The 57671-nt window shown below is 44.0% G+C and carries 52 protein-coding genes and 1 riboswitch (1 of these 53 running past the window's edge); of the genes, 26 read left to right on the forward strand and 26 right to left on the reverse strand.

Annotation, left to right across the window (positions count from 1 at the left end; genetic code table 11):
• Positions 1-229: 229 nt before the first annotated feature.
• On the forward strand, positions 230-673 hold the full coding sequence (locus QTA56_RS15565; RefSeq protein ID WP_267981907.1) for a VOC family protein: 444 nt from the start codon (positions 230-232) through the stop codon (positions 671-673).
• Between the two features lie 44 nt (positions 674-717).
• Here the strand turns inward: QTA56_RS15565 and QTA56_RS15570 are convergent, their stop codons facing one another.
• From QTA56_RS15570 to QTA56_RS15595, 6 genes are all read right to left on the reverse strand, one after another.
• Complete coding sequence (locus QTA56_RS15570; RefSeq protein WP_267981908.1) at positions 718-1071, reverse strand: DMT family transporter; 354 nt, start codon at positions 1069-1071, stop codon at positions 718-720.
• A 79-nt stretch (positions 1072-1150) separates the two neighbouring features.
• The gene (locus QTA56_RS15575; RefSeq protein ID WP_267981909.1) at positions 1151-1636 is read right to left on the reverse strand and encodes a DUF934 domain-containing protein; all 486 of its coding nucleotides are present in this window, start codon (positions 1634-1636) and stop codon (positions 1151-1153) included.
• Positions 1629-3272, reverse strand: a complete 1644-nt coding sequence (locus QTA56_RS15580) for a nitrite/sulfite reductase (protein ID WP_267981910.1) — start codon at positions 3270-3272, stop codon at positions 1629-1631. Before QTA56_RS15580 ends, QTA56_RS15575 begins: the two co-directional genes overlap by 8 nt.
• Positions 3273-3444: 172 nt before the next feature.
• The gene (locus QTA56_RS15585; protein ID WP_267981911.1) at positions 3445-5847 is read right to left on the reverse strand and encodes a glucose/quinate/shikimate family membrane-bound PQQ-dependent dehydrogenase; all 2403 of its coding nucleotides are present in this window, start codon (positions 5845-5847) and stop codon (positions 3445-3447) included.
• Positions 5848-5988: 141 nt separating this feature from the next.
• Positions 5989-7227 (reverse strand): carbohydrate porin, encoded by a 1239-nt coding sequence (locus tag QTA56_RS15590; RefSeq protein WP_267981912.1) that lies wholly within the window; start codon positions 7225-7227, stop codon positions 5989-5991.
• 123 nt (positions 7228-7350) lie between these two features.
• Positions 7351-8469, reverse strand: coding sequence for a CaiB/BaiF CoA transferase family protein (locus QTA56_RS15595; RefSeq protein ID WP_267981913.1), 1119 nt, complete (start codon positions 8467-8469; stop codon positions 7351-7353).
• A gap of 213 nt (positions 8470-8682) precedes the next feature.
• On the opposite strand from QTA56_RS15595, the gene QTA56_RS15600 reads away from it, so the two are divergent.
• The gene (locus QTA56_RS15600) at positions 8683-9696 is read left to right on the forward strand and encodes an AraC family transcriptional regulator (protein ID WP_267981914.1); all 1014 of its coding nucleotides are present in this window, start codon (positions 8683-8685) and stop codon (positions 9694-9696) included.
• A gap of 37 nt (positions 9697-9733) precedes the next feature.
• Here the strand turns inward: QTA56_RS15600 and QTA56_RS15605 are convergent, their stop codons facing one another.
• The gene (locus QTA56_RS15605) at positions 9734-10174 is read right to left on the reverse strand and encodes an NUDIX hydrolase (protein WP_267981915.1); all 441 of its coding nucleotides are present in this window, start codon (positions 10172-10174) and stop codon (positions 9734-9736) included.
• Positions 10171-10713, reverse strand: a complete 543-nt coding sequence (locus tag QTA56_RS15610; protein WP_267981916.1) for an AAA family ATPase — start codon at positions 10711-10713, stop codon at positions 10171-10173. The genes QTA56_RS15605 and QTA56_RS15610 overlap by 4 nt, the downstream gene beginning before the upstream one ends.
• A 177-nt stretch (positions 10714-10890) precedes the next feature.
• Here QTA56_RS15610 and QTA56_RS15615 point away from each other — a divergent pair, with 177 nt between their 5' ends.
• A complete protein-coding gene (locus QTA56_RS15615; protein WP_267981917.1) occupies positions 10891-12096 on the forward strand; it encodes an acetyl-CoA C-acetyltransferase in 1206 nt (401 codons plus the stop codon).
• A gap of 10 nt (positions 12097-12106) precedes the next feature.
• A complete protein-coding gene (locus tag QTA56_RS15620; RefSeq protein ID WP_267981918.1) occupies positions 12107-14242 on the forward strand; it encodes a 3-hydroxyacyl-CoA dehydrogenase NAD-binding domain-containing protein in 2136 nt (711 codons plus the stop codon).
• A gap of 92 nt (positions 14243-14334) precedes the next feature.
• On the opposite strand, the gene QTA56_RS15625 is transcribed toward QTA56_RS15620, so the two are convergent.
• Positions 14335-14625, reverse strand: a complete 291-nt coding sequence (locus QTA56_RS15625; RefSeq protein ID WP_267981919.1) for a hypothetical protein — start codon at positions 14623-14625, stop codon at positions 14335-14337.
• 265 nt (positions 14626-14890) lie between these two features.
• Between QTA56_RS15625 and QTA56_RS15630 the strand changes: the two genes are divergently transcribed.
• The 3 genes from QTA56_RS15630 to QTA56_RS15640 all read left to right on the forward strand — a co-directional run bounded on the left by QTA56_RS15630 (position 14891) and on the right by QTA56_RS15640 (position 16367).
• Complete coding sequence (locus tag QTA56_RS15630; protein WP_267981920.1) at positions 14891-15115, forward strand: flagellar basal body-associated FliL family protein; 225 nt, start codon at positions 14891-14893, stop codon at positions 15113-15115.
• 66 nt (positions 15116-15181) lie between these two features.
• Positions 15182-16036, forward strand: a complete 855-nt coding sequence (locus tag QTA56_RS15635) for a patatin-like phospholipase family protein (protein WP_267981921.1) — start codon at positions 15182-15184, stop codon at positions 16034-16036.
• A 94-nt stretch (positions 16037-16130) separates the two neighbouring features.
• Positions 16131-16367 (forward strand): hypothetical protein, encoded by a 237-nt coding sequence (locus QTA56_RS15640; protein ID WP_267981922.1) that lies wholly within the window; start codon positions 16131-16133, stop codon positions 16365-16367.
• Between the two features lie 76 nt (positions 16368-16443).
• On the opposite strand, the gene QTA56_RS15645 is transcribed toward QTA56_RS15640, so the two are convergent.
• Together QTA56_RS15645 and QTA56_RS15650 are read right to left on the reverse strand one after the other, a co-directional pair.
• Positions 16444-16866, reverse strand: a complete 423-nt coding sequence (locus QTA56_RS15645) for a GNAT family N-acetyltransferase (RefSeq protein WP_267981923.1) — start codon at positions 16864-16866, stop codon at positions 16444-16446.
• 16 nt (positions 16867-16882) lie between these two features.
• Complete coding sequence (locus QTA56_RS15650) at positions 16883-18160, reverse strand: class I SAM-dependent methyltransferase (protein ID WP_267981924.1); 1278 nt, start codon at positions 18158-18160, stop codon at positions 16883-16885.
• Between the two features lie 100 nt (positions 18161-18260).
• Here QTA56_RS15650 and trhA point away from each other — a divergent pair, with 100 nt between their 5' ends.
• From trhA to QTA56_RS15680, 6 genes are all read left to right on the forward strand, one after another.
• Positions 18261-18902 (forward strand): PAQR family membrane homeostasis protein TrhA, encoded by a 642-nt coding sequence (gene trhA, locus QTA56_RS15655; RefSeq protein WP_267981925.1) that lies wholly within the window; start codon positions 18261-18263, stop codon positions 18900-18902.
• Positions 18903-19003: 101 nt separating this feature from the next.
• Positions 19004-20314 (forward strand): MFS transporter, encoded by a 1311-nt coding sequence (locus QTA56_RS15660; protein WP_267981926.1) that lies wholly within the window; start codon positions 19004-19006, stop codon positions 20312-20314.
• 160 nt (positions 20315-20474) lie between these two features.
• Positions 20475-21380 carry a lipid A hydroxylase LpxO gene (lpxO, locus tag QTA56_RS15665; RefSeq protein WP_267981927.1) on the forward strand — a complete coding sequence of 302 codons (906 nt, stop codon included), beginning with the start codon at positions 20475-20477 and terminating at the stop codon, positions 21378-21380.
• A 371-nt stretch (positions 21381-21751) separates the two neighbouring features.
• Entirely contained in the window at positions 21752-23728 is a 1977-nt protein-coding gene (locus QTA56_RS15670) for a hypothetical protein (RefSeq protein ID WP_267981928.1), read from the forward strand.
• A 277-nt stretch (positions 23729-24005) separates the two neighbouring features.
• On the forward strand, positions 24006-24677 hold the full coding sequence (locus tag QTA56_RS15675) for a LuxR C-terminal-related transcriptional regulator (protein ID WP_267981929.1): 672 nt from the start codon (positions 24006-24008) through the stop codon (positions 24675-24677).
• Entirely contained in the window at positions 24626-26518 is a 1893-nt protein-coding gene (locus tag QTA56_RS15680; RefSeq protein ID WP_267981930.1) for a sensor histidine kinase, read from the forward strand. The genes QTA56_RS15675 and QTA56_RS15680 overlap by 52 nt, the downstream gene beginning before the upstream one ends.
• 40 nt (positions 26519-26558) lie before the next feature.
• Here the strand turns inward: QTA56_RS15680 and QTA56_RS15685 are convergent, their stop codons facing one another.
• Together QTA56_RS15685 and secA are read right to left on the reverse strand one after the other, a co-directional pair.
• Positions 26559-26954, reverse strand: a complete 396-nt coding sequence (locus tag QTA56_RS15685; RefSeq protein ID WP_267981931.1) for a hypothetical protein — start codon at positions 26952-26954, stop codon at positions 26559-26561.
• A gap of 145 nt (positions 26955-27099) precedes the next feature.
• Positions 27100-29835: a preprotein translocase subunit SecA gene (secA, locus tag QTA56_RS15690; protein ID WP_267981932.1), complete on the reverse strand. Its 2736-nt coding sequence runs from the start codon at positions 29833-29835 to the stop codon at positions 27100-27102.
• A 367-nt stretch (positions 29836-30202) separates the two neighbouring features.
• Here secA and QTA56_RS15695 point away from each other — a divergent pair, with 367 nt between their 5' ends.
• The 3 genes from QTA56_RS15695 (at position 30203) to QTA56_RS15705 (ending at position 32479) form a co-directional block, all read left to right on the forward strand.
• Positions 30203-30838 (forward strand): peroxiredoxin, encoded by a 636-nt coding sequence (locus QTA56_RS15695; RefSeq protein WP_267981933.1) that lies wholly within the window; start codon positions 30203-30205, stop codon positions 30836-30838.
• Positions 30839-31083: 245 nt separating this feature from the next.
• The gene (locus tag QTA56_RS15700; RefSeq protein ID WP_267982023.1) at positions 31084-31893 is read left to right on the forward strand and encodes an MBL fold metallo-hydrolase; all 810 of its coding nucleotides are present in this window, start codon (positions 31084-31086) and stop codon (positions 31891-31893) included.
• 1 nt (position 31894) lies between these two features.
• Positions 31895-32479: a dual specificity protein phosphatase family protein gene (locus tag QTA56_RS15705; protein ID WP_267982024.1), complete on the forward strand. Its 585-nt coding sequence runs from the start codon at positions 31895-31897 to the stop codon at positions 32477-32479.
• A gap of 38 nt (positions 32480-32517) precedes the next feature.
• On the opposite strand, the gene QTA56_RS15710 is transcribed toward QTA56_RS15705, so the two are convergent.
• From QTA56_RS15710 to QTA56_RS15730, 5 genes are all read right to left on the reverse strand, one after another.
• Complete coding sequence (locus QTA56_RS15710; RefSeq protein ID WP_267981934.1) at positions 32518-33639, reverse strand: SPOR domain-containing protein; 1122 nt, start codon at positions 33637-33639, stop codon at positions 32518-32520.
• Positions 33630-34916 carry a bifunctional tetrahydrofolate synthase/dihydrofolate synthase gene (gene folC, locus QTA56_RS15715; protein ID WP_267981935.1) on the reverse strand — a complete coding sequence of 429 codons (1287 nt, stop codon included), beginning with the start codon at positions 34914-34916 and terminating at the stop codon, positions 33630-33632. The genes QTA56_RS15710 and folC overlap by 10 nt, the downstream gene beginning before the upstream one ends.
• A complete protein-coding gene (gene accD, locus QTA56_RS15720) occupies positions 34913-35824 on the reverse strand; it encodes an acetyl-CoA carboxylase, carboxyltransferase subunit beta (RefSeq protein WP_267981936.1) in 912 nt (303 codons plus the stop codon). The genes folC and accD overlap by 4 nt, the downstream gene beginning before the upstream one ends.
• Positions 35821-36624, reverse strand: coding sequence for a tryptophan synthase subunit alpha (trpA, locus tag QTA56_RS15725; RefSeq protein WP_267981937.1), 804 nt, complete (start codon positions 36622-36624; stop codon positions 35821-35823). Before trpA ends, accD begins: the two co-directional genes overlap by 4 nt.
• Before the next feature lie 202 nt (positions 36625-36826).
• On the reverse strand, positions 36827-37846 hold the full coding sequence (locus QTA56_RS15730; RefSeq protein ID WP_267981938.1) for an AraC family transcriptional regulator: 1020 nt from the start codon (positions 37844-37846) through the stop codon (positions 36827-36829).
• 115 nt (positions 37847-37961) lie between these two features.
• On the opposite strand from QTA56_RS15730, the gene QTA56_RS15735 reads away from it, so the two are divergent.
• Positions 37962-38837 carry a metal-dependent hydrolase gene (locus QTA56_RS15735; protein WP_267981939.1) on the forward strand — a complete coding sequence of 292 codons (876 nt, stop codon included), beginning with the start codon at positions 37962-37964 and terminating at the stop codon, positions 38835-38837.
• 47 nt (positions 38838-38884) lie between these two features.
• Here QTA56_RS15735 and QTA56_RS15740 read toward each other — a convergent pair whose 3' ends face one another.
• The 5 genes from QTA56_RS15740 to QTA56_RS15760 form a co-directional block, all read right to left on the reverse strand.
• Positions 38885-39880 carry a DUF2804 domain-containing protein gene (locus QTA56_RS15740; RefSeq protein WP_267981940.1) on the reverse strand — a complete coding sequence of 332 codons (996 nt, stop codon included), beginning with the start codon at positions 39878-39880 and terminating at the stop codon, positions 38885-38887.
• Positions 39881-39898: 18 nt separating this feature from the next.
• Positions 39899-41047, reverse strand: coding sequence for a GGDEF domain-containing protein (locus tag QTA56_RS15745; RefSeq protein WP_267981941.1), 1149 nt, complete (start codon positions 41045-41047; stop codon positions 39899-39901).
• 101 nt (positions 41048-41148) lie between these two features.
• Positions 41149-42393, reverse strand: coding sequence for a tryptophan synthase subunit beta (trpB, locus tag QTA56_RS15750; RefSeq protein ID WP_267981942.1), 1245 nt, complete (start codon positions 42391-42393; stop codon positions 41149-41151).
• Positions 42374-43033: a phosphoribosylanthranilate isomerase gene (locus QTA56_RS15755; RefSeq protein WP_267981943.1), complete on the reverse strand. Its 660-nt coding sequence runs from the start codon at positions 43031-43033 to the stop codon at positions 42374-42376. The genes trpB and QTA56_RS15755 overlap by 20 nt, the downstream gene beginning before the upstream one ends.
• A gap of 83 nt (positions 43034-43116) precedes the next feature.
• Complete coding sequence (locus tag QTA56_RS15760) at positions 43117-43584, reverse strand: hypothetical protein (RefSeq protein ID WP_267981944.1); 468 nt, start codon at positions 43582-43584, stop codon at positions 43117-43119.
• 55 nt (positions 43585-43639) lie between these two features.
• Positions 43640-43853, forward strand: a riboswitch (cobalamin riboswitch).
• Between the two features lie 36 nt (positions 43854-43889).
• On the opposite strand from QTA56_RS15760, the gene QTA56_RS15765 reads away from it, so the two are divergent.
• The 3 genes from QTA56_RS15765 to QTA56_RS15775 all read left to right on the forward strand — a co-directional run bounded on the left by QTA56_RS15765 (position 43890) and on the right by QTA56_RS15775 (position 47205).
• Positions 43890-45773, forward strand: a complete 1884-nt coding sequence (locus QTA56_RS15765) for a TonB-dependent receptor plug domain-containing protein (protein ID WP_267981945.1) — start codon at positions 43890-43892, stop codon at positions 45771-45773.
• A 102-nt stretch (positions 45774-45875) separates the two neighbouring features.
• A complete protein-coding gene (locus QTA56_RS15770; RefSeq protein WP_267981946.1) occupies positions 45876-46463 on the forward strand; it encodes a cob(I)yrinic acid a,c-diamide adenosyltransferase in 588 nt (195 codons plus the stop codon).
• A 22-nt stretch (positions 46464-46485) separates the two neighbouring features.
• Positions 46486-47205 (forward strand): glycerophosphodiester phosphodiesterase, encoded by a 720-nt coding sequence (locus QTA56_RS15775; RefSeq protein WP_267981947.1) that lies wholly within the window; start codon positions 46486-46488, stop codon positions 47203-47205.
• 56 nt (positions 47206-47261) lie between these two features.
• On the opposite strand, the gene QTA56_RS15780 is transcribed toward QTA56_RS15775, so the two are convergent.
• Entirely contained in the window at positions 47262-47789 is a 528-nt protein-coding gene (locus tag QTA56_RS15780) for an META domain-containing protein (protein WP_267981948.1), read from the reverse strand.
• 212 nt (positions 47790-48001) lie between these two features.
• Between QTA56_RS15780 and QTA56_RS15785 the strand changes: the two genes are divergently transcribed.
• The 3 genes from QTA56_RS15785 to QTA56_RS15795 all read left to right on the forward strand — a co-directional run bounded on the left by QTA56_RS15785 (position 48002) and on the right by QTA56_RS15795 (position 51733).
• The gene (locus tag QTA56_RS15785) at positions 48002-49171 is read left to right on the forward strand and encodes an acyl-CoA desaturase (protein ID WP_267981949.1); all 1170 of its coding nucleotides are present in this window, start codon (positions 48002-48004) and stop codon (positions 49169-49171) included.
• A 159-nt stretch (positions 49172-49330) separates the two neighbouring features.
• The gene (locus QTA56_RS15790; protein WP_267981950.1) at positions 49331-50773 is read left to right on the forward strand and encodes a protein adenylyltransferase SelO; all 1443 of its coding nucleotides are present in this window, start codon (positions 49331-49333) and stop codon (positions 50771-50773) included.
• A 96-nt stretch (positions 50774-50869) separates the two neighbouring features.
• Positions 50870-51733 (forward strand): DUF4279 domain-containing protein, encoded by an 864-nt coding sequence (locus tag QTA56_RS15795; RefSeq protein ID WP_267981951.1) that lies wholly within the window; start codon positions 50870-50872, stop codon positions 51731-51733.
• A gap of 8 nt (positions 51734-51741) precedes the next feature.
• On the opposite strand, the gene QTA56_RS15800 is transcribed toward QTA56_RS15795, so the two are convergent.
• Entirely contained in the window at positions 51742-52428 is a 687-nt protein-coding gene (locus QTA56_RS15800) for a response regulator transcription factor (RefSeq protein ID WP_267981952.1), read from the reverse strand.
• 46 nt (positions 52429-52474) lie between these two features.
• Entirely contained in the window at positions 52475-54133 is a 1659-nt protein-coding gene (gene baeS / locus QTA56_RS15805) for a sensor histidine kinase efflux regulator BaeS (RefSeq protein ID WP_267981953.1), read from the reverse strand.
• Positions 54134-54262: 129 nt separating this feature from the next.
• Between baeS and QTA56_RS15810 the strand changes: the two genes are divergently transcribed.
• From QTA56_RS15810 to QTA56_RS15820, 3 genes are all read left to right on the forward strand, one after another.
• Positions 54263-54652 carry a heavy-metal resistance gene (locus tag QTA56_RS15810; RefSeq protein WP_267981954.1) on the forward strand — a complete coding sequence of 130 codons (390 nt, stop codon included), beginning with the start codon at positions 54263-54265 and terminating at the stop codon, positions 54650-54652.
• A 299-nt stretch (positions 54653-54951) separates the two neighbouring features.
• Positions 54952-56754: an acyl-CoA dehydrogenase C-terminal domain-containing protein gene (locus QTA56_RS15815; protein ID WP_267981955.1), complete on the forward strand. Its 1803-nt coding sequence runs from the start codon at positions 54952-54954 to the stop codon at positions 56752-56754.
• Positions 56755-56914: 160 nt separating this feature from the next.
• Positions 56915-57671, forward strand: partial view of an acyl-CoA dehydrogenase C-terminal domain-containing protein gene (locus QTA56_RS15820; protein WP_267981956.1) — the start only. 1025 nt of this gene lie beyond the right edge of the window; 757 of the gene's 1782 nt are visible here — the first part of the coding sequence; it begins with the start codon at positions 56915-56917; its stop codon lies beyond the right edge, outside the window.

Genomic DNA, 57671 nt, shown 5'->3' on the forward strand with positions numbered 1-57671 from the left:
TGCTGAAAAGCTATAACCTGATAAGTAATGTTGAACAACTTTCAGTTTTAATGCTTTGCTGTATTTAGCCATTAAAAAGCACCCTTCAAATTAGACTAAGAGTGTCCAACTTTCGGGGTGCAGTTCATGATGCAGGATTTTTTATTTTCATACTTACAAAAAATAATGCACCCCATCTAAAAATCCCGATAAGTTATGCTGTGTATAAAAAAACAACAAGGAGATACCAATGCAACTCAACCATTATCTAAATTTTAAAGGACAGGCCGAACAGGCATTCATTTTTTACCAGTCTGTGTTTGGCGGTGAATTTGCCATGATTAGCCGCTATGGAGACATGCCACCAACTGAGGGAGTTATACTGTCTGAAGCGGATAAAAGTTTAATCCTGCACGTTTCCTTACCGATCAATGAATTTACGGTCCTTATGGGATCAGATGTCAACGATCAGTTTTGTGCACCAAATAATGTGTTTACGCTGGGAAATAACCATTATATTTCGATTAATCTTGAATATGATGAAATGGAAGCACGACGTTTATTTAACCAGCTTTCAGTACATGGCCATATTGAAATGCAACTGGAAAAAACTTTCTGGGGTGCACTCTACGGTGCATTTACCGATCAGTTCGGGATAAAATGGATGGTCAATTGTCAGCTTGAAAGCATATAAATAACAGAATAAAGACTTCATCGAAATAATTTTTTGATGAAGTTCTAAACATCAATATTTGAATATTGTGCAATAATCATTAAGCCCATGGTAATAAAACCAATTCCAATCCATCCTGCCAAATCAATGTGCTGCCCTAGAAATACCTTTGCCAACGCGGCTGTCGCGATTACCCCAATTCCCGACCAGAGTACATAGAGAATACCCGCCTGCATATATTTCAAGGCGATGGCAGCACAAGTAAAAGAAACGATATAGAGAACCAAAGCGATGCCCTGATCAAGCTTATTGACCAGTCCATTGCCTTTGGCTGAATAAAAAGTGGAAAGCACATCAGTTGCAATGGCGAATAACAGCCAAATTACTCCAGGATTTATTTTTGAAATTAGTGTCAACATTGTTGTTCTTCAATTTATTGGATTCAATCATCATCAATAAAAAAGCTGAACCGTAGTTCAGCTTTTGCTTTCAGGATACTTACGCACCTGTTTGATAACTGGCTTGTGGCACTGCGGTTGAAGCCTGATAAGGATGGGTAAAATCCTGAAGTCCAGCAGCCGCTTCGTGAATGTCCTTGCCCTCTTTGACAACAAAGGTATCAAAGCCAGAACGTTTTAAATAGTTTAAAACATCCTTAAACACATCACCCACTGCACGTAATTCACCCTGGTAGCCCTGACGGCGTAATAACGCAGCAAAAGAGTAGCCACGACCATCACCAAAACCAGCAAACTCGATGAAGATTGCATCCAGTTCATTTAATGGAAATTGATGGGTTTCAGGTGAATCATTGACCGTGATATATAAAGCCTTTTTACCTTGTACCTGTGTCAACTGATCCAACTGTGCAGTAGTTAACAGCACATCACCTTGAGGAATCACACCATCTTCAGCAATCACTTGATAGCTATTGTCTGCAATTGTGCCATCTTTAGAAAGCACTTGTAGCGATGTATTAAGCATAAGCACGCTCCTTAAATGGCTGAATGCCAACACGGCGGTAAGTATCGATGAAACGCTCACCCTCAGTACGCAAGTCAAGATAGGTATTGAGAATTTCTTCAATCACATCAGGAACGGCATCCGCAGCAAACGATGGCCCCAGGATATCACCTAAAGAGGCATCATGATCAGCATGACCACCCAAAGTAATTTGATAGAACTCAGCACCTTTCTTATCGACACCCAAAATACCAATGTTACCAACATGGTGATGACCACAGGCATTCATACAGCCTGAAATATTCAGGTCAAGTTCGCCCAAATTATAGATGGTATCTAAATCTTCAAAACGGCGGCTGATGGCTTCTGAAATTGGAATGGATTTCGCATTTGCCAATGAACAGAAATCACCGCCTGGACAGCAGATGATATCAGTGATAAATCCGATATGCGCGCGTGCCATGTTGTGATGTTCAAGTGTTTGCCATAATTCAAACAAGTCTTTTTGTGGCACATCCACCAATGAAATGTTTTGTTCGTGTGTGGTACGGAACTCACCAAAGGTGTATTTATCTGCCAAGTCAGCAATTAAATTCATTTCTTCAGTGGTGACATCACCAGGGGCAACGCCTGCACGCTTTAGAGAAATCGTCACAATACGATACCCTTTCACTTTATGTGCATTGGTGTTGACGTTAAACCATTGCTTAAATTTTGGATGTTCAGCAAACAGTGCTGAAAAATCCTGATCTTCCAAATCCTGATAGTTGAATGGTGTAAATTCTTCATCCAGCTTTTTCAGGATTTCAGGCTGAATCTTTAACGCTTCACGTGTGTATTCAAATTCAGCCTCAACTTTTTCAGCAAACACGGCAGGCGTTAAGGCTTTTACTAAAATTTTGATACGGGCCTTATATTTGTTGTCACGACGGCCATGCAAGTTATAGACACGTAAAGTTGCTTCAAGATAAGCAATTAAATCTTCACGTGGTAAAAATTCACGGATCACACTGCCAATGATTGGGGTACGCCCCAAGCCACCACCAACCATGATTTTATAGCCCATTTCGCCCGCTTCATTGCGCACGATATACACACCGATATCATGGAACGCTGTTGCGGCACGGTCTTTTTCTTCCAAAGCAGACACGGCGATCTTGAACTTACGTGGCAGAAATGCAAATTCAGGGTGGAAAGTACTCCACTGACGAATCAATTCGCAGGTTGGACGTGGGTCTGCAACCTCACCTGCCACCACACCTGCAAACTGGTCAGTGGTGGTATTACGAATACAGTTACCAGAGGTTTGTACTGCATGCATTTGCACAGTTGCCAGTTCAGCCAGGATATCTGGTACATTTTCCAATGCAGGCCAGTTCAACTGAATGTTTTGGCGGGTAGATACATGGGCATAGCCACGGTCATATTCAGTGGCAATCTCAGCAATTTTTCTGAGTTGTTTGGTATTCATCAAGCCATACGGCACAGCGATACGGAGCATCGGCGCATAACGTTGCACGTACAAACCATTTTGCAAACGTAATGGACGATATTCGTCTTCGGTCAGTTTTCCTGCTAAATAGCGTTCTGTTTGATCACGGAACTGGGCAACACGTTGGTTGATCAGTTGTTGATCGAAATCCGTATATAAATACATGGCGTATGGCTAGTCATTCATTATAAAGGCGGATAGCATAACGAGCTTTTATTCATCAACAAAATGCTTTTTTTGCATATTTAATAACGGTTTTATTGATAAGCCTGTCTTAAACCACAAAAAGAAAAAGCCCAGACGAATCTGGGCTTTTCAACATAATGCCTAAATGAAACTATTTCTTATCTGGCAATGCATAGGCAACCACATAATCACCCATTTTGGTGCCGAATGAACCATGTCCACCCGCCATAATCACCACATATTGCTTGCCATTGATTTCATAGGTCATTGGAGTCGCCTGTCCACCCGCAGGTAGACGTGCTTCCCATAACTTGTCACCATTGGTCACATTAAATGCACGGATGTAGTTATCCTGGGTTGCTCCCACAAACATCACATTGCCCGCAGTCGAAATTGAACCGCCCAATCCTGGTACACCAATTTTCACTGGTGGCAATTGGAATAGATTTGGCAAGCTGTCACGGATGGTACCAATCCGTTTTTTCCACACGACCTGATGTGTTTTTAAATCTACACCAGCGACAAAGCCCCAGCTCGGCTGTTTACATGGCAATCCAAACGGTGACAGGAATGGACTGATCTCCACGCCATAAGGTACGCCATACATTGGTTGTACACCTTGCTCCGTCCCCGCACCCTTGGCAGTTTGCGGACGGTTTGGGTCAGCAGGAATTAAACGGCTGACAAATGGCAAGCCAATCGGATTCATTACAGCGACCTGACGGTCCGCATTCACCGACATGCCGCCCCATTCAAACACACCGAGGTTACCAGGGAATACCAGAGTACCATTTTCAGATGGTGGCGTATAAATGCCATCGTAGTTCAGGCGTTTGAATTTCACACGACACATCAACTGGTCAAACATGGTGGCACCCCACATATCCTTGTCCGTTAATTTGTCTTTTGGTGCCAGATTCAGGTCTGAAAATGGTTGGGTTGCTGAATAGTGTTCACCCTTGGTTTGAGGCCCCCATTTCACAGTTTGAGGCACTGGTCTTTCATTAATCGGCACAATCGCCTGACCTGTACGACGATCCAACACAAAGGCATTCCCTGTTTTGGTCAGTACATAAATCGCTGGAACGGTCTGACCTGATTTGTCCTGCACATCCGCCAAAGATGGCTGGGATGGTACATCCATATCCCACAAGTCATGATGGGTGGTCTGGAAATGCCACACCAGCTTACCTGTGCTGGCATTGATCGCCAGCATCGAGTTGGCATAACGCTCTTTCAACTCAGTACGGTCCCCGCCCCAGATATCAGGTGTACCCACACCTGTTGGTACATAGACAATGTCCAGTTTTGGATCATAAGCCAGTGGTGCCCACGCATTTGGAGAGTTGTTGACAAAGGTGGTATCCTGACCTGGCATGGCATTGGGATCGGCTGCACCTGTATCAAACACCCACAACAATTTGCCTGTGTTCACGTCATAGCCACGAATCACGCCAGATGGCTCTTTATTAGAATAGTTGTCGGTGACAGAACCCGCAATCACCACGGTTGTACCAGAAACCACACCTGGTGAAGTCGGGTTATAACCACCTGGATAGGCGTAAGGCATAAATTCCTGTAGGTTCACTTCGCCATTTTGACCGAAATCAGAACATGCCTTACCTGTATCTGCATTCACCGCCACTAAACGGCCATCATTGACAGGGACAAACACTTTACGAGGACATTCAGTAGAGGTCGATTTCTTGGTCTGCAAGCTGGTTGCAAACTCAGTGGTATTGGCCGCATCGTAGTACATCACCCCACGACAGGTTAAGTGCTGGAACGTTTTATCGGTTTTGAGTTTTGGATCAAAACGCCATTTTTCCTTGCCTGTGGCAGGGTCGATGGCAATTAAATGTTGGTGTGGCGTACACATAAACATATTGTTGCCAATCTTGATGGGGGTCACCTGATTGGTGGTTTCGCCCGAATCATTATCCGTTCTGAAATCACCTGTACGGAATGTCCACGCCACTTTCAGGTCTTTGACGTTTTTGTCATTGATCTGGGTCAGTGGCGAATAACGCTCACCCCCCTGACTACGCCCGTATGCAGGCCAGTCTTCAGGAGCAACCCCCTCCATCGCTTTTACCTGTGCAGGTTGTGGGGTTTGAATCACTCCGTTGATTTCCTGTGGATCATTAAAGATTGAGTACACCATCACCACAATCGCAATCGCCAGCGTAGATGACAGTGCCACCTTGCTTGAGGTCAGGTTATCAATGCCTCGTGTGACCGCAGGAATCAGCAACCACAATCCCAGAATCCCTAAAATATCAAGTCGTGGCGCGAGTGCCCAGAAGTCGGTGCCGACTTCCCAGACACCCCAGACAATGCTGCCCAGCATCAGCAGGGCATATATCCATAACGGGCCAGAGGCGCGTTTATAAAGTTGTACTGCCACCACCAGCAACAGCACACCTGCAATCACATAATAAAAAGACCCACCAATTGCTGCGAGCCAGATACCGCCAATGAGCAGGAACAGTGCAATGACGGCAAGGATAATGACCGTCAAGGTTCTAAGCCCAGATTTTGCAGATTGATTCATACGATCACCTTGCATCTTTTGTATTTAGAGATCGATGAAACGAATGATCAATCCGCTTCATCGTCGAGTTCAAATTACAAGGGCAATGTTGCAGATGCCATCCAGTGACCTGACTCCATCTGCAACATTGCCAGTGTAGAATTAGAAAATGGTCTGAAATTTAATTCCACCGACCCAGGTCTTGTCGCCATCTTTGAGGGCACCGACATGGTGGACATATTGAATATTTGGACGAACCGTCAGCCAGTTGGTCGCATGAATACCGTAGTACAATTCAGTGTTGTATTCTTCATCCAGTAAGGCATTGACCTTATCATTGGCATGAATACGAGCCACACCCAAAGCCAGTTCATCCTGTGGACGCTGGGCCAGCAAGCCTTTATAGACCAGACCAACATTTTGCATGTCTTTTACGGCGTTGGTCTTTGAGTCATGAACGGTGACATTTACAAAGCCACTTAAGCCGCGATCTGACTGTCCATCACCCGTAAGCTGTTGCCTAGCGGTAAACCAGCCGCCCTGTTTATGTGCTGTTTTGGCTGGATTGGCAATTTCTGCTGCATCAGCCGTGCTGTAGTAATAGCCAATACGGTATTCACCTGAAAGCGCCTGTGGCCCTAGTTTAGGTGTCCACACCAACTCTGCGGGGATAATTGCGCCTTTTGAGCCATCAGTGCTGAGATAGAAACCCTTACCACGCTGCAAATTGTCAGGGTTATATTCATAGGCCCCGATTTGTGCATAAAGGTCTGGCTGGAGATTGTATTTAACCCGCAATGCCCACTGGCTGACAGGCCAGTTATACCATTGGTCACCGACCCAGTTACCCACTTGTGAACCACATAAAGCCAAGTTCTGGAAATCACAGTCAAAGCTGTTGAAATCCTCACCCTCGCCAAAACGCCCGACTTTAATATCTAAAGCTTGATCTAAAAATTTCTTCTTGATCCACAAATCAGTCAAGCGCCAGGTTTGACCACGCCCCCAGACTTCCTGAGCAGAACTTAAATGCCCTTGTAGGCCATCTGCGGTTTGGGAAAGCGATTGTCCATCACGATAAGTCACGGTGACCTGGGCTTCGGTATCTTGCCAACCCAGAATTTTATTGAGGTCAAAATGTGTGCCTAAAGCCAGTTGTCCTGTATATTCACTGCCGTGGCTGGAATGCTGTTTGGAGTCCAGAACCCCTGCAAATTCACCTGTGTAATCCGCAGAAAAGTTGTAACCCTGTTCTTGCAACGCAGTGCGTTGACCGTTCCAATCCCCAAACAGCCATTGACCATTCGGGTCAAATGCTGAGGCTGCCTGAGTGTATTGGCTAAAAAGACTCAATGATAGAACGGATAAACAAGAAACAACCCATGATTGAGAGATTGTCATGTTTACGTAACCTTTTATGTTTTTGTTATAAAAGGTTACGCTGATTTTGAACGGATTGATTTATTCAAAATGTTAAGGATATGTACAGTATTTTAACAATTAGTGATTAAATACACATATTTTCTACCACTTGCCCTCACCTAGTCCCTGCCCGATAAAGTTGTACTTCATTTGAGAACGGGAGAACTTGATTGGGCAAGCCAACTGAGGCTCGGTCTGTTCTGAGTTTTCAGACAATGGCACATCAACCACCCAGCCACGCTGTTCCGCCATTGGTGAGGTCAGTGCCTCATCCAGACTTAAGACAGGCTCGACACAAATATCAAGGCTTTGGAATAGATGCTGCCATTCAGCAAAATCCTGTGATTTAAACTTGTCCTGTAATGCCTGTTTGACCGCCTGACGATCTTCAGGGTCAAAAGATGCACCTTTTGCCAACAGGATTGGTAAATCCAGCGCAGCCGCCAAACCTGCCATAAACTGGGGTTCCAGACTGCCTACAGAAAAATGGCGACCATCTTTGGTTTCATAATAATCATAGAAACTGACGCCATTCAGCATTCCCTGCTCAGGTCCCTGAGGGGTTTGCCCTGCCAGACTTGCAGAAGCCGCCATACTGTTGAGGCTAGCCACACAATCGGTCATGGAAATATCAATATATTGCCCCATCCCACTGCGCTGACGCTCCACCACAGCCGCCAGAATACCAATTACCGCATGCAGTGAACCACCTGCAACATCGGCAATCTGGATACCCAATGGTGGTGGGCCACTATCCTGACGACCACTATGACCAGAAATCCCCGCTAATGCCAAATAGTTAATGTCATGTCCTGCCCGATCTTTATAACTGCCTGTTTGACCATAGCCTGTAATTGAACAGTAGATTAAACGTGGATTGATCTCTGCCAGCGTGTCATAGTCCAAACCTAAACGGCGCATCACGTCAGGACGGAACTGTTCAAGCAGGATGTCAAACTCGGAAATCTTGTTCCTGATCAGTTCAATATTGGCTGCATCTTTTAAATCGAGTGCAATCGACTGCTTGTTGCGGTTTAAATAACTATGGGCTGTCGCCTGTCCATTGGCATAGGGTGGCATAATTCTCACAAGGTCTGGACGTGTCGGTGATTCAACATGGATCACTTCTGCACCCATGTCCGCCAGGTACATGCTGGCAAATGGTCCAGGCAACAACGTTGAAAAATCCAGAACTTTCAATCCCTTTAAAGCGGTTGGCATAATAATTTTTACTCAGTTTGTTTAAATTTTCTTTTATACTAGGTTTGGATAAACACAAAAACAATGTCATGTTCAGCCATTTACCTTGATAGTTTCGGCAATTTAACATGTACTGAATGAGCAATTATTTTTCTTGTCAATTGCCCAACTTGATATTTTAGACGGTTATTTAGGTCAATTATCGTGAACAGTAAAGAAACTGAAGGATTCAATATGAGCCGTGATACGATCAGCATCCACTTCGTGAATGCGGCTTTAACAGGTGTAAAACGCCTCGGCATGGACGTGGAAACATTACTTTCACATGTCGGCATAGAAGCAGAATTGCTGCGCCAGCCCAAGGCCCGAATCTCCCCAGAGCAATACACCCGCTTCGTTAAAATGTTGTGGATGGTGACGCAGGACGAACATGTGGGCTTTGATGTCCAGCCACGCCGTCTGGGTACGTTTGCTATCATGTGCCAGTTAATTATCCACTCCAAAACACTTGGACAGGCACTGGAACTCTCCTCCCAGTTCTATAAACTGTTTGGTGATGAATGGTCGGTAAGTCTGGAACGTGACAAGCATGAAGCCCGTCTGGTTCCACATATTCCCAAAGCTCTGGACCCTGATCACTTCATTACTGAAAGCATGCTGATGATCTGGCATGGTCTGGCTTCATGGCTAATTGAACGTCGCCTGCCACTGGAACGTGTCCATTTTGGCTATCCACGTCCCAACCATGCCGATGAATACGATGCGCTGTTCTTTGCGCCAGTGATGCAATTCGATGCGCCACGTACCGAAATTACCTTTGCCGCGGACTATCTTGATCTTCCGATCCGTCAGGATGAAAAGACCTTAGAGGAATTTTTAAAAGCTGCACCAGCGCAACTGCTGGTAAAATTCAAGAACACCAACTCGCTCACATCGCGTATTCGTGATGTGTTAAAGAGCCAGATCGGTGAGGAAATGCCGACACTGAATGATGTGGCCTCCATGCTGTATCTTTCTCCGCAAACCTTGCGTCGTCGTTTGGCTGCGGAAGGCAAGAGTTATCAAGGCGTGAAAGATGCCCTGCGTCGTGATGCCGCGATTCACTTATTGTTGACGCCAAACCTTACCCTTGAGGATGTCGCCCAGCAAGTCGGCTTTAGTGAAACCAGTACCTTTCACCGTGCCTTTAAAAAATGGACGGGCGTTACGCCTGGTTTATATCGCCAACTACACGGGCAGCATTTATAAATCACTGCGTGATAGATAGTCTGAAAGCTCAGGCTATCTATTCTGATGATTCGGCAAATAGCCATTGCTCTACCCCTTTGGGATAAACAGCATATTGATTGAGTTTGATTTTTTCTCGACTCAGCCAGCGGGCAGTATAAATAGATCCATCCGTTTCACAGCCCTGTATTTCCATGTGTTGATAAGGTTTTGAATCGGTAAATTCTGCCTCATACATAAAAACAATCTCATGTCCCTGCTGTCCATCAAAGCTAAATAAATTTTCCACTACACCTAACAGTTTTGGGTGAATGATCTGTTGATGAATTTCTTCCAAGACTTCCCTTTCAACTGCCTGTACAGAAGTTTCACCAAATTCAATTCCGCCGCCAATCGGTCTTAAATAGGTTTCATTCTTGCTGGGATCATAACCATAACACAGCAACATCTTGTCCTGATGTCGAAAAATACACAGGGCTTTTGTTCTGATCTGTGTCATTGCATTGCCTTAACTTGCTTTAGGAATGCTTCAGTCTGTTTAAGTGAAGTTAGACGAATAAATTGAATATGTTGATAGGCTGGATTGTGCATTAGGTCGAAATATTTGTTGCGGTTTTTAGGATACGACTTAATTAACCAGACAAAAATTGATTCCTTAGACAACATCAATTTTAAACTTTCCCGATTATTTGAATTTTCCCACAACTTTTTTCGGCTGATGACACGTCCCAAAGTGCGTTTAGTCAGACGGTATAGATTGATGTGAAATGGATAATCCAGCCAAATCACGGTATCCACCTGTTGCATAATCATCGGAACGGTACGGGTATAAAGACCATCCAATACCCATCCTGACGTGGCATCCTCCATCGCTGTTTTTAGTTTGGAGAATAAGGCTTCATTTGATGATTCCTGCCAATCATCCAGCCAGAGTAAATCATCCAGTTCGATATAGTGTAATTGTCGTTTTTGTGCCAGTTTTCGGGCAAGTGTAGACTTACCAGAGCCTGTAGTGCCAATAATATTAATGAATTTCATCTGAAATGCTTGCTTCAGTTATGGCGGGCCAGTTTACTAATGAAGCCGTTTTTCTGGCAAGTGATCAATTGGCGAAAAACATCAAACTTGCCAACGTTTATCATCATTGCACTGCCACTTAAATTGAGTACACTCGATGCACAATGATTTTAATTCAAGGCAATACAAGGAACAGCTATGAGCGAGGCCTATATTATTGATGCCATTCGCACACCACGCGGAAAAGGAAAAAAAGACGGCTCATTACATGAAGTAAAACCGATCACTTTACTCACAACATTACTGAATGAATTACAACAACGCCACCAGTTCGACACCTCAAAAGTCGATGACATCGTATTGGGTTGCGTTACACCAATTGCTGATCAGGGCGGCGATATCGCCAAAACCGCAGCCATTGCCGCTGGCTGGAATGATGATGTTGCAGGGGTGCAAATCAACCGTTTCTGTGCATCTGGTTTGGAAGCTGTCAATTTGGCAGCACAAAAAGTCCGTTCTGGCTGGGAAGATTTGGTCGTTGCGGGTGGTGTGGAATCCATGTCACGTATCCCAATGGGTTCAGATGGTGGTCCGTGGGCACTTGATCCTGAAACCAACTTGAAGTCCTCCTTTGTTCCGCAAGGTGTTGGTGCTGACCTGATTGCGACTTTAGATGGCTATAGCCGTGCAGATGTAGATGCCTTTGCAGTGAATTCACAGCAAAAAGCGGCAGCGGCACAGGCAAATGGTCATTTCGATAAATCCGTTGTGCCTGTGAAAGATCATTCAGGTGTGATGATTTTAGAAAAAGATGAATTTATCAAGGGCAATACCACCGTTGAGGGCTTGGCAAAACTGAATGCCAGCTTTGAAATGATGGGACAAATGGGCTTTGATGCGGTTGCCTTACAGAAGTATCCAGAAGCGCAAAAAATCACCCATGTGCATCATGCAGGTAACTCGTCAGGTATCGTGGATGGTGCGGCAGTGGTACTGCTTGCGTCTGAAAAAGCGGTTAAGGAACAAGGCTTGAAACCACGTGCCAAAGTGCTGGCAACTGCATTGGTCGGCACAGACCCAACCATCATGCTGACAGGCCCTGCTCCTGCTGCACGCAAGGCGCTGCAAAAGGCTGGCTTAAGCATTGATGACATCGACCTATTTGAAGTGAATGAAGCATTTGCTGCCGTGGTGATGCGCTTTATCAATGAACTGAATGTTCCTGCCGAAAAAGTCAATGTCAACGGTGGTGCGATTGCAATGGGTCATCCATTGGGTGCAACAGGTGCCATGATTTTAGGTACATTGCTGGATGAGTTGGAGCGTCAGGGCAAGAAACGTGGTCTGGCAACGTTGTGTGTCGGCGGTGGAATGGGCATCGCAACAATCATTGAGCTGGTGTAAGGAGAGCAACATGAGCGCTATTAAATACGAAAAAAACGCTGACAATATTGTAATTCTTACCCTTGATTCATCTGGTCAGTCTGCCAACACCATGAATGCGGAGTTCCGTGACTCACTGGATGAGGTCAGCCAAAAACTGAAAGCTGAAACTGATCTCAAAGGCGTTATTTTCCGCTCAGCCAAGAAAACATTCTTTGCAGGCGGCGATCTGGATGAACTGATTCAGGTTAAACCCGAACATGCCACTGAATTTTTCAAGATGATTGAAAAGCTCAAAGGTGACTTGCGTAGCATTGAAACGCTTGGCGTGCCTGTGGTTGCCGCATTAAATGGTACTGCGCTTGGCGGTGGTTGGGAAATTGCCCTAGGCTGCCATTACCGTATTGCGATTAATGATCCAAAAACCAAGTTTGGTCTGCCAGAAGTGACTTTAGGCTTGCTTCCAGGTGGTGGCGGTATCGTGCGTATGGTACGCCTGCTCGGTCTCCAAAATGCGTTTCCATTCCTGATGGAAGGTAAGCAGTTTGGGGTTGATAAGGCAAAATCACTGGGTTTAGTGCATGACACCGCCGAGAATGAACAAGAGTTGTTGGACAAAGCAATTGCATGGGTCAAAGCCAATCCAAAATCGCAACAGCCGTTTGATGTGAAAGGCTACAAGATTCCAGGGGGTGATCCAAAAACTCCTGCGGTGGCTCAGGTATTGGCGATTGCACCAGCGATGCTGCGTGATAAAACCAAAGGTTGCTACCCAGCGCCTGAAGCAATCATGGCAGCAGCAGTTGAGGGTGCGCAGGTTGATGTTGATACAGCTTTGCGTATCGAATCACGCTATTTTACCCAGCTTACTGTGGGTCAGATTTCCAAGAACATGATTGGTACATTCTGGCATGGTCTCAATGCAATCAAGTCAGGTGCAAGCCGCCCTGCGGATGTTGCAAAATGGCAAGCCACTAAAGTTGGTGTACTGGGTGCAGGCATGATGGGTGCGGGTATTGCCTATTCAACTGCCATCAAGGGCATTGCTGTGGTACTGAAAGATGTGTCGGTAGAAAATGCTGAAAAAGGCAAAGCCTATTCGCAAAAGTTGCTGGATAAACGTGTTTCTCAGGGTCGTATGACCGCTGAAAAACGTGATCAAGTGCTGTCACTGATTACAGCAACAGCTGATGCGGCAGATTTGCAGGGCTGCGACCTGATCATTGAGGCTGTTTTTGAGAATCAGGAACTAAAAGCCAAAGTAACTCAGGAAGCTGAGCAGTATCTAGCTGATGGTGGTATTTTCGCATCAAATACCTCAACTTTACCGATTACAGGTTTAGCGACGGCAAGTAAAGATGCCAAGAACTTTATTGGCCTACACTTCTTTAGTCCAGTCGACAAGATGCAGTTGGTTGAAATTATCAAGGGCAAAGAAACTTCGGCTGAAACATTGGCAAAAGCCTATGACTTTGTACAGCAAATTGCCAAAACCCCAATCGTGGTAAATGACAGCCGTGGTTTCTTTACCAGCCGTGTGTTTGGTACATTCATTCAGGAAGGCATGCGCCTACTTGCTGAAGGCGTACATCCAGCCAAGATTGAAATGGCGGCACTCAAGGCAGGCATGCCAGTCGGCCCATTGGCGATTCAGGATGAAGTCTCTTTGACTTTGACTGAACACGTGGCAAGCGAAACCCGCAAAGCACTACAGGCTGAGGGCAAAGACCTGCCAAAAACCCCTGTGGATGAAGTGGTTCATACCATGATCCACGAACTTAACCGTAAAGGTAAGGCTGCGGGTGCGGGTTTCTATGAATATCCTGAAAATGGTAAAAAACATTTATGGGATGGACTCAGCCGCTGGACTAAAGACCATGATGTTTCTGAACAGGACATCATTGATCGCTTGCTCTATGTTCAGGCACTGGATACTTTACGCTGTTATGAAGAGAACGTTTTGGAATCAGTGATTGATGCCAATGTCGGTTCAATTTTTGGAATCGGTTTCGCGCCGTGGACAGGTGGCGCAATCCAGTTCCTGAACCAGAATGGTATTGAGAAATCACTCCAGCGTTCAGAAGAATTGGCTGCTCAATATGGTGAACGTTTCAACCCACCTGAATTACTTAGAAAACATGCCACATCAGGTGAAGTGTTTAAATAATACGCTTGTTCCGAACTAAACACTTTGATCCTCCTCCCTCTTATCAAAAAGGGAGGAGGATCAATTTTTATGACTTGCTTCAAACAGGTGAATTAACCTAAAAACCAGACTCTTTGTGGTACAGGTCTTGCCACCGTCGGTTCTGGCTGTTCGACCAAGGGAACAGGTGTTTTAACAATATTGAGAGACTGGGTGAGGTGATTTACATGACCTTGCAACTCCGTATCGTCTATCGTTTTGGCGTAGTCAATCAAATGCTGGGCATATTCCTGATTTTCCACCATATAAAGAACATCGACCACACGGCCAGTGACCCGTCTTAAACGCACATAAAATTGCGTAACAGCTGCAAAAACATCCGTATCAGTTGAATCCAAAATCATTTTTTTCTCCATCATATTCTGTTTTTCATCAATCTTGTTATCACTTTCAAAGTGTACGCCTTACCCCTAATCCTGCTCAGCCTATTATCCACCTTGAAAGAATCTGTCTTCATTGTATTGAATACTATGGTGATTTTAATGATCCAACAGCATAATCCATATTGGACAAAAGTCGATTTTTAGCCTGCCTCTTAACATCTGCACAATGAGTTCCTCATACTTTTATGCTATAACGCTATTTATTTGCGCTCCTTAGGAAAATTCCATGTCTGAAAAACTCTGCCCTGAAACATCTCCTTGGGGTTGGAAAGCCCTGATCATCACCTGTATTTTAAGTTTTATTTTTATGGTGGTTTTCTACCTTGCCATGAATAATGAAGCGGACTATATGCCAATGAACCAGAAGAAAGCAGCAGCCCAGGCTGAAATGTCACAGTCTTCCATGACCACCGAAACAGGCAATACTGAAACACATCAGCACCAGCACTAAAGTGTTATTGTTGCTCATGATGAATCCGTGTTAAACAGGGATTCATCATGATATTCGAGATGTGCAATGCTTCAGCAAAATCGTCAGGCACTGGTCGTTGAAGGTGGTGGAATGCGTGGTGCATTCACCAGCGGTGTTCTGGATGCATTTTTACAGCAACAATTTAATCCCTTTGACCTCTGTGTCGGTGTCTCCTCAGGTTCTACCAATGTTGCCAACTACCTCGCCGCACAACAGGGCCGCACCCTGCAAATCTATCTAGATCACTCACTTCGCCCTGAATTTATCCATTATGGCCGCTTTTTTAAAGGTGGCGACCTGCTCGACTTAAAATGGATGTGGGATGTCGTTGAACAGGAACATCCGCTTAATCAAGAGCGTCTATTCACCAATCATCCCGAGTTTTATATGGTGCTCACCCATGCCATTTCAGGTGAGGCAACCTATATCAAGGCCTCTAAGGACAATATCCTCGATGGATTGAGGGCATCCAGCTCCATTCCTGTACTGACCCGACAGGCGGTTGACATATTTGGTGAACCCTACTTTGATGGTGGTGTTGCAGATGCATTGCCTGTGCACTGGGCAGCACAGCAGCATGAAGTTTGCAAACTGATGGTGCTACGGACACGCCCGCAAAATTATCACAAGGTCAGCAGCAAAGGTGACCAGCTCCTTGCCAGATACCTGTTTAAGCAACAACGTGGCTTTGCCCAAAGCTTATTGACCAGAACTCAACGCTATAACGATTCCGTCAAATTTGTACGCTCACCAGCAAAGCAGAAAATTCTGGAGGTTTGCCCTCCTGATTTAAAGAACATGGCTGGGCGACTCTCCAAGAACAGAGCGAAAATACGTTATAGCTATGATGTAGGTCTGGAAACTGGATTAAAGGCAATTGAGGACTGGTACAAGCTTTAATTCACCATAAACAATTCTGCGTTTTCACTTGGCAACCTACGCTAAAAAGGCGCAGAATCTGGTTTTATTTTTTTGTCTATTTTTGGAATTTGTTATGAGTAATCAGCCATCTCCACAAAAAGATTCAAGTGAAACCGTATTGGGATGGAAGTTTGTCATCATTGTGGGTGTACTCAGCACCATTTTCCTCACTTTTTTCTATTTGGCGATGAGCCAGGAACCTGACTATATGCCAGGTGCGCAACGTAAGGCACAGCAACAAAAAGAACAGGCTCAAAACGCTTCCGCTGCTTCAGAAGTGGCTGAACAATCCCATCAGTACCACGAATGATTGAATTGGGCTAACATGCCTAAACTCAATATCAGAAAATTATAGAGTTTAAGTTCAATCCATTAATCTATAACACTTATTGTATAAGTGGCATCATCATTTCAATATGGGGAATGCCACATTCATCATACGGATCGCCTTGTGTGACAAAACCAAGTTTTTCATAAAATGAAATGGCATGAACCTGTGATGACAGTTTGAGGAATGGACGATGTTGCTGTTGTGCATAGTGAATGATATCCAACATAATCATTCGTCCAATGCCCTGCCCCCGATACTCCTGCATAACTGCCACACGCCCAACACTGTTGTTTTGCAATAGACGCGCTGTGGCTACAGGTTGATCACAATCATAAACCACAAAATGCTGTGAAATTGCATCCTGATCATCCCACTCATCCTGTTCAGGAATATTTTGTTCGACAATAAACACCTGTTCCCGAATCAATCTGGCATCTTGCTGCAATTGATCCCAATCGCCATTTTCAACGCTTAACATACTGATCTCAACACGCCTAACACTTGCAACCCAGATTTTCGACTGGCATTTGATCCTGCAACAACAATTCCAGGCTTTGTTTTTCAATGCCATACATGGCTTTTAACGCCTGAATCTGCTGCATGATTTTTGGGTCAGGCTGTTGAATATCCTTGCGTTTGGTTGCCAGAATCATCTTGTTTTTGCTGGTATGTTCTAAAGAAACGAACTCAAATACTTTGGTTTCATAACCATAGGCCTTGAGTAATAAGGCACGTAAGGTATCGGTCAGCATTTCCGCCTGCTGGCCTGCATGAATCCCAAACTGGAGCATGGGTTTCAATACATCTGGGCTCTTGAGTTGTGGCCTTAATTCTTTATGGCAACACGGCGCACACATAATCATGGAAGCATTGAGACGAATCCCAGTATGAATGGCAAAGTCAGTTGCGATATCACAGGCATGTAGGGCAATCATCACATCCAAGTCACTCGAACGAGGTTCTCGTCTTGCGCTCGGATGAAGCGATGCTTCATTTAATCCTCGCTCATCAGGTTGATAACTGCGTACATCACCCTCAAAAAAATCGAGATGATGAAATCCGACCTGATTAGCCACATTTTGGCAGAACTCCACCAGATTGGAGCGCAGTTCAACGCCAGTAATCAGTGGTGTTTTATGTTGTGCCAACAAATAGTCATACAAGGCAAAAGTTAAATAGCCCTTACCTGAACCAAAATCGACAATGTTCAACTCTTGCTGTGAGGCATCAATCTGTTCATAGGCATTGGAAAAGATTTCAATGAACTTATTAATCTGTTTCCATTTACGCGCCATACTTGGAATGATCTGCCCTTTTTCATCGGTAATGCCTAGATGCTTTAAAAATGGGCTTTGCTGTTGCACATAACGCTGCTTTTCACGATTATGCTGATGTTGTTCCACTTTCGTTGCAGAAGCCTGTTTTTTCTGGATATTGAGCATGGCTTTCTTTTTATTTTTCTTCAGTTGAATATCCTGATTGAGTGTAAATAAATTTGCCTGTTTAGACAGGTTCAATAGCTCAGCAATTTTCTCCAGCCCCTCATTCATTGCATAGTTTTTGGTGATGTCCTGAGTAGTGTGGTGATACAGGCAAGTCAAGGTTGGCTGTCCCTGCAACTCAATCATGCGAAAAGTCATCTTTTCCAAATCTGCCAAATCACCCTTATACTGACTGAGAATCAGCCGTTCAAAGCTTTTATTTTCAATAGATTGCTGGATATCCAAGAAAAACTGCTGTTCCTGTTCAAAAGAAAATTTCGGCGCAAACATAGTGAAAACCTGACAAATGGAAACTAAATTTTAAAGCGTCTTACTTTAAAAGGGAAATTGCATTACGATACAGTTGTATTTTTATTCAGATGAACTGTGAATGGCTTCAACCTCCCCACTCGATTATGATCCCAAAGAAGAACTGATCAATGCCTATAGTCATGGCCTGGGTGCCGTACTGGCATTGATTGCTACCATTTTTCTGATTGTGAAAGGCTATGGTTTACCTTTGGGACAATGGATCAGCTTATGGGTCTATGGTCTGAGTCTGGTGTTATTGCTCAGCAGTTCAATGTTGTATCACTTTGCCCAGGACGAACGTAAACGTTATTGGTATAAAAAGCTCGATCATACTGCCATTTATTATTTAATTGCAGGGACTTACACGCCTTTTCTCAGCATTGCCATTCCAACGGCAAAGGCACACGACTTACTGATTGCCCTCTGGGTCATTGCATTGATTGGAACACTGTTTAAGTTGGTGTTTATTCACCGTTTCCAGAAAGTGTCCCTTGCGGCCTATCTGGTGATGGGGTGGTTGGCGGTTTTGGTCATGGACGATATGCAACGTTATCTTGCGAAAGGCGCAATACAGCTGTTAGTCGCAGGCGGACTCGCCTATACGGTCGGCACATTGTTTTATGCTTTAAAAAAGGTAAGATATACCCACGCAATTTGGCATGTTTTTGTGCTATTAGGGGCAGGTTTACACTTTTTAGCGATCTATTGCTATGTATTATAAGTCCATGCATCGCAGGCAGCTTGCTGGGTAAATTCCGCATTCAAAAGAAATTTTCAGGAAAGGTTTTACTGTTTCCTGAATAAATCACATTAAGGTTTTGTATGTCGTCAAACGCTACGACTGTCACCACTGAAGTGGCCAGTAATTCAAAGGTACGGGTATTATTTGCCAGTCTGGTGGGTACTACGATTGAGTTTTTCGACTTTTATATCTATGCCACAGCGGCAGTCCTGATTTTCCCCCATTTATTTTTCCCAGAAAGCAGTGATGGTGCTGCGGTACTCAAATCACTGGCAACCTTTGCCATCGCCTTTATTGCCCGCCCAATTGGTGCGGCGATTTTTGGACATCTGGGTGATCGAATTGGACGTAAAGCCACACTGGTTGCCGCCCTACTCACCATGGGAATTTCCACTGTCTGTATTGGTCTGCTTCCGACATATGCCCAGATTGGCATTGTTGCCCCATTGCTACTTGCCTTATGCCGTTTAGGACAAGGTTTAGGCTTGGGTGGTGAATGGAGTGGCGCGGTTTTACTTGCCACTGAAAATGCTCCAGAGGGTAAACGTGCATGGTATGGCATGTTCCCACAACTTGGCGCACCGATTGGCTTTATTCTGGCAACAGGTTCATTCCTACTGCTGAATGCCTTTATGTCTGAGCAGGCCTTTATGACATGGGGCTGGCGGATCCCATTTATCTCCAGTGCAATTCTGGTGTTGGTCGGTTTGTATATCCGTTTAAAACTGCATGAAACGCCTGCTTTCCAAAAGGTATTGAATAAGCAGAAAGAGGTCAATGTCCCTTTCAAGGAAGTTATGACCAAGCATTTCCCGATGTTGGTATTGGGCACCATTGCCGCAATCTGTACCTTTGTGGTGTTCTATCTCACCACCGTGTTCGCGTTAAACTGGGGAACCTCCAAGCTGGGTTATGCGCGCGGTGATTTTCTTGGCTTGCAGTTGATCGCCACGCTATGCTTTGCAGCATTTATTCCGCTGTCTGCGATTTTTGCAGAGAAGTTTGGCCGTAAAAATACCTCGATTGCTGTCTGCATACTTTCAGCACTGTTCGGATTATGCTTTGCGCCATTACTAGGTTCAGGCAACCCAATACTGGTGTTCCTGTTCCTCTGTATTGGCCTTTCCATCATGGGACTGACTTATGGCCCGATTGGCACTGTACTTTCTGAGATTTTCCCAACCTCAGTACGCTACACAGGTTCAGCCCTGACATTCAATTTGGCAGGTATTTTCGGTGCGTCTTTTGCCCCTTATATCGCCACCAAACTGGCGGAAAATTATGGTCTGGGTGCCGTTGGTTTATATCTCAGTTTGGCATCCATTCTCTCTTTAATCGCGTTTTTACTGATTCGTGAAACCAAGCATGATGATGTAAACAACCAGATTTAAATCTCATTTTCCAGATGATCCAAAAATAAAAAAACCTGGATCATCTGGAATACCATTTATCGGGCAATACCCAAGCCCTCCCCGTTAAATAGATCACAACATTTTCCAAAATATTTTTTATGGTAAAATTACCGCTTCCATTTTTTTAGACGATTGTGTTATGTACGCAGTGATTATCGTTGCCGTATTTTTGCTCAGCTTCTTATATACCTATTATCGCGGTAAAGAACGCTTAAAAGCCTCTAGACAATTATTTGATCATTCCACGTTTTTGGCACCCGTCAATATGTTTATGACTGGCTTCTCAAAGCTCCCAAACCAACCATTCTTTGATGTGGCACAGTTCCCAGAGCTCAAGCCATTGCAGGATAACTGGCAGGTGATTCGTGAGGAAGCCATTCAGCTCCAAAGCCAGATTAAGGCGGCGGAAAAAAATAATGATGCGGGTTTTAACACATTCTTTAAACGTGGCTGGAAACGTTTCTACTTAAAATGGTATCAGGACAGCCACCCATCGGCGCAGCAACTTTGTCCTAAAACAGTGGCATTACTGGAAAGTATTCCCTCTGTCAAAGCTGCCATGTTTACTGAGCTACCATCAGGAAGTTATTTAGGCAAACACCGCGACCCTTATGCAGGTTCAGTTCGTTATCATTTAGGTTTAGTCACACCAAATAGCGATGATTGCTTCATTGAGGTCGATCAGGAACGTTATAGCTGGAGAGATGGTGAAGCCACCGTTTTTGATGAAACCTATGTGCATTGGGCACATAACCAGACTGATCAAACCCGTATTATCCTGTTCTGTGACATCGAACGTCCGATGAAATGGGGCTGGGCACAACGTTTTAACCACTGGTTTGGACGCAATGTCATGTCTGCGGCAAGCTCGCCAAATGATGATCAGGACAAAACTGGCTTTATCAATCGCATCTTTAAATACGGCTATGCTGTACACCATTATGGTCGTGGCTTAAAGCAACGTAACCGTCGTCTATACTATGTATCTAAATGGCTGCTGTTTGGCATGATTATCGGGCTCATCTTGCTGCCAAGCTTTTTATAAAGGCTGGTCTCATATTTACTTATGCGACACTCAACCTTGAATAAAGATAGATTCCTTATCAAAGGTTGGGTAACAATGGTTGATTCCATTCAAAAATAATAAATTTTATAAATGGGCATCACTTCAATTCTCTTGCGGGGCTGCAAGCTAAATTAGGTGATGTCCTTGCTATGTTCATTATTTAAAAAGTTAGGATTTTCATCTGAAAGCGTAAAAGTAATTAATATAAGTGATATACAAACAGCGCATAATTCTATATATAAACCCGTGTTTCAAGACTCAAAAATACTCAGTATGAGTGATATACATCAAAATAATAATTCTATAATTTACAAATCCTTATAGTGCTATTTACCATAAAGGATGATGACATGAATAGATTTACCCCCCATTTCTTCTCAAAAACAGTGGTGGCAACACTGATTGCCACTTCACTGTCTGCATGTCATCAGGATAACGATGATGATCATAGTCCAACTGTTATAGAACCAGTGAAAACAGTACAAACGCTCAGGGGTGAAATTACACTGGCGATACCATCCACAGATACCCAGTTTAAGGTGTTCAGTGGAACAACCGAAGTTGCCAACAGTAAAAGCTTTAATAACGGCAATTTTTTAGTCGAGACCCTGCCTGTTACAGAACAACAATTAAAGCAGTTACGTATTGAAAGTAAGGCCTGTACTGATACATTAGTGGAACTCAGTTGTGCGATATTATCAACGTCCGTTACACCTAAGCAATTGAATAGCATCATTCAGGTTGATGTTCGTTCTACGCTGGTAGATCGTTTAGTCCAGCAAAAAAACCTGTCTTTGGCTGATGCGGAAAAACGGGTTTCGTATTATTTAATGCTACCTGAAGACTTAAGCTCACAGGACGGCGTTGATCCGAACCTGTTTAATGCAGCCCGTTTTGTCTCAGACCATCTCATCGAAGCCAATAAAGCAGGCATTGGCCTTGATGCCCAAATCAATAAAACGGTTGATCAAATCGCGGCTGATGCCACCTTACAGCATCCCTATAAACCTTTACTTGGGCTGAATCCTTTGGTGAAAGGCATTGGTATCGAGTTGGCAAAAGGTGCTGTTGGTGCGATTGGTGGCGAGCTTATGGGCAAGGCCCTCAGTTTTATGGGGCTGGGAAGTGATTTTGAGGCATCAGAACGCCATAATGAAATCATGGCACAATTGGGTCAGGTGAACCAGAAACTGGATGTGATGAGTAACCAGATCAACCAGATTCAAAGTGGCGTTCAGGAAACTTTACGACAAATCGAAAAAATTGATGTGAAGCTGGAAAGTGCTGCCCAACAGCAACGTATTCAGCAATTACTGACCCAAACCACTGCATTATCAGAATATGTGGAACAGGTTAAAATTATTCTGTTTGATTTACAAAATGCACATCAATTGCCATCTTCATTACAACCTAATGAACGTAAACGACTGAAAACTGCCATTGAAAACCTGATGACCAAGCGTACCCTCGTCTCTTCCACCCTGAATGGAACTGTGGGTAATGCGTCGATGATTGAAAACCTGATCAATGTACAATTTCCACAAAGTTCAGATCTCAATAAAACCGTGTTCTTTGGTCCAAAAGTGATTACCGCCATTCAAAATCATGTTCAATATTATGATGATATCAATACGATGGCATATTATCTCTTTATGGAATATTACAATGCGCTGGATCAGGAAAATAATATCCCTGCACAGGATTGTCCAGATACGCTGTCCTCATCCGTGACCTATAAACGTCAGTGTGTTTTATTCCATGAACTGAAAACAGCCCGTAATAATTATCTGGCACTTGCGCCACAGGCTGAATTGCCGATCTCAGGTATGTTTATCAATGTCTACCAAGGCTATAACAAAAATATTCTGCCTTATGTGATTTATCCTGTAGGTGATTTTAATTACACGAATTTTAACGATAATACAGGAACACCACAGAACGTATTAACCCGATTGACTGGACCAGAATACTTACCCCTTAATCCAACAGCCCGCAATGAAATGCTAAATTTAACCAACTGGATGTATATGGAAAATAGTATTTGGTATGGGTTATTTAGTGATCCTGCGGCTCGTGCTAAAGCTACGGTCAAAGATATGGCGGTAGCCAATGGTGCACCTGCATCCGCATTTGTGACAGCGACGGGTGATTATGCCGTTTGGGTGAATGATCCATCAGGATACCCACACTGGTCACGTCGTTTAAGCACAACAAATGCTGTTGAAAATAACTTTAATAATGCCAAATTTATGGTTCTGGGGCAGTTAAAAAATATCAATGAGGTGGAAAAATACATGGGTAAAGTGATTGCCAATCGCTTTAAATAATGTGAACCAACCTTTAAGAACAGGAAACAATAAACTGTTTTACTCGCTCCAATAAAATGACCGTAATATGATAATTAAATCCTATTGCGGTTTTTTACTGAATCTTTTATGGCGTGTATCGCTATCACTCAAATAAGTGATTTTAACTATAAATATAGGCCTCTGATCATAAAAGTATCATATATAAAACATATGAATCACTTATTTAAGTGATGGTCAATTTATATGGCTGTTCTCTATACTACAGCATAGATTGAAAATCATAGAACAGAAGACAATGTCGCATTTAGAACTGATTTTACCAACACCTGTATTGGTGCTTGAAGATGATCCTGTTATGCAGCGCAGATTGTCCTACTTGCTATTGTCTGTTGGTTATTCACTGGATAGCGTCTTTTTTAGTACCACCATTGCAGATGCCAAAGTGTTGTTTGGACAGCATGAGATTGGTTTTTGTATTGTTGACTTAGGCTTGCCTGATGGACATGGTCGGGAACTGATCCAACATGTGCGTTGTCATGATACTGATATTCCCATTCTTGTCATTTCTGCATGGAATACACAATCCGATATTTTGTCGGCAATTCAGGCAGGCGCAACAGGTTATCTGCTTAAGGAACGTGATGACTTTGAACTGACCCTATTATTACGCAGTATCTTCAAAGGTGGTTCACCGATTGACCCGTTTGTTGCACAGCAGATTTTATCGCAGATCAAGTTGACACCATCAGACCAAGATCCCTTGTCAGAACAGGAACTGTTACTCTCTAGCCGAGAGTTGGAAATTTTGGAGTGGGTGGCAAAAGGACTAACCAATAAAGCGATTGCCAAGCAGATTAACTTGTCTCCTCATACTGTAAATTCCCACATTCAACATATTTATCGGAAACTTGCCGTATGTACCCGAACCGAGGCAATAGATACTGCTCGCTCTTTAAGGCTACTTTAGCGTTTTGTTGTGTTGTTATTATCCTGATCAGTAGCTTCAAAGCTTCTTATGCTTCAACAGACTGTATTGCCGAAATTCGGCATATTCAGGTTGTCCAAGCCACAAGTGAACCCTCTCAATTTCCACAAAAAGGCTGGCAAATGGTTCAGTTACCTGACCATTGGCAGAAACGCTGGAAAAATTATGACGGTCATGTCTGGTATCGAATCAACTGGGATTATCTTTGTCCGACCAACCAGCGTACTTCTATTGCCTTAGCCGTTCATTCCATCAATATGGCAGGGCAAGTTTATCTGAATCAGCAATTACTCTGGCAAGACCAATCCCTGCAAGAACCCCTGTCCCGTAGCTGGAATATGCCCCGTTACTGGGTCTTTCCCGCCGCTGCTTTACATCAAGGACAGAATACAATTTTAATTCGGGTGACAGGTATCGCAGCACAGTCACCTGGCTTGGGGAAAATTTATCTGGGTCAACCTGACTTGGCTTTCCAGCACTATCAACAACAATGGTGGTATCAACGCTTTTCTCATTTGGTTCGGCTGATTTGTTCCATTACACTGGGTATTTTATGCTTTTCCATCTGGATATTACGGCGGCAGGAAACAGCCTTTGGCTGGTTTGCCCTTGCCTGCGCGTTTTGGTCAATATTTACCTATTATCTGCTTAGTACTGACCCTGCCCCTTTTATTCATACCTTTGATGTGGCTCGGGCAAACATCATGTTTTTGCTCTGCTATGTGGTGTGCTTTATTATTTACACATGGCGTTTTTCAGGTAAAAGCTACCCTAAACTTGAAAAGTTTATCTGTTTCAGTGTGGTTATTTTTGCTGTGCTGGTGCTGATCTTGCCAGTCCAACAACAGGATTGGGTATTAAAAATTGTCCTGATTTACACCATATTAGGTTTTATCCTAAATTGCCTCATTTATCCTTATATTGTTTATCACTCTAAACAAATCGAGCAATATTTACTCGCATTATGCCTAGTTCTATATTTACTACTGGGGTTATATAATTTATTTTTATTCTTAAAGCACAGTGAAATAAATTATTTTACAATCATTTATACCACGCCCGTCACCGTCATTTTTATTTCCGTTACACTTGCTATGCGTCTAGTACGTAATATGAAGCTGATTGAAGCATTCAATGAAACACTTGAACAAAAAGTCATAACGGTCAAGGCCGAACTCAATGATTCCCTCAGTACCCAGCATCAGCTTGAATTGACCAATATCAAGCTACAGGAACGAATCAATCTTGCCCATGATCTACATGACAGTTTGGGAGGTGCACTAGTGCGTTCCATCGCCATGATTGATCAAAGCCACAGCAACCTCAGCAATCAACAATTTGTATCTATTTTAAAATTATTACGCGATGATTTAAGGCAGGTGATTGATCATGGTTCAAGTAATGGGGTTAAGGTTCCTGAATCCCCTGTTTTATGGGGTGCGCCCATACGCCATCGTTTTGATCAGTTATTTGAGGAATTAGACATTCATTCTGAATGGTATTTTCCTGAACAATGGGAATTCCAGCCCACGCCATTAGAATGCCTCACTCTTTTAAGAATTGCCGAAGAGGCGCTCACCAATATTATTAAGCATAGTCAGGCAAAAAATGTAGCCATCAAATTATACTTTTCGGGACAACAACTGATTCTAAAAATTGAGGATGATGGAATTGGCTTTGATGTTGATGCAGTTAAACAGTCAGGAATCAGTATTGGTATGCAGAGTATGCACATGAGAATGGAACAGTTGAATGGTCAGTTTAGTATCCACTCTCAATCAGGATACACCTGTTTATCTGCCTGTGTGAGCAGAATTATTTAAAGGGAAGAAACATAGCTTTATATTTCTTCCCTAATCAGGCTTACTGTGCTGGTGTTGCACTGGCGGTTTGCGCTGACATATCTGCCGCCTGAACAGCCGCCTCACCGATCAGGGCAATCTTGGCTTTTTCCTGACTCTTGGCAGACAAAGCAGGATTTGATGCCACGATACGGTTGATATTGGCAGAGTTTGCAGGCGCAATCGCCGCAGTCTGTAAAACGATTGGACGATTGCCTGTATCACCCAAGGTATAACGAATTCCTGTGCGCGGGCTGATAATGGTGGTGACATCACGCTTTACCTGTGCCTCTGCGGTGGTGTTGCCCTGTGCGGCAAGTACCTTGTCCACAGTGGTTGTTTGTGGTGCATCTTCCGCAACTGCAAAACCAGAGACTGCCGCACTTGCCAAAATCAAAAGTTGTAATGTTTTTTTCATTGCTTTCCCGCTTTTAATACACATTCAATCAAGAATAATAATCCCAATAATCTAACTATAAAGTCAGCTGTGACTCAAGTTACTTCTCGTAAAAAAAGCAGGACTTAAGTCCTGCTTTTCATCACAACTAAAAATCAGCCTAAAACTAGATTTTACCGTGACATTGCTTATATTTTAAGCCAGAACCACATGGACATGGTGCGTTACGGCTTTCTGGAACTGCGAACTGGGCATTTGCCAATGAACGGTCTGGTTCTTCAGAAATGGTTACTTCGCCTGTTAAGCCATCAACATCATCATGTTCAAAAGAAAGACGCATTGATTCGGCCTGACGTTGCTGTTGAGCCTCTAACTCAGCCAGTTCTTCAGCGGTTGGAACATGGACACGGGATAAATCCGTCACCACGTCAGACTTGATAATACCCAGCATATTCACAAACAGGTTGAATGCCTCTTTCTTATATTCCTGCTCAGGATTTTTCTGTGCATAGCCACGTAAATGGATACCCTGACGCAAGTAGTCCATCGCCGCCAAGTGGTCTTTCCAGTGACGATCCAGTGAGTTCAACATAAAGTGACGCTCAAGCATCGCCGCTGACTCATCACCCATCTGTTCACGACGCTGACGATAACGACTGATCACTTCATCCGAGATACGCTCAATCAGCCCCTCTTCATCCAGACGACGGTCTTGGTCCAACCACTGCTGAACAGGAAGCTCAATGCCCAAATCGGTACGCAGGGCATTTTCCAAGCCAGCAATGTCCCACTGGTCATGAATCGACTCTGGTGGAATAAAGTTCGCAATCAGGCCTTTCACCACTTCATGGTGCATTTCCTCAATGTAGGCTTGTAGTGTGCTTTCCGCCAGAACCTCATCACGCTGCGAATAGATAATCTTACGCTGTTCATTATTGACATCATCATACTTCAACAGGTTCTTACGAATATCGAAGTTACGTGCCTCAACCTTGCGCTGTGCATTTTCAATTGAACGGCTCACCATCTTGTGCTCAATGGCTTCATTTTCCTGCAGGCCCATTGCACGCATCATGGCAACCACACGGTCACCCGCGAAGATACGCATCAGGTCATCTTCAAGCGACAGATAGAAACGCGAAACACCAGGGTCACCCTGACGGCCCGCACGGCCACGTAGCTGGTTATCAATACGGCGTGATTCATGGCGTTCAGAGCCAATGATGTGCAGACCACCCGATGCCAGAACATCTTCATGGTCTTTTTCCCACTGTGCCTGCAAACGTGCTTCATCTTCAGGGGTTGGGTTTTCAATTTTCGCCAGCTTAGCTTTCCAGTTACCGCCGAGCAAGATATCCGTACCACGACCCGCCATGTTGGTGGCAATGGTCACCGCATTTGGACTACCCGCCTGTGCAATAATATCCGCCTCGCGCTCATGCTGTTTGGCGTTCAATACTTCATGGTGAATCCCAGCCTGCAATAGTTTGGCAGACAGGATTTCACTGGCCTCAATGGTGGCTGTACCAATCAGGATTGGCGCAACACCCTGCTGACGGATATTGGTGATTTCCTCGATAATGGCACTGTATTTACCATTACGGTTTAAATAAATCAGGTCATTGTGGTCTTGGCGAACCATTGGACGGTGGGTTGGAATAATCACCACATCCAGACCATAGATTTCCTTCATTTCCGCTGCTTCAGTATCGGCAGTACCCGTCATCCCTGAAAGCTTTTTATACAGACGGAAATAGTTCTGGAATGTTGTGGTTGCCAGCGTCTGGTTCTCAGGTTGAATTTCCATGTTCTCTTTGGCTTCAACCGCCTGATGCAGACCTTCCGACCAACGACGGCCAGGCATAGTACGACCCGTGCTCTCATCCACAATGATGACTTCTTCTTTTTGTGACTGTGGATTAATGCCAATGATGTAATGCACGTTCTTTTGATAAAGGTAATGTGCACGGATTGCGGCAGTCACATGGTGAACCAGATTCAGGTTTGCTGCTGAATACAGGCTTTCACCTTCGGCCAACAGGCCCATGCGAATCAATTCCTGTTCAACGGTTTCATAACCGATTTCAGTCATTTCAACTGAACGCTGTTTTTCATCGACCCAGAAATGTCCGCCATCAGCCACTTTTTCTTCTTTCTGTGGACGTAGTTGTGGAGGAATACTGTTGATCAACTGGTACAGATGGGAAGAGTCTTCACTCTGCCCTGAAATGATCAACGGCGTACGTGCCTCATCAATCAGGATTGAATCCACTTCATCAATGATGGCATAGCTGAGACCGCGCTGTTTTTTCTCTTGCAGAGAAAACACCATGTTGTCACGAAGATAGTCGAAACCAAATTCGTTGTTGGTTCCATAGGTAATGTCAGAATTATAGGCCTGTGCCTTTTCAGCAGGCATTTGCATGGAGTAAATTACCCCAATGCTTAAACCTAAAAATTCGAATAAAGGACGGTTTAACTCAGCATCACGCTGTGCCAGATAGTCGTTTACGGTAATGACGTGAACACCCTGACCACTCAAGGCATTGAGGTAACAGGCCAGTGTACCCATCAGGGTTTTACCCTCACCCGTACGCATCTCGGCAATTTTACCTTCGTGCAGGGTGATACCACCAATCAACTGCACATCATAATGACGCATGCCCATGACACGCTTTGCCGCCTCACGGCACACTGCAAAGGCTTCAGGCAATAATTTATCTAGACTTTCACCGTTCTGAAAACGTTGTTTGAATTCTGGAGTTTTTGCAGAGAGGTCTGCATCGCCAAGAGCAGATATCGTCGGTTCCAGCGCATTGATTTGTTCAACAATTTTGCGCATGCGTTTGAGTTCACGCTCATTTTTAGTACCGAAGATACCTCCGATCAGACTTGCCAACATGAATAAACTCTCTAATCCTGTTTGTTATAAGGTTTGTCACAAAGATCAACAAACCCTAGGTCGGTTAATTTTTTCTTGGTTGTTATTATGGAGTCAGAAATAAGAACTACAAGTGCTTTGCATCCAAACAGGTAAAAAAATCTGCGAGGCGATTCTGACATGCATAACCAAAGAGCGTTAATGTAGCAAATTTGCATTTAAGTTACATCGATTTGCATGTGAAATTCTGATCATTTTTTTATCCTCAACATCTCACCTATATATAAAAAACTTATAATCAAATAAAAAAACAATGATTTGATTCATATATAAATTGGCGCATAGTAAAAAGACACAGCATCAGATAAGCAGAATGAGGAGATAAAGAATGAGCTTACGTTTAGGTGATATTGCCCCAAATTTTCAACAAGAATCAAGCGAGGGCGTTATTGATTTTTATGAGTTTCTAGGGGATGGCTGGGGAATCCTGTTTTCACACCCCGCAGATTACACACCTGTCTGCACCACTGAGCTTGGTTATACTGCCAAGCTGAAGGATGAGTTTGCAAAACGTGGCGTCAAGGCAATTGCACTGTCTGTGGATGATGTTGAATCACATAAGGGCTGGATTCAGGACATTAACGAGACCCAGAACACCACAGTGAATTTCCCGATTATTGCGGATAAAGACCGCAAGGTGTCTGAGCTTTATGGTTTTATCCACCCAAATGCCAGCGAAACCTTGACTGTACGTTCACTGGTGATTATTGATCCGAACAAGAAAGTTCGCCTGATCATCACCTACCCTGCCTCAACAGGCCGCAACTTTAATGAAGTGTTGCGTGTGGTGGATTCACTACAACTGACTGACAAGCATAAAGTGGCGACACCTGCCAACTGGCAACAGGGTGAAGATGTGGTGATTGTGCCATCACTGAAAGATGAAAAGGAAATCAAGCAGCGCTTTCCTAAAGGTTATACAGCAGTGAAACCTTATTTAAGACTAACACCACAGCCTGAGTGAGGATAAAACGAGCAATGCTCGTTCCTGAGAAGCGACTAAAGCTTCGCAAGAAGACGAACAGCTATGCTGTGAGTTAAGAGATTGAAGCCGATTAAAGGCTTCAAGCGAAGCGAAAGACAAACAAAGTGCGTAGCAATAAAGAATCTTCCCCTAAATTCAATGGAATTTAGGGGATGTTTAATCTTGGTATTTTTGAATCAATACGCTATAAGAATAATTCGACTCGAAACATAATAAAAATCACCATGATCTATAACATCCACCACCTGCATTGCGGCAGCTTCTGCCCCGTTTGCGCCCCCTTGTTTGGACAAAAAGGCTGGAAAGCCCATTTGGTCTGCCACTGTCTATTGGTCGAGACTGATCGGGGTCTGGTTCTGATTGACACAGGTTTAGGCTTGCAGGACTATCTACATACTGAACAGCGTTTGGGCAAGCTGCTCAGCCGATTTGGACAGTTTGAATCCAACCTGAAACTCAGTGCCATCCAGCAGATCCAGCAACTGGGCTTTAGCCCCAACGATGTGAAATACATCTTTGTAACCCATCTTGATTTCGATCATGCTGGCGGTATTTCAGACTTTCCAAATGCCACTGTGCATGTATTGGCCTCTGAATTTAATGCCACCCAATCCCTTTCCGCCAAAGGAAAGCTTCGCTATAAAACCGAACAGTTTAAACAGCACCGTTACTGGAACTTTGCAGAACAGACTGATGGCGAGGCATGGTTTAACCTGCAAAAGGTCAAAGGCCTCCCCCTGTTTCAGGATGAAATCCTGATGGTTCCCCTGATCGGTCATACGCTTGGACATAGTGCGATTGCGGTCAAGAAACAAGATGGCTGGATTTTATTCTGTGGAGATGCCTATTTCTCACATCGCGAACTCAATCCTAAAAACAGGTTAAAGGTATTAGATTTAACAGAACGATTATTGGCTGAGGACAACCAGCAACGTTTACACAACCTAAAGCAATTACAATATCTGGCTCAACATGAACCGAGCATTGAGTTAATTTGTGCGCATGATCCAGTTGAATTCAATCGTTACCAATAATATGCATAAGACACTGATTACTGTTATTTTCATATCATCCCTAAGCTTGGGTGGTTGTATGAAACATTCAAGTCTGGAGGAGCATCAAAGACCCCAGCATTGGGGAGCACTGATTTCAGATACACATAATTTTTACCAAATCAGTCCTGATGTTTTTCGCAGTGAACAACCCAGCAACCAGTTAATTCCTTTCCTGAAAAAACATCAAATTGGCACTGTCATCAACCTGCGTACAAGAAATGAAGATGCCAAGGTTTTAAGGGATCAGCCATTTAATCTGGTGCATATTCCCATCAATACATGGTCGATTGATCGGAATGACTTACTCGAAGCCATGCAGACCATTCAAACGGCGAAGCAACACAATCAGAAAGTTCTGGTACATTGTTATCATGGTTCTGACCGTACAGGCGCGACCATTGCCATGTATCGTATTATTTTCGAGAACTGGTCAATTGAGGATGCTGTTAAGGAGATGAAACAAGGCGGTTATGGATTCCATATCATCTGGAAGAACATTGACCAGCTTTTTAGTCCTGAAAATGTAAAATGGATTCAACAAAAGCTGTTGAATCCATCCCAATAAAGAACCCGTGCAAATAATGCAATCACTATTGCACTTTATTAACGTTGATCTAGTGGAACCCAGTCAATCACCCAGGCGGACTTCATGCCCAGACTTTCATCTGAGGTAATTTTCTTACGTGCCGCATCAGCAGTGTCCCGATCTTTGGATGGCCCCACCATAATCCGAATTCCCTTGGAGGTTGGGCTGGTGGTGACTTTATAACCTTTGGCGCGCAATTTGGACACCACTGTATCGGCATTGGCCTGGTTTGCCGCCAGCGCCACCTGTACCATCCAGTTTTTGTCACCATTTTCCATAAGCTGACGGGCTTTTTCAGCCTCAGCCTTTTTCTTGGCATCTTCCTCAGTTTTACGTTTCTTTTCTTCAGCCGCTGCTTTCTTTTCAGCCTCAGCTTTGCGCTTGTCTTCCTCAGCTTTTTTATCCGCTTCAACCTTGCGTTTTTCTTCAGCCGCTTTCTTCTCTGCTTCAGCTTTACGCTTATCTTCAGCTACTTTCTTGGCATCTTCCTCAGCTTTACGTTTCTTTTCTTCGGCTGCTTTCTTGTCGGCCTCAGCCTTACGCTTATCTTCCTCAGCTTTCTTGTCCGCTTCCGCCTTACGCTTGTCTTCAGCTAGCTTCTTTTCAGCGTCAGTTTTCTGCTGCTCTACCTTTTGCTGTTCGGCTTTCTTCTTTTCTTCCAGCTTACGTTTTTCTTCAGCAAGTCGTTGAGCCTTAGCCTGATCGTCCTCAACCAGTTCTGGTGGAATATTATCTGAACTTTCCTGCGCCGCGGTTCTACGGGCATTGATTGCAGCGTACTCTTCAGCGGCTTTACGTGCAGCCGCAGCCTCAGCCTCCTGCTGCATTTTCAGGAACTCGGCAGCACGGGCCTCTTGTTCAGCAACCGCCTTTTCACGCGCACGTTTCTGTTCATCCAGCAAACGTTTTTCAGTTTCAACATCCACAGCCAGAGGCTGCAAGGAGACCATCTCCCCCTCTTGTGCTGGCTGGGCTGTTTTAGGCTGAGTTTCGGTTTTGGGAATAGGGTGAGTAACTGTAGCCTGTGTCTTATCCTGCTCTATTTCTTCATTTCCCTTGAGAAGTAATGCTGCCAACAAAACACCCCCTCCAAGTAGAACAACGCCACCCATCCAGCGTTGCTTGTTATTCATTGACATTGTTCTAAATACTCCCAGATCGCTTCCAAGGTATGAAACGAACCACAGACTAAAATCAGCTGATTGTTATTACATTGTTTCAGCACAGATTGAAACGCTTGCTGGATACTGCCAAACTCATGTACCTGCTGGCCCTGCAATGCCTCGTGCAACTGTTGCATTGGGGCAGCCCTCGGCACATCTAAAGTAGCAATAAACCAATCTTTTACTGTTGTTTTTAGTAAATCGGTGACAGACGCGATGTCCTTATCTGCCAGCATCGAAAATACTGCGACAACTTCTGTGTACTGTTTATTGTATTTTAAGAATTTTCGCAACTGATTCAATAAAAATTCGACACCATGCGGGTTATGTCCCGCATCAAAAATAACGGTTTTATCCTGTATCTGGCGAATTTCAAAACGCCCCTGCAAACATGCCTGCTGAATACCTGTTGCAATGGCCTGCTGTGAAATTTCAATCCCACTCACCAGTACCGCGGCCACGGCAGTGGAGATGTTGTCCAAGGCCAACTGCCCCACAGGAAGCTTTAAGGTTGTGCCAGATGATGCAAATGACCAGCTCTGCCCATCATCATTCAGTTGATAGAAATAATCCCGATTCAATGCATACAGGCTGGCGTTTGTTTCATCCACCTTATCCTGAATGGCCTGCGGCAGTTGCTGTTGCCCTGCGAAAACAACGGGAATGTCTGGGCGGATAATACCTGCCTTTTCAAAGGCAATTTTTTCAATGGTATCACCCAGCCAGTCCACATGGTCCAGGCCAATATTGGTAATCACCGCTATATCAGGGTCAATCACGTTGACCACATCAAGGCGACCACCCAGCCCAACCTCAAGTACCCAGACATCACATTGTTGCTGTTTAAAAATAACAAAGGCCGCCAATGTGGTGGCTTCAAAGAAAGAAAGACTTAGACCACATTCACGGCGCGCCTGATCAACACACACAAAGGCATCAACCAAACGCTGGTCATCCACCTCATGACCAGCCAGCTTTACCCGTTCATTAAAGCGATAGATATGTGGTGACTGATATAACCCAACCTTGTAGCCCTGTGCGTTTAGAATCGCCGCCAATGTGGTTGTGGTTGAGCCTTTACCATTGGTGCCCGCAACTGTAAACACCCTGGCTTTTGGCTGCATCACACCCAGCCTCTCAGCAACGGGAATCACCCGCTCCAGCCCTAAATCAATGCCTGTAACATGAACATGGCCCCAATAATCGAGCCATGTTGTGAGTGTATCTGTTGAATGGGGAGCATCTAGTTTCAAGGTAAGTTCATCAGTTTAGCCACTAGTCTGTATACAGTATCACGTAACGCATGACGATGAACAATCTGATCGACCACACCATGATCAAGCAGATATTCCGCTCGCTGGAATGGTTCCTCCAGTTTTTCACGTACGGTTTGCTCAATCACCCGTTTACCTGCGAAACCAATCATGGCTTTCGGTTCAGCCAGATGAACATCCCCCAGCATTGCCAGTGATGCGGTTACCCCACCATAAACTGGATGGGTCAACACCACCAGATAAGGCACACGTGCTTCCTTCATTTTCTGGATTGCCGCAGAGGTACGCGCCATTTGCATCAGGGACAGCATGCCTTCCTGCATACGTGCGCCACCTGAAGCCGCAAAACACACTAAAGGCTGGTGTAGCTGAATTGCCCGTTCAGCTGCCTGAACAAAGCGGTCACCGACCACAGTACCCATTGAACCGCCCATGAAGTCAAACTCAAAGGCGCATGCCACCAAATCCAGACCTTTGAGCGAGCCCTGCATCACCACCAATGCTTCTGATTCCCCTGTTTTATCCTGCGCCTCACGCATGCGTTCAGGATAGGGCTTGCTATCCACAAACTTTAGCGGGTCTTTGGCACTAAATTCCTGACCAAGCTCTGAGTTGACCTGATCGAAGAACCAGGTCAGGCGGTCCCGTGCCTTCATACGCAAATGTTCATCGCATTGCGGACACACATAGGCGTTGAATGACATGGCTGTACGCGTCACCAAGGCATGACATTCAGGACATTCAATGGTTGGCTCGGTAAAAGTTGACTTAAAGGTCTGCTGTTCATCCGCAACCTGAATCCCTGGCACCTGACGTTCCGTCCAGGGTGTTGTGGGACTAAGCACTTTCCCTGTTGCTGATTCTGGACTCAATCGTTCTTGACTCATACTAACTCATCGAGCGCGGCTCGAAGCTCCTTCACTTTATTCACCGTCTGTTGCACAGCCTCATCCGCTGGCAATGTCGCAAAAGATTTAACGAAAGCACTTCCCACAATCACGGCATCGGCAACCTGTCCCATCGCTTTTGCAGACGCTGCATCACTGATTCCAAAACCCACACCAACAGGTACAGTCGTCTTGGACTTGATTTTTGCAATACGCGCCGCTGCCTCAGAGGTGTCCAGTGTTGCCGCACCTGTCACGCCTTTAAGTGACACATAGTACACAAAGCCACTGGCCTGATTGACCACATGCTGAATACGCTGATCAGTTGAGGTTGGTGCAAGCAGGAAGATCTGGTCCATCTCGTTTCGCTTCAAGACTTCACCAAACTGCCTGGATTCCTCTGGTGGCAAATCCACCAGCAGTACGCCATCCACGCCACAGTCTTTGGCATAGGCAACGAACTTTTCATAACCAATCACCTCAACAGGGTTTAAATATCCCATCAACACCACTGGTGTCGTTTGGTCTGTCTCACGAAAGGCCTTGACCATATCCAGTGCGTCAAGGGTATTAGTTCCACCTGCCAGGGCACGCTCAGCAGCTAAGGCAATTACAGGGCCATCCGCCATTGGGTCTGAGAACGGCAGTCCCAACTCAATGACATCAACGCCCGCCTCAACCATCTGATGCAGCAATGGAACAGTTACCTGTGGATGCGGGTCACCTGCCATAACATAAGAAACAAGCGCTTTACGTTGCTGAGATTTAAGCTGTTCAAAACGAGTGGCAAGACGTGACATAGGATTATGCTTTCCTTGATTTATATAAATTGAGGAGTTGTTTGTAGTCATACAGAAACACTGCATTGTAACGCTATTTTTTGCTCATTGAACAGGGTTTGGCGCGATTCAACAGCGAATGTTGCTACTTACAACAGCCCGCATACATTTATCTCTATTTTTGTTTTTTTCTCAATGATCAAAGCTTCCTAATTTCTGTACATTACAATTTTAAAAACTGCTTCGGTGTGACACCTGTCCAGCGCTTAAACGCACGTCCAAAAGCACTTTGATCCGCATAGTTTAAACGCTCGGCAATTTCGGAAAATGACTTGCCCTGTTGCAGATAAAGCTTACTTTGCTCCAGACGGTATTGATCCAGAATATCCTGAAAGTTCAATTGATAAGTCTTAAGCTGACGCTGCAAGGTACGTTCCGAGCAGTGCAAACGTTTGGCGACATAACTCTGTAAAACTTCCTCTTGCTGCAACAAGCCCTGCTCAATATAGCTCTGGATTTTCTGCCGAAACTGTTGTTGCTGTGCCTCAAAGGAACTCATGCTATTTAGTGATTGCTGTGCCTGAGTAGAGAGCACATGATTTAACTGTTGGTCTGCCGCAATGCTTTTGGCCTGTAAAATCTGGTTGGAAAAACGAATGGCATATTGCCCAGCCTGAACCTGAATTGGACAGCCGTAAAATTTTTCAAAATGATATAAAGCCATTTGCGGTGTATAACCAAACTGAATCATCTGCGGTGGCACCAGAGCATCCTGTACAATCGACTGTGCAATTTTAAGGATCAGTGCCAGATTCAGCTCATACATTTCCCGATAATCGCAATAGGATGCACTCCATACAATTTGAATGTACTGTGAGAATTGTTGTACGCTGAGTTGTTCCAGATTGGTTTGCTTAAACACCAGAGAATAATAGCGCTGCAAAAGCTGTAAAGCCTGCTCCAGATCCAGACTGGTTGATGCCAGATAACCCATCAGCCCCAAATCCTGCAAGTTGGCATGTTCAGCCAAAACCAGTGTGATCGGACGAGGGAAATACGCCTGTGCCGCCTGCAACAGCAATGCATAACGCTCAACATCAAATTCCTGTTCATCTGGATTTTCCAGGCAGGCACGAAAGTCCTGCCACAGCTCAGGTGCCACAGCCTTAGACAAGTCAATGTGTTCCTGCTGTAGGACACGATTCAACAACCGTAGATATCCAATGATAATTTTAACTGACATACGCCAATCTCATCCTGATCTGTCGTTATTTGTATAAAACTTGGCTGTAACTGTCAAAACATTTTACTGAACTTTTTTCATACTAAGTTCATGAAAAAGACAAGGAATAGCAAAAATGAACGCACATGTTTCCTATCAGGCTGATCCAATTGTAAGAACAAAACTAGACTTTCACCTCAATGAGGCTCCACGTTTCTGGTTTGGTGGTGATCCATTCCGTACCCGCATGTTTGATGCATTAAGCCTGACGTTTCCCGATGGAGAACGCTACTTCATTGAATGTGTGCGCTTATTCCGTGACAAGATCAATGATCCTGAGCTACAGGAACGTGTGGCAGACTTTATTCGTCAGGAAGCCCAGCACGGCATTGCCCATGAAAAGATGAACCAGATCATGAAAGAACAAGGCATGCCTGTGGATCAGTTCACCAACCGTTTGAAAAAAATATTTAGATTTGAATTGAAGAATCGCTCACCACAATACAATATTGCCATGACCGCAGCGGCTGAACATTTAACCGCCCTGATGGCAGACACATTCTACAGTAAGAAAGAAACATTGGCGGAAGCCGATCCCTTTGTGCGTGCGCTGTTTGCATGGCATGCCATTGAGGAAATGGAACACCGTGATGTCGCCTTTGATGTCATGCAACAAGTCGGTGAAGTACCAGAATTGACTCGTCGTTCTGCCCTCGTTATTACGACCGTGTTAATGTTTGGCTTCACACTTTACCGTACCGATGTCATGCTTAAGAGTGATGGTTTTAGCTTTAAGCAGCGTCTTGACATGGCACGCAAGGGCTTGCCGTGGTTCTTTGGACGCAAAGGTATTTTGACTGCAAAAAGAGAGCAATATAGCGACTGGTTTAAAAAAGATTTTCATCCAAACCAGCACCCGATTATTCGTCAATACGATGTCTGGATTGACACATTGGCTAAAACCAATGACCCAATCGCTGCGGGCGAGGCTTTTTGGCAAGCTGGTCTATAAACCTCCCATCATCCCTCTTTAAAAAGAGGGATTTTTTTTTACAGTAATTACCATTTGGCGTAATGCTGTTCCAATAGACCATATTGTTGATTCAATATGATCAGTTCAACATCCTCATGTTCAATTGTGCCACTGATTTTGGCCTGCCACTGATTAAACTGGCTACCAATTAAACGCAGGTTAATATTTTCAAAACGGCACCATGCTGTTTTTATGGTCAGTTTTAGTCGTCCATCCAAAGAACGGATTGACCAGAGTTTTTCATTCTGCTGTTCAAATAAAATATCGGTGAGTGGATATAAACGCCCATCCACCCACAGTGCATTTTCATTGCCAAAACTTTCATTGACACCTGATGCAAGGTTTAAACCTATTCGTCGGCCATTTTCATCACGGAACTGGCATGAGAGCCAGAACCATGCTGTTTCAGGGCGTAGAAAGCCACAGGTATCATCCAGTGCAGCCAGACTTTGCGCATTAAAGTCAACTTTCTGCCGTTCTGGGTTAATAAAGAAACCCTCGACAGCCAGAGTGGTTTGTTTTTGGGTATAAGTCCAGCCATTGATTCCTGTTGGCGTACATAGACTGAGTGCATCCACACCTGCACAGAAGATGCGAGCTTTCAGCCGCACCTCTCCATGCTTGGTCACCTGAATGTAACGCACGCCATTGGCATGCTGCATATCGAATTGATAAGCAGATTTCTTAAAATAACTTTGGCTAAATAAAGGCTGTTCATCCAGATGGGTTTTCAACGCCAGTGGCTGGATCGCATTCCATTCAATCACCTTTCCTGATAGATGGTCATAGACATAGAAGAAACCATGCCCCGCCCATGATAAATCGACAATCGCCACACCAATACTGTAATGCTCATGCTGCAAACCACAAAATCTAAATTTTTTATATTTAAGCTGCTTGCGCCAGCCTTTCAACACCTGCCCATAAGGGGTTTTATAGATATAATCGTCCAGATTGATTCGTGAGGGTATCTGGTCAAAACGCCCATAACGAGGCTGACCATTTTCCTGTATTAATTTCACCACATTTCCCCAAATAAATTATAACGTTAAAGCGGTTCTGACCTGATTTTTACCATTCTGTTTGGCTTGGTACATCGCCTTATCTGCCTGTTCGAACAAACCTCTATAATCAAAGCCACTAAAAGCTGTACTGCTCACCCCAAAACAGGCCTTGATAGAGAGGGGTTCATTTTGCTTAACTTCAATTGACGTTTGCTCCAATGCCTTACGGCATGCCTCTGCCACCAGCACTGCATTTTCAATTGAGGTAAATGGCAGCAGAATCACAAACTCCTCACCACCATAACGTCCAATCACATCACTGGCTCGCAGGTTTTTTCGCAATATATCCGCAACGTGCTTTAATACCAGATCCCCCTGATGATGCCCATATTGATCATTAATGGTTTTAAAATTATCAATATCCACCATGATCAGTGAGGTTTCGCGATGGGTAATCTGTGCCTGCTGCATCTGTAAATCAATAATCTCATTAACCCCACGACGATTAAGCAGGCTCGTTAATTCATCGGTACAACTGAGTTTTTCAATTTTTGAACTATACCTACGCCAACGCTCCACACTAATATCAAATAGCGTGATGGTAAATGCTGCATATAAGGTGGTATAAAACATGGTATAGATAATCTGGGCATTTTGAATATCCTTATGCAGCAAGGTATACGGTTTATAGGCAACCGCATAATCCAGATACCCAGTCACCGTAAGGCCAGCTAAAATATAGTATGCAAAGACATAAAAGGCCAGACCAAAATACACCACAAATCGGGGATATAATAATAATGCGGTAAAGGCAATCCCCATAAAGATAATGCCATTCAGGAGGTTCAGCAAACCCACCCCAATTGGCAGTCCCAACAATGAGAATGGATAATAAACAGATAAAAACATCACATAGTAAATGTGCAGGTCTGGCTTATTTTTAATAAAATAACCCAATAAAATAAAAAATGTATTTAATATAATGATGCCAGGAAACAGCCATTGAAACCGAATAAGCAATTCAGTATTTGCCAATGGATGATACATGTATTTTATTTGGATAAAATAGATCACGACTGCGGTAAAACTGGCATACCACAGTATTGATTGGGATTTTTTGACTAAATCCCAGTCCAGAATAACTAGAAAAGCTTTGCTAATATATCTAGGTAAGGAATATTTCATCCCCCGTAATCCTATGTGATTACATCCATGTAAAAACCTAATGACCATATAATGTCATTAGGCATAAATTTACCTTAATCCTAGCATATAATTTTTTAGTTTTATAAGTCGACCATCGGAATGCCATCAATTTTAGCAACCGTCATCAGGTCCTTATCACCACGACCTGAAACTGTTGCAATAATGATCTGGTCTTTCGACATGGTTGGGGCAAGTTTGCTGACATAGGCCATCGCATGCGAACTTTCAAGTGCAGGTATAATCCCCTCAATCTTGGTGAGGTCACGGAAACCCTGTAATGCCTCATCATCATTGATTGGCACATACTGCACACGGTTCATGTCTTTCAGGAAGCTATGCTCAGGTCCCACACCTGGATAGTCCAGACCCGCTGAAATACTGTGGGTTTCAATGATCTGACCCTGCTCATCAGACATGAGGTAGGTACGGTTGCCATGCAGTACACCAACGTGACCCGCATTGAGTGGTGCAGAGTGCTTGCCTGTTTCAATCCCATAGCCTGCGGCTTCAACACCGTACATTTTCACATCCTGATCATTCAGGAATGGATAGAATAAGCCCATTGCATTTGAACCACCGCCAACACAAGCCACTAGAGCATCTGGTAAGCGTCCTGCCTGCTCCTGAATCTGGCGGCGCGCTTCACGGCCAATAATCGACTGGAAATCACGCACCAGCTGCGGATATGGATGCGGGCCAGCAACCGTACCAATCACATAGTAAGTACTATCAACATTGGTCACCCAGTCACGCATCGCCTCATTCATGGCATCTTTCAATGTTTTTGAACCACTTTGTACAGGCACAACCTTTGCACCCAACAAACGCATGCGGTAGACATTCATTGCCTGACGTTTCACGTCCTCAGCACCCATGTACACCACACATTCCATACCCAAACGTGCTGCAATGGTTGCAGTCGCAACGCCATGCTGCCCTGCGCCTGTTTCCGCAATAATACGCTTCTTACCTGACAGTTTCGCCAAGAGTGCCTGACCAATGGTGTTGTTGACCTTGTGTGAACCCGTATGGTTCAGGTCTTCACGCTTGAGGTAAATCTGCGCACCACCAAGATGCTGTGACCATCGTTCAGCATGATAAAGTGGGCTAGGACGACCAACATAGAACGCAAGATCACGGTCAAACTCTGCCAGAAACTGTGCATCATTTTTCATACGACCATAAAGATTTTCTAGATCTTCAAGTGCAGCCATCAGCGTTTCTGATACAAAACGCCCACCATGAATCCCGAAATGCCCTTGCGCATCTGGAAACTGGGTGTAATCAATCGCCTGATTTTCTTGACTAGAGTTTTGCTGATCCACATTGGACTCCTTGCATAAATTTTTCAATGAGTTGTTGGTCTTTTATACCTTTTGCGGACTCTACGCCTCCGCTGACATCCACAGCAAAAGCGGCTGTGACATCAATGGCTTCACTCACGTTTTCAGGGGTTAATCCGCCTGCCAAAATCAGTGGAATATCGAGTTGGGGAAACTGGTTCCAGTCGAAACTGTGTCCCGTGCCACCTTTCAGCTCAGGATGCCACGCATCCAATAGTACGGCACTGGCGCCTGCGGCTTGATAACGCTGGATTTCAGCCACCACATCCAGATCTGGTTTAACCTGTATGGCCTTATACCAACGGCGTTTGCATTGTGCCGCAATCTGCTGGCATTGTTCAGGGCTTTCATCGCCATGTAGTTGTAATACATCCAAAGGAACTGAATCAAGTACGCTTTGTATTTCTTCTGCACTCGCATTTACAAACAGGCCAACCAGTTGCACATAAGGTGGAACTGGCTTAGCCAAAGCCTGTGCCTGCTCAATGCTGACATGGCGTGGACTTGGTGGAAAGAATACAAAACCGATTGCATCCGCACCTGCCTCAACCACAGACTGGATATCCTGTGCGCGGGTAATTCCACAAATCTTGGCACGCGTCCGCCGTTGTATCTGCTGCATGGGCAATCTGACTTTAAATAAAGATTTAGAATGCTGATATTGTAATGCAAAACTCAATCAATCTAACAATTATATACTAGGAATTACCTCATTCGTTTTACATAAGAGTTTGTTCCCATGACTGATATTCGAGGAGGATTATCCCCTCGATAATACACAATAGAATTGGGTCCCATGATCTGAACAAAATCAACTTTGTCAGCATATACAATTGTATTTTCCCCCAAGAGTGAAATAACACTACAATGGTCCGTTAATGTTACATCCATACCATCCCCAACCACATGGAATCCCTCAGCAAAACCTAAACATTTATATGTACCACTTTCCCTAATACTGCCCATTTCAGGAGATGAGGTTGAATCAGACACTCTATCAATAGCTCGTTGACTTCCGACATTATGGGCAACATTCAAGCCGACTTGATCAGCAAATTGGGAATCCTGATGTTGTTGTATTTTTTGTGATGTGAGCGTCTGCCATTTTAAGTCTTTATAGATCACCCCCAATACTGAACATAGCAAAATAATATGTAATGTGCCGCCACTCATGTGAAGACCTACTTTTTGTTCATATCTTGTAAGTTGTATATGCTCCCTTTATACTTTGCACCATCTTGCAACAAGTCTAAAGCAAATTCCTTTGCTTATAGGGAAGTTGGTGAAACTCCAACACTGTCCTCGCAACGGTAACACTGAAATGCTGATCTTAGCTTAGCAGCCAAACCACTGCATCTGATGATGTGGGAAGGTGATCAGTCTATCATCTTTCAAGATGATTATAGTGAAGTCCGAAGACCTGCTTGTTGTACTTATCTACTTTAAACATTCACGAGGAATGAATGTCTGGAGCGCACATGTCTATTTCTTTCCAGCCAACACGCTTAGTTGGCGCTATCGCTATTGCGATGGGGTTTTCTTCAGTCGCCTTTGCCCAGGATCAGTCAACGGATAAAACCGTTTCACTTGATACCATTGTGGTCACCGCATCAAAATCACCTGAATCCATTAAAAACGTACCTGCACGCATTAATGTCATTGATGATAAAACCATTCATCAAAACCCAATTTCCAACCTGTCTGACTTGATTCAGTTGGACCCGTCCATTTATGTGAAACAATCAGGTGGTATGGGACAGCTTTCCGAAGTTTCGCTACGGGGTACAACACCTGCACAAACACTGGTGTTACAGGATGGTGCGCGTCTAAATAATCAAAACAACCTTTCACCACTATTTGCTGCTTTTCTGGATACCTCACATATTCAACAGGTCGAAATATTAAAAGGACCTGCATCAGTACAATATGGCAGTGATGCCATTGGTGGTGTGATCAATATGGTCACTGCCCCGCCAAGCAAAACTGGTGCACAACTCACTGGAATTTATGGTGAGAACAACACCTATAAAACGGTATTGAATGCAGACTATGTTGACGTATCTGGTTTCTATGCACAGGCTGGTGGCCAACGTCTGGAATCTGATGGAACATCTATTCTGGATATTCAGAATAAAAGTGAAAAAGCCAGTTTTGACCAAAAAGGTTACTATGCCAAATTTGGTTATTATCAAAAAGACCAAATTGACAGTAGTGTTGAAATCAATCAAAACCAGGGCAGAAGTATTTACTACAACTTTAACGCGGGTTTAAATAATGCAGTTCGTGACTTTAAAAATCAGGTCATCAATGCCAAAGCCTCTTATGCCTTAAATTCTGACCTTACTGTAAATGCCCGCTATTCCAATACAAAAGATCACCAAGATGTTCCAAATGACAGCTCTTACTATAATACTGAAAGTAATGAGGGTGATTTAAACCTGAAATGGGGCTTCCTGCCACACCAGAATGTTTTGTTTGGCGTGAACTATCTTGACTCGGAATATGAAACACCAAGTATCACCGATCAAAAACAAAGTGTTGATACTGTCGGATATTACTTACAACATCAATATCAGGACAATGGCATCAGTACACAGGCAGGTGTTCGTGTAGAGGATAATGAACGCTTTGGAACACATACTGTCGGTCAGGCGGCTGTTCGTTATCAACTACTGCCTTTGACCAGTGTATATGCCAATATTGGTACCGCATTCCGCGCGCCATCACTGAATGAATTATATACACAATGGGGTGGCAACACAGAACTCAAGCCAGAAGAAAGCACCTCTTATGAAGTTGGCTTTGATCAACAGTTGAACTATGGTTTAAGTGCAGGTCTATCTGCATATTATACTGAAATTGACAATCTGATTAGCTCGACCTGTATTGCAACCTGTAATGGCGACTGGGTGACAACATTTCCTGTTTATCAAAATATCAATATTGATAAAGCAAAAATCACAGGCGGTGAGTTTAATCTAAAATGGTCAAACGACATATATTATGTCAACACCCAATATGCTTATGCACGTAGTATCAATGATAAAACAGATCGTGACATTGCCTATCGCCCTCGTCAACGTTTAACCTTAACTGCTGGTTATGAGTATGAAAATGTTGGAATCAATGCTTCGGTGATTGCACGTTCAAAAGCCAATTCCAGCCATACCAATAGCGACAATCAGGTTGCTGGCGTTGCAACAGTTGATTTAAATGCGTACTGGAATATCAATCCAAATGTTAAGGTCTTTACCAATATTCAAAATATCGGTGATGTCCGTAATCAGCAAGTATATAACTTCGGTTCCTGGTACATTAACAGTGGCCGCCTCGCCTCTGCTGGGGTAACATTCCGTTACTAAGCCGACAAGCGCATTATAAAAATACTTGATTCACTCCAGTTTCGGGGTAATGTTCTGACCGACATTATCCCCTTTTTATTTTAGGACAAGAGCAACAGAACTATGGGACATCGTTTAAGCAAGATTTACACACGTACTGGCGATTCAGGCACAACGGGTTTAGGAGATGGTTCACGGGTTGCCAAGGATGATTTACGCATCACTGCGCTGGGTGATGTGGATGAACTGAACGCGACCATTGGGGTACTCCGCGCACAAATCAGCGCCAGCCAAATTGCAGATCAAGACCACTGGGACAAAAGCCTGAGCCTGATTCAACACTGGCTGTTCGATTTAGGTGGTGAAGTCTGTATTCCCAACTATCATTTACTCCAACCCGTTTGTATTGAATTTCTTGAAAAAGAAATTGACTGCATGAATGAAAGTCTGCCAATGCTGAAAGATTTTATCCTCCCATCAGGCACTTTGGCCTGTAGTTATGCGCATCAGGCGCGTGCTGTCTGCCGCCGTGCGGAACGCGCCCTGATGTCTGTGCATACACGTGATCAAAATATTCAGGCAACCGCTTTACAATTACTCAATCGTTTATCAGACTGGTTGTTTGTGGCTTCACGCAGTTTACAGCGTGCTGAGGGTGGCAGCGAAGTGCTGTGGCAGAAGAATATCAATGACAGTATTGATCCAGCATAAAGATGGTTTAGGTAGAAAATAAATGCGAATTATTGGTCATCGTGGGGCACGTGGTGAAGCACCTGAGAATACCTTGGGTGGTTTTCATTATTTGCATCATCTAGGAGTACGTGCTGTCGAGTTTGATGTGCGGCAACTACAGGATGACCAGTTGATTGTCATCCACGATGATAATTTTGAGCGTACCACAGGTCGTTTACAGCATGTTGAAAGTTGTGATCTAGCCACCGCACAGCAGTTTGACCATCGCCATCAATGGCAGGCTTGGGAAAATAAGGAATACACCCCACACTTAACAGACGTGATGGCATGTCTGACCGAGTTTGAACATATTGAAGTTGAAATCAAGGCTGTTGCAGATGAAGCGGCGGCTGAACGCCTGATCTTAAGTCTGCATAATGAACTCAAGGGCTTTGAAAAGAACGCAACCATTACCAGCTTTGATGTGAAGATTTTAACCGCCTTACAGCAACATTACAGCCACTTTAAACGTGGCTTGCTGGTTGAAATTCCACTGGGTGAATATGCCATAGAACTCGCCCATCAATATGGATGCTGTCAGATTGGCTGGAAAGACCAACTGGCAACGGATGAAATCATTCATTTAACACAACAAGCTGATCTAAATATCAGTGTCTGGACTGTCAATGATGTGGAAAGGGCAAAACATTTACAACAACTGGGCATTCAAGGCTTAATCACCGATGTACCAAGCACCATGCTCAGATCTTTGTGCTTGTAGAAATCGCTGTATAAACAATTAAAATATGGGATTAGGGCGAATACATCGCCCCTACTTTATCTTTTAGGTTGTGCCTGAATCAGACGCTGTCCTTTGCCATCAAGCAGATATAAATTTGTACCATCAAACTGGAAACGCTCAACCCGTTGAATGAGATCCATCAAATCCGCTTCCTGGGCCAAAGCCTTATGGCAACTTTCATGTCCAGCCATGACATCAAAATCAAGTTTCTGCTGGGCAAAGTCATATGTATAACGACCATAAATAGCGTTACAGCCTGTATGACCAGAGACTGTCTTTGTCACCGAGTTAAGCAGGAAACTCGGATACTGGTTAAAAAACAATGCACGCCTATTCTGAATGGTCATAATTTGCCATTCAACATCCTGCACACCATCGCTGCTTTTACGAACCTGCATTACAGGAGGCTGAGCCACACGTTTCGGTTGCAAAGTGGTTTTGTGCACTGTTTTGGGTTGACTCTGGCAGGCAGCCACCATCAAAACAGCCGACAAAATGAAAGTTTTATGAAAAAAAGATTTCATGGAAAAAATCGGATTTTTCACGGTAATTTGCTCAGACATTGATTTCTTTCACCTTTTAATCAATACACCAGTTAGGCAGGCTGAATTCTGTTACGGTTCTTTAAGTACAACTGTAGAATAATGCTAGTGTTCATTTATCTGAGCGTGCTAATATCAACGGTAAAATAGCAATATATCGTTATGATTGGTTTTGCTATCTCGTTTAGTTTTATTATCTTGTGCAAACAAGGTTACTAGGAGCGCTGACGGATATGACTTCCGCCCCACTCAAAAAAGCACCCATTAACTGGACTGCTAGCATTACCTTAATTGGAACACCAATTCTTGCGATTATTCTAATCCCTTTATACGCTTATTATTATGATTTTAGTGTAAGTGCCTGGGTCAGTTTATTTTTTCTTTTAGCATTAAGCAGCCTGGGAATCACCGCAGGTTATCACCGTCTTTGGGCACACCGTGCCTATGAGGCCGCTTTACCGCTTAAAATCCTGTTGATGATTGGCGGTACTTTCGCTGTTCAGAACAGTATCCTGTTTTGGGCTTCAGGTCACCGTACCCATCACCGTCATGTTGATGATGTAGACCAGGATCCATATTCAATCAAACGTGGTTTCTGGTATGCACATCTGGGCTGGATGATTCGTGACCACTCACCCTCTGAACCAGATTACAAAAATGCACCTGACTTGCTCAATGACAAACTGGTGATGTTCCAGCATAAATACTATGTCCCAATGGTCATTGCAGTTCATGTGGGCTTACTGGGTGGTGTTGGCTGGGCAGTCGGCGATGTTTGGGGTGTCGTTCTACTAGGTGGTTTACTGCGCCTGATCATTAGCCATCATGTAACATTCTTCATCAACTCACTGTGCCATATGTGGGGCAAACGTCCTTATACCGATGAAAATACCGCACGTGATAATTTTGTATTGGCAATCCTGACTTGGGGTGAGGGTTATCATAATTACCATCACATTTTCCAGTACGACTACCGTAACGGGGTAAAATGGTGGCAATACGATCCAACCAAATGGTTGATCTGGACCAGCTCTAAACTTGGCTTGGCTAAAAATTTACGACGTATTCCAAGCTTTAATATCCAGAAAGCTGAACTTGCGATGAAATTTAAATATGCTGAGCAGGATTTGGCGATCTACGGTCATGATGTTAATACTGACATCGTACAAATGAAACAACGTATTGCGCAGGAATACGAAGCCTTTACCCATACACTCAATGATTGGGCAAAGTTGAAAGAGCAGGAACTTCACGCGAAAAAGGCAGCGATGGCTGAAAAAATCCATCAGATCGACCATAAACTTAAGGTTGATTTCCAGTTGCTTGAACATCGTCTTGCTCACCATCGCGAATGTTTAGAAACCTTGATGCGTAACATCAAAAAAGCGCCTGTTTCTGAATAAATCTATGATGATTGAAAATGGTCTCTTTTAAGAGGCCATTTTTTATGTCTTCTAAACAGTATTTGCTATATGTTCTTGTATGGCTTTAGCCTTTACTTGCCCTTGTGGCAGCATAATTTGCTATATTCATCTCTCAGCCCCTATCACGATGTCTAGTTTATGCAATTCAATCCCCGCTATGCTTCTCTTAATCCAAAGCTCTATCACCAGCAAAAGTCCAGCCCTTTACGTGGTGCAAAAGCTGGCCACTTTAATGAAGCATTGGCTGATGAGTTGCAATGGAATGAAGAGGATAAAGCCAACTGGGTTGAGATTTGTAGCGGACAAAAAACCTTTGCTGAATTTCCACCTTTAGCAATGGTCTATGCAGGACATCAATTTGGACAATGGGCTGGACAGTTGGGCGATGGTCGTGGCTTGTTGATTGGACAAATTCTCAACCAGCAAGGACAAACCATTGATCTCCATCTTAAAGGTGCGGGTTCAACACCCTACTCTCGTATGGGTGATGGTCGTGCTGTACTGCGTTCGGTGATTCGTGAATATCTGGCTGGACATGCATTAAACGCATTAGGTGTCGCTTCAAGCCATGCAGTCGGTTTTACCACTTCAATGCAGGGCGTACAGCGTGAGACATTGGAACTGGGTGCCATGCTGTTACGCACCTCAGACTGTCATATCCGTTTCGGTCATTTTGAATGGATCAATCAATATGCTCCTGAACTTTTGCCTGAATTTACACAAAAATGTATCGAATGGCATTATCCAGAATGCTTGGAAGCAGAGAATCCTATTTTGGCGTTCGCTGAGGCGGTGGTTGAACGAACTGCCATCATGATTGCCAAATGGCAATTGGTGGGTTTCGCGCATGGGGTCATGAATACCGATAATTTAAACATTACAGGTTCAACTTTAGATTTTGGTCCTTATGGATTTATGGAGCGTTTCCGCCCGAACTGGATCAACAACCACTCCGATTATCAGGGTCGCTACACCTACCAGAATCAGCCAAGTATTGGACACTGGAATCTATGGACATGGTTAAATAATCTGATTCCATTAGCCACTCCTGAAAATAAAGAACAGTTCAAACAGGATTTGGCAACTTGCCTAGAAAAATTTGAACCGACCTTTTTAGAGCATTATGGTCAGGGTTTATGTCAAAAAATGGGACTTCCCCATTTTCATAAAGACAGTCTGGATTGCAGTTTTGCCTTTCTGGGAATTTTGCAAACCGAGCAACTCGACTACACCCAGAGTTTTATTCGCTTGCAGCAACAGGATTACAAGGCATTAAGAGATGATTGTATCCATGTACAACAGTTTGATGATTTTCTGATTCGTTATCAAAATATTCGACAGCATCAAGATACTGATGAATTAAACCAAGTCATGCAACAGGTGAATCCACACTACATTCTGCGTAACCATATGGCCCAAAAAGCCATTGAGCAGGCTGAACGTGGTGATTTCAGTGAGGTTGAGCGTTTGTTTAAGCTACTAAATCAGCCTTATTTAAAACAACCCGACTTAGAAGCTGAACAGGATATTGCACCTTTGCCGAGTGATATGCCTGAAGTAATGGTGAGTTGTTCATCTTAATTCTAAACAGTTTTAGTTCCCTTGCGTCGCTATCGCGGCTCAGGTGAATTGCTCGTCTTAAAGAATATCCCTAGAATAACGTTAAGGGTAAAAATAATGTCACAGCAACAAAGCTACAGTGAATATTTTTATTTCACTATTACCCAAGATAGTGAACAATCTGTTCAAGAAATCTCTGAACAATATCATTTTGATCGCATGTGGGGCTATGAAGCCTGGAATAAAGGTCAAATCAGTGATGATGGCACACATCAATTTCAACAGATGTGTATTCGTTTTGACATTGACCCAAATTTAAATAATGCAGAGCAAATCCAGCATTGTTTTACTTATCTTGAAAATAAAACCAATATATTACAGCTTCCTGCATCATTTCATCGAACTTTGCATTTAGTCACGCATGGTGCAAATACACAAAATGCAGGGTTTCATCTGAATATTGATCTCTTGCGGGAACTGAGCGAATTAAATGCTGGATTTCACTTACATGGTTATTTAGATCAGGATGATGGGCATGATTATCCCTATGCAAAACCAATCGCAACAACAGAAGAACCAAGTCCATGTAGTGAATATGCCTATTTCTGTATTTGGTCTAAATTACCAGCAAATCAGTTACAACAATTATTTCCCGAGTTAACTTTTGAAGTGTGTTTTGATCAAGGATTTAAACCTGTAACCAAACGACAATTAAAACATCAGAATTCATTGATTAAATTATGTTCGCGTTTGGATCGAGAAACAGTAAAACTGGATGAACATATCACTGATGTAGTGGAACAGTTACTCCCTTATCACCACACATTGCAGCAGCTCTTTTTTAATCCTCAATATTCACTCAGTATCAGTGCAACAGGACATATTGAAAATCCACATCACCGACTTGTCAGTGCAGCCAATATTAGACAATTGTTTACGCTAGGGTTAAGTCTAGATGTGGATTATTATTTTGCTGAGTGAACACCCGATTAATCATCAGGATATTCAAAGCGGTAACCTACGCCATACACTGCCTGAATCCATTCATGTCTATTACCTGTATCAGCAGCTTCGGTGATTTTACGGCGCAGATTTTTAATATGACTATCAATCACCCGATCTGCCACATCAAAACTGTCAGGGTTAATATGATCCAGTAGTTGCGCCCGTGAATATACCTGGCCTAAATGTTCTAAAAACAACTCTAATAAACGAAACTCTGTTGGGGTTAAAGTGAGTGCTTTTTGTTGATACCAGATACGTTGCTGCGCCTTATCAATACGGAATAAATCATCTTGCTCAGGTTCAGCCTTACGCTCCAAACGGCGCAACACCGCCTGAACACGCGCAACCAGTTCTTTTGGGCTAAACGGTTTACAGATATAGTCATCTGCGCCCATATTTAAGCCTAATACACGGTCAATTTCTTCAGTACGCGCGGTCACCATGATAATCGGTAAGTCTGACTGTTCACGCACCTTACGGCAAATGGTTAGACCATCCATACGTGGCACCATCAAGTCAAGAATCATCAGGCTAGGTTTACGTTGCTGAAACTGAGTGTAGGCATCCTGACCATCATGAAACATGCTGACCTCAAAACCAGCCATCTCCAAATAATCCCGAACCAGCTCTGCCAGTTCAACTTCATCCTCAACCAACATAATATGTTTCATGGTCTTCATCCTATCCATTATCCTCAAGCAAAGAGGAGCTAAAAAGTTATTTGATCTGTTTTGGAAAAGTCAGTACACAACGTAATCCACCCAAAGGTGAATGATCAAAGCTCAGTGAACCACCCAACGCCTGTGCCAATTTACAGGACAATGCCAAGCCCAGACCTGTGCCTCCAGTGCTACGGGTACGGGAGTCATCCACACGGTAGAAACGTTCGCCTAAACGTGCAAGTTGCTCATCATTGACACCCAATGGACTGTCATCGACATACAGTATCCATTGTTGCTCATTTTGTTGAGTGTGAATCTGTATTTTCCCACCTTGTTCTGTGTAACGGACACAGTTCCCTAACAAATTGACGATAATCTGTTTAAAGCGGTCACGGTCTAAAGACAGCAATGCGCTCTCACCAATGAGTGACACTTCCAATTGGTTTTGCTCAAAAGTGGATTTAAAGTTGTCCACTTCCTGCAATACTACATCCCACGGATTCACCTCAGCAAAATAGCATTTCAACTGCTGTGCATCTGCCTGTGCCAAATCCGCCAAGTCCTGTGTCAATTTCTTTAAACTGGTCACTTGACGCATCATGGCATCCAGATGTTCAGGTGTGGCTTTACGGATTCCATCCTGCATCGCTTCAATTTGTGCCTGCAACACAGCCAATGGTGTTTTCAACTCATGTGAGGTATCAGCCACCCATTGACGGCGGGACTCCTCATGTTGATGGAGGATATCAGCCAGATGATTGAGTTGATTGGATAAATCCCCCAACTCATCATTGCGTTTAATCACCACCTGATGCTGGTAGTTGCCACGCGTCATTTCCAGTGTTGCATTGAGCAAACGTTGAATCGGTTTCTTAAAGTAGGTCGCCATCAATAATGCCGCAACCAGACTCGACAACACGGTAAGCGCATAGACCAACAGTAGATATCGTTTTTGATTACTAAAGAAGTTGATACTGGATGCATCATCCTGATCAAGTACAGGTTTCAGTCCCAGATAGCCCACCACGTCCTGCCCCACCATAATCGGGCGGTAGGAAATTTGATCTGACGCAGGCTCGCCCACAATAAACTGGTGTTTAGCATCATATAGCGAGAGACGCGAACTTAAGCCCAAGCGATCAGGAATCGACACAAAACGTTTTTTACCACTTTCAATGGTGCTTTGTTGTTTACTGCCTTTTTCATCAGATTTCAGTCGAAACTGGCTGGCACGCAATGGAAATTTCAGGCCCTCAAAGGGTTGATATTCTGAGGGTAAATTCTTTTTTAGAATATTCAACTCTTCTTCATTAAAGATTTGACGGCTTTTGATTTCAGTATTGTTCTGTGCCAGTGTTGGGGAAAGACTAAGTAAGGTGTGGTCATTAAAATAACGTTGCTGCAATGCGATGTCATACTGGCGACGCAACCACCACTGGGATAAACGGTCATAATCATCAGGTGCCGCCGTGCCCTCAATTTGAAGAATCTGTGCCTGAATGGCATTGCCCCAGTCATGGTAAACCGTATAGACATTGCCCAGATTGGCAATGAGGCGGTCCAGTTTCTGCATTTCCACATCGGCGACATAGCGCGCAAAGTTTTTTTGCATGGTCCAGTGCAAAATCCCCAGACTAATCGTTGCGATCAGCAAGGTGGTGAGCAGGACTGTCAAAAACAGGCGTAGCGCGATCGGGACACGACGAACATTCAAAAGCTTAGTCTCAATATTGTTCTATTTATGGATTGTACCCAACATGGTTGAAAAAAACTCTCCATTGTTTCTTCATCTTTATTATCTAATCTTTAACTATCAAAAATAACGCAGATTGGAAACACCACCATGAATCTTAAAAATACATTATTGCTCGGCACATTGATGACAGCCATGTTTGGTTTAACAGCCTGTCAGGCTACAGCACCCAATACCTATGCAGATGGACACCGTCACGGCAAATACCCAATGCAGCGGGATGGCGACCGTGGCTTTAAACAGCGCCCACAGCTCACCCCTGAACAGCGTGCGGAATGGCAGGCAAAACGTGAACAGCGTTTAGATCAACGCGCAAAAATACGTGAAGAACATGAAGCGCAACGGGCAAAAATTGCCACCGCCTGTCAGGGCAAACGTATTGGTGACCGTGTCAATATTCAATGGAACAACCGCACCATTGAGGGGACATGCGAAGTTCGCTTTACCCCAGACCAGGCCAACTTTAAACGTCAGGCTTAATCCCCCCACCTCTTTTCTCTTCCTCACGGGCGCGTTAAGCGCCCTTTTTTTGTCTACACAGCTGCTTACGATTTTCAACACGCAGTTTAAGTCAAAAGTATAAAAAACACCTACAATCTAAACGTTTAAACAGGTTGAACCACAAACTTTGACTTAGCAGTCACTCAGAAATGACCTGTAAAAGCTTGTACCGAACGATGACTTGTTGCACGATTAGCGCTACAAAATGGAGCCAATTGGGCACATTTATCATTGACTAAGATTATAACTCTGGTTTCACCAGTATTGAGGAACCCGCTATGCCACAATACAAAGCACCCTTACGTGATATGCAGTTCGTATTGCACGAATTATTAAATGCTGAAGCACATTACGCAAAACTGCCTGCATTTCAAGGCAACGTAAGCCGTGAATTGGTTGATCAATATTTAGAAGCAGCGGCTGACTTCTGTGAGAATGAACTTTCTCCTTTAAACCAAGTCGGTGACCGTGAAGGTTGTACTTGGAATGACGGTGTTGTCACTACGCCTACAGGTTTCAAGGAAGCGTATCAAAAATATATCGAGCTGGGCTTTCCATCGCTTTCTGCTGATGAAGAGTTTGGCGGTCAGGCATTGCCAAACTCTTTGGGGATTGCAATCTCTGAAATGGTTGGTACAGCAAACTGGGCTTGGGGTATGTATCCTGGCTTGTCTCACGGTGCGGTACGTACCCTTGAGCACTGGGGTTCTGACGAACAGAAAGCCACTTACCTACCGAACCTTGTTTCAGGTGTCTGGACAGGCACCATGTGCTTAACTGAATCTCATGCAGGTTCAGACTTGGGCATCATCCGTTCTAAAGCAGAGCCAAATGAAGATGGTAGCTATGCAATCTCTGGCGAGAAAATCTTTATCTCTGCTGGTGAACATGACATGGCTGACAACATCATCCATATCGTTTTAGCTCGTTTACCAGGCGCGCCTAAAGGCACCAAAGGTATTTCACTCTTCATCGTTCCTAAGTTCCATGTTAATGAAGATGGTTCTGTGGGCGAGCGTAATGCGGTTCGTTGTGGTTCAATCGAACATAAAATGGGTATTCACGGTAACGCAACCTGCGTGATCAACTTTGATCAGGCAAAAGGTTACTTGATCGGGCCTGAAAACCGTGGCTTAAACTGCATGTTCACATTCATGAACACTGCACGTATCGGTACAGCGGTTCAAGGTTTGTCTGCATCTGAATCTTCTTTCCAGGGTGCTTTAACCTATGCGAAAGACCGTTTGGCAATGCGTTCTCTTTCTGGTCCTAAAGCACCTGAAAAAGAAGCAGACCCTATCATCGTTCACCCTGCTGTTCGCAACATGCTTTTAACACAAAAGTCATTTGCTGAAGGTGGCCGTGCGCTGGTTTACTTATTGGCTCAATATGCAGACATCGTTGAAAAAGGCGAGACTGAAGAAGAGCGTAAGTTTGCTGACAACATCCTGTCTTTGTTAACGCCTATCGCAAAAGCATTCCTGACTGAAACTGGTTCTGAATCTGCGAAGCACGGTGTGCAGGTATTTGGTGGTCACGGCTTCATCTCTGAGCACGGTATGGAGCAAATCGTACGTGATACACGTATTGCCTGCTTGTACGAAGGTACCACTGAGATTCAGGCGCTTGACTTGCTAGGTCGTAAAGTCTTGCAAACTCAGGGCGCAATGCTGAAAGACTTCACCAAGATCATCCATAAATTTGTTGAAGCAAACAAAGACAATGCTGCAATGCAGGAATTTGTTGCGCCATTGGCTGCTGCCAACAAGGAATGGGGCGACATCACCATGCAAATCGGTATGCGTGCAATGCAAAACCCTGATGAAGTTGGTGCGGCTGCGGTGGATTACCTATACTTCTCTGGTTATGTCACACTTGCTTACCTATGGGCACGTATGGCATTGGTTGCTCAGGAGAAATTGGCTGAAGGTACAACTGATGTTGACTTCTACAATGCGAAAATCAAAACAGCACGTTTCTACTTCCAGAAGATCCTGCCACGTGTTCGCTCTCACGTAGACGTGCTTTCAACAGGTGTTGCGCCATTGTTTGAACTTGATGCAGAACACTTCGCTTTCTAAACATAGTTTAGAATGAGATGCAACGTTCATCACAGAAAAAGGACTGGTCAGTTTTGACCGTCCTTTTTTTGTTTAATCAGTGCTAAATTTACACCATTCATTTATTTGTTCGTTTTATTTGATCACTTTGCACATGACCTGTGCGTAAAAAGGAACGATTATGCCAATTTATAATGCCCCATTAGCAGACATGAAATTCATCTTAAATGATGTATTTAAAGCAGAACAATTTTGGCAGTCTAATGAGAAACTTGCTCATGTAGATGCTGCTACCGCTGAAGCAATTTTAGAAGAAATGGCTAAATTTGCTCAAAACGTGACTCACCCACTCAACCGTACAGGTGATGAAGAAGGCGCGCGTTGGGAAAATGGCGACGTGTTTACACCAGCAGGTTTCAAGGATGCTTTCCGCCAATATGCTGAGGGTGGCTGGATCGGTCTAGGTGCCGATGAGGAATGGGGTGGTCAAGGCATGCCAAAAATGCTGACTGTACTTTCTGATGAGATGCTGTTCGCAACCAACCCATCATTCATGCTCTACCCACTTCTTTCTGTGGGTGCAGGTATGGCTTTAAACAGCTATGCATCTCAAGAGCAGAAAGAAACTTACCTGCCTAAAATCTATTCAGGTGAATGGTCAGGCACCATGTGCTTAACCGAGCCACATGCAGGGACTGATTTAGGGATTATCAAAACCAAAGCTGAACGTAACGAAGATGGTACTTACAACATTACAGGTACGAAAATCTTCATCACAGGTGGTGACAACGATCTCGCTGAAAACATCATTCACCTTGTTCTTGCAAAAACACCTGATGCACCTGCGGGTTCACGTGGTATTTCTTTATTCATCGTACCGAAGTTCCTGTTAAATGAAGATGGTTCTTTAGGTGAGCGTAACCCTGTTGGTCCTGGTT

This window comes from Acinetobacter thutiue, from assembly GCF_030385805.1.
Lineage (GTDB): Bacteria > Pseudomonadota > Gammaproteobacteria > Pseudomonadales > Moraxellaceae > Acinetobacter > Acinetobacter corruptisaponis.

What these genes read in the sequence shown, in the direction of transcription:
- QTA56_RS15780 (WP_267981948.1), bottom strand. Translation starts at nt 47,789, where the DNA reads ATGTCTGAGCAAATTACCGTGAAAAATCCGATTTTTTCCATGAAATCT.
- QTA56_RS15695 (WP_267981933.1), top strand. Translation starts at nt 30,203, where the DNA reads ATGAGCTTACGTTTAGGTGATATTGCCCCAAATTTTCAACAAGAATCA.
- QTA56_RS15710 (WP_267981934.1), bottom strand. Translation starts at nt 33,639, where the DNA reads ATGTCAATGAATAACAAGCAACGCTGGATGGGTGGCGTTGTTCTACTT.
- QTA56_RS15745 (WP_267981941.1), bottom strand. Translation starts at nt 41,047, where the DNA reads ATGAAATATTCCTTACCTAGATATATTAGCAAAGCTTTTCTAGTTATT.
- QTA56_RS15595 (WP_267981913.1), bottom strand. Translation starts at nt 8,469, where the DNA reads ATGCCAACCGCTTTAAAGGGATTGAAAGTTCTGGATTTTTCAACGTTG.
- QTA56_RS15670 (WP_267981928.1), top strand. Translation starts at nt 21,752, where the DNA reads ATGAATAGATTTACCCCCCATTTCTTCTCAAAAACAGTGGTGGCAACA.
- QTA56_RS15675 (WP_267981929.1), top strand. Translation starts at nt 24,006, where the DNA reads ATGTCGCATTTAGAACTGATTTTACCAACACCTGTATTGGTGCTTGAA.
- QTA56_RS15620 (WP_267981918.1), top strand. Translation starts at nt 12,107, where the DNA reads ATGAGCGCTATTAAATACGAAAAAAACGCTGACAATATTGTAATTCTT.
- QTA56_RS15600 (WP_267981914.1), top strand. Translation starts at nt 8,683, where the DNA reads ATGAGCCGTGATACGATCAGCATCCACTTCGTGAATGCGGCTTTAACA.
- QTA56_RS15575 (WP_267981909.1), bottom strand. Translation starts at nt 1,636, where the DNA reads ATGCTTAATACATCGCTACAAGTGCTTTCTAAAGATGGCACAATTGCA.
- QTA56_RS15640 (WP_267981922.1), top strand. Translation starts at nt 16,131, where the DNA reads ATGAGTAATCAGCCATCTCCACAAAAAGATTCAAGTGAAACCGTATTG.
- QTA56_RS15680 (WP_267981930.1), top strand. Translation starts at nt 24,626, where the DNA reads ATGTACCCGAACCGAGGCAATAGATACTGCTCGCTCTTTAAGGCTACT.
- QTA56_RS15645 (WP_267981923.1), bottom strand. Translation starts at nt 16,866, where the DNA reads ATGTTAAGCGTTGAAAATGGCGATTGGGATCAATTGCAGCAAGATGCC.
- QTA56_RS15770 (WP_267981946.1), top strand. Translation starts at nt 45,876, where the DNA reads ATGGGACATCGTTTAAGCAAGATTTACACACGTACTGGCGATTCAGGC.
- QTA56_RS15735 (WP_267981939.1), top strand. Translation starts at nt 37,962, where the DNA reads ATGAACGCACATGTTTCCTATCAGGCTGATCCAATTGTAAGAACAAAA.
- QTA56_RS15810 (WP_267981954.1), top strand. Translation starts at nt 54,263, where the DNA reads ATGAATCTTAAAAATACATTATTGCTCGGCACATTGATGACAGCCATG.
- QTA56_RS15630 (WP_267981920.1), top strand. Translation starts at nt 14,891, where the DNA reads ATGTCTGAAAAACTCTGCCCTGAAACATCTCCTTGGGGTTGGAAAGCC.
- QTA56_RS15730 (WP_267981938.1), bottom strand. Translation starts at nt 37,846, where the DNA reads ATGTCAGTTAAAATTATCATTGGATATCTACGGTTGTTGAATCGTGTC.
- QTA56_RS15790 (WP_267981950.1), top strand. Translation starts at nt 49,331, where the DNA reads ATGCAATTCAATCCCCGCTATGCTTCTCTTAATCCAAAGCTCTATCAC.
- trhA (WP_267981925.1), top strand. Translation starts at nt 18,261, where the DNA reads ATGGCTTCAACCTCCCCACTCGATTATGATCCCAAAGAAGAACTGATC.
- QTA56_RS15705 (WP_267982024.1), top strand. Translation starts at nt 31,895, where the DNA reads ATGCATAAGACACTGATTACTGTTATTTTCATATCATCCCTAAGCTTG.
- QTA56_RS15700 (WP_267982023.1), top strand. Translation starts at nt 31,084, where the DNA reads ATGATCTATAACATCCACCACCTGCATTGCGGCAGCTTCTGCCCCGTT.
- QTA56_RS15775 (WP_267981947.1), top strand. Translation starts at nt 46,486, where the DNA reads ATGCGAATTATTGGTCATCGTGGGGCACGTGGTGAAGCACCTGAGAAT.
- QTA56_RS15650 (WP_267981924.1), bottom strand. Translation starts at nt 18,160, where the DNA reads ATGTTTGCGCCGAAATTTTCTTTTGAACAGGAACAGCAGTTTTTCTTG.
- QTA56_RS15605 (WP_267981915.1), bottom strand. Translation starts at nt 10,174, where the DNA reads ATGACACAGATCAGAACAAAAGCCCTGTGTATTTTTCGACATCAGGAC.
- QTA56_RS15785 (WP_267981949.1), top strand. Translation starts at nt 48,002, where the DNA reads ATGACTTCCGCCCCACTCAAAAAAGCACCCATTAACTGGACTGCTAGC.
- secA (WP_267981932.1), bottom strand. Translation starts at nt 29,835, where the DNA reads ATGTTGGCAAGTCTGATCGGAGGTATCTTCGGTACTAAAAATGAGCGT.
- QTA56_RS15765 (WP_267981945.1), top strand. Translation starts at nt 43,890, where the DNA reads ATGTCTATTTCTTTCCAGCCAACACGCTTAGTTGGCGCTATCGCTATT.
- QTA56_RS15815 (WP_267981955.1), top strand. Translation starts at nt 54,952, where the DNA reads ATGCCACAATACAAAGCACCCTTACGTGATATGCAGTTCGTATTGCAC.
- QTA56_RS15615 (WP_267981917.1), top strand. Translation starts at nt 10,891, where the DNA reads ATGAGCGAGGCCTATATTATTGATGCCATTCGCACACCACGCGGAAAA.
- QTA56_RS15625 (WP_267981919.1), bottom strand. Translation starts at nt 14,625, where the DNA reads ATGATTTTGGATTCAACTGATACGGATGTTTTTGCAGCTGTTACGCAA.
- accD (WP_267981936.1), bottom strand. Translation starts at nt 35,824, where the DNA reads ATGAGTCAAGAACGATTGAGTCCAGAATCAGCAACAGGGAAAGTGCTT.
- QTA56_RS15590 (WP_267981912.1), bottom strand. Translation starts at nt 7,227, where the DNA reads ATGACAATCTCTCAATCATGGGTTGTTTCTTGTTTATCCGTTCTATCA.
- QTA56_RS15585 (WP_267981911.1), bottom strand. Translation starts at nt 5,847, where the DNA reads ATGAATCAATCTGCAAAATCTGGGCTTAGAACCTTGACGGTCATTATC.
- QTA56_RS15760 (WP_267981944.1), bottom strand. Translation starts at nt 43,584, where the DNA reads ATGAGTGGCGGCACATTACATATTATTTTGCTATGTTCAGTATTGGGG.
- QTA56_RS15580 (WP_267981910.1), bottom strand. Translation starts at nt 3,272, where the DNA reads ATGTATTTATATACGGATTTCGATCAACAACTGATCAACCAACGTGTT.
- QTA56_RS15800 (WP_267981952.1), bottom strand. Translation starts at nt 52,428, where the DNA reads ATGAAACATATTATGTTGGTTGAGGATGAAGTTGAACTGGCAGAGCTG.
- QTA56_RS15635 (WP_267981921.1), top strand. Translation starts at nt 15,182, where the DNA reads ATGCTTCAGCAAAATCGTCAGGCACTGGTCGTTGAAGGTGGTGGAATG.
- QTA56_RS15570 (WP_267981908.1), bottom strand. Translation starts at nt 1,071, where the DNA reads ATGTTGACACTAATTTCAAAAATAAATCCTGGAGTAATTTGGCTGTTA.
- QTA56_RS15660 (WP_267981926.1), top strand. Translation starts at nt 19,004, where the DNA reads ATGTCGTCAAACGCTACGACTGTCACCACTGAAGTGGCCAGTAATTCA.
- QTA56_RS15565 (WP_267981907.1), top strand. Translation starts at nt 230, where the DNA reads ATGCAACTCAACCATTATCTAAATTTTAAAGGACAGGCCGAACAGGCA.
- QTA56_RS15755 (WP_267981943.1), bottom strand. Translation starts at nt 43,033, where the DNA reads ATGCAGCAGATACAACGGCGGACGCGTGCCAAGATTTGTGGAATTACC.
- QTA56_RS15795 (WP_267981951.1), top strand. Translation starts at nt 50,870, where the DNA reads ATGTCACAGCAACAAAGCTACAGTGAATATTTTTATTTCACTATTACC.
- trpA (WP_267981937.1), bottom strand. Translation starts at nt 36,624, where the DNA reads ATGTCACGTCTTGCCACTCGTTTTGAACAGCTTAAATCTCAGCAACGT.
- QTA56_RS15685 (WP_267981931.1), bottom strand. Translation starts at nt 26,954, where the DNA reads ATGAAAAAAACATTACAACTTTTGATTTTGGCAAGTGCGGCAGTCTCT.
- QTA56_RS15610 (WP_267981916.1), bottom strand. Translation starts at nt 10,713, where the DNA reads ATGAAATTCATTAATATTATTGGCACTACAGGCTCTGGTAAGTCTACA.
- lpxO (WP_267981927.1), top strand. Translation starts at nt 20,475, where the DNA reads ATGTACGCAGTGATTATCGTTGCCGTATTTTTGCTCAGCTTCTTATAT.